53 protein-coding genes (2 of these 53 only partly in view) are annotated in these 57340 nt (G+C 67.8%); 35 read left to right on the top strand and 18 right to left on the bottom strand.

The window, feature by feature from the left end; all coding sequences use genetic code 11:
- Both secA and BLU38_RS01520 read left to right on the top strand, forming a co-directional pair.
- Positions 1-1706 carry the 3' portion of a preprotein translocase subunit SecA gene (gene secA, locus BLU38_RS01525; protein ID WP_456238074.1) on the top strand. 1252 nt of this gene lie to the left of the window's left edge, so 1706 of the gene's 2958 nt are visible here — the last part of the coding sequence; its start codon lies beyond the left edge, outside the window; the stop codon is at positions 1704-1706.
- Between the two features lie 74 nt (positions 1707-1780).
- Positions 1781-2821 (top strand): Gfo/Idh/MocA family protein, encoded by a 1041-nt coding sequence (locus BLU38_RS01520; RefSeq protein ID WP_091518787.1) that lies wholly within the window; start codon positions 1781-1783, stop codon positions 2819-2821.
- Positions 2822-2864: 43 nt separating this feature from the next.
- Here the strand turns inward: BLU38_RS01520 and BLU38_RS01515 are convergent, their stop codons facing one another.
- Positions 2865-3455, bottom strand: coding sequence for a helix-turn-helix domain-containing protein (locus BLU38_RS01515; RefSeq protein WP_091518783.1), 591 nt, complete (start codon positions 3453-3455; stop codon positions 2865-2867).
- A gap of 174 nt (positions 3456-3629) precedes the next feature.
- Between BLU38_RS01515 and BLU38_RS01510 the strand changes: the two genes are divergently transcribed.
- The 3 genes from BLU38_RS01510 to BLU38_RS01500 are packed head-to-tail and all read left to right on the top strand — an operon-like array spanning position 3630 to position 5793.
- Entirely contained in the window at positions 3630-4757 is a 1128-nt protein-coding gene (locus tag BLU38_RS01510; protein ID WP_157683140.1) for a CobW family GTP-binding protein, read from the top strand.
- A gap of 19 nt (positions 4758-4776) precedes the next feature.
- Positions 4777-5337 carry a histidine phosphatase family protein gene (locus BLU38_RS01505; RefSeq protein WP_091518776.1) on the top strand — a complete coding sequence of 187 codons (561 nt, stop codon included), beginning with the start codon at positions 4777-4779 and terminating at the stop codon, positions 5335-5337.
- Positions 5338-5388: 51 nt separating this feature from the next.
- Complete coding sequence (locus BLU38_RS01500; RefSeq protein WP_091518772.1) at positions 5389-5793, top strand: Fur family transcriptional regulator; 405 nt, start codon at positions 5389-5391, stop codon at positions 5791-5793.
- Positions 5794-5857: 64 nt separating this feature from the next.
- On the opposite strand, the gene BLU38_RS01495 is transcribed toward BLU38_RS01500, so the two are convergent.
- The gene (locus BLU38_RS01495) at positions 5858-6130 is read right to left on the bottom strand and encodes an HU family DNA-binding protein (protein ID WP_091518767.1); all 273 of its coding nucleotides are present in this window, start codon (positions 6128-6130) and stop codon (positions 5858-5860) included.
- 131 nt (positions 6131-6261) lie between these two features.
- Complete coding sequence (gene rpmG, locus BLU38_RS01490; protein WP_091518764.1) at positions 6262-6429, bottom strand: 50S ribosomal protein L33; 168 nt, start codon at positions 6427-6429, stop codon at positions 6262-6264.
- Positions 6430-6563: 134 nt separating this feature from the next.
- Between rpmG and BLU38_RS01485 the strand changes: the two genes are divergently transcribed.
- Entirely contained in the window at positions 6564-7571 is a 1008-nt protein-coding gene (locus BLU38_RS01485) for a DUF3048 domain-containing protein (RefSeq protein ID WP_157683139.1), read from the top strand.
- Here the strand turns inward: BLU38_RS01485 and BLU38_RS01480 are convergent.
- Complete coding sequence (locus tag BLU38_RS01480; RefSeq protein WP_091518755.1) at positions 7534-8274, bottom strand: Rv3235 family protein; 741 nt, start codon at positions 8272-8274, stop codon at positions 7534-7536. The two genes, BLU38_RS01485 and BLU38_RS01480, sit on opposite strands and share 38 nt — an antisense overlap.
- A gap of 247 nt (positions 8275-8521) precedes the next feature.
- On the opposite strand from BLU38_RS01480, the gene BLU38_RS01475 reads away from it, so the two are divergent.
- From BLU38_RS01475 to BLU38_RS01465, 3 genes are all read left to right on the top strand, one after another.
- Positions 8522-9286 carry a polyprenol monophosphomannose synthase gene (locus BLU38_RS01475; protein ID WP_091518750.1) on the top strand — a complete coding sequence of 255 codons (765 nt, stop codon included), beginning with the start codon at positions 8522-8524 and terminating at the stop codon, positions 9284-9286.
- Between the two features lie 126 nt (positions 9287-9412).
- On the top strand, positions 9413-10294 hold the full coding sequence (locus BLU38_RS01470) for a dioxygenase family protein (RefSeq protein WP_091518745.1): 882 nt from the start codon (positions 9413-9415) through the stop codon (positions 10292-10294).
- A gap of 115 nt (positions 10295-10409) precedes the next feature.
- Complete coding sequence (locus BLU38_RS01465) at positions 10410-11336, top strand: GNAT family N-acetyltransferase (protein ID WP_091518741.1); 927 nt, start codon at positions 10410-10412, stop codon at positions 11334-11336.
- A gap of 76 nt (positions 11337-11412) precedes the next feature.
- On the opposite strand, the gene BLU38_RS01460 is transcribed toward BLU38_RS01465, so the two are convergent.
- Entirely contained in the window at positions 11413-11919 is a 507-nt protein-coding gene (locus BLU38_RS01460; protein WP_091518737.1) for a MarR family winged helix-turn-helix transcriptional regulator, read from the bottom strand.
- A 113-nt stretch (positions 11920-12032) separates the two neighbouring features.
- Complete coding sequence (locus tag BLU38_RS01455; protein ID WP_091518735.1) at positions 12033-12608, bottom strand: AAA family ATPase; 576 nt, start codon at positions 12606-12608, stop codon at positions 12033-12035.
- 119 nt (positions 12609-12727) lie between these two features.
- Here BLU38_RS01455 and BLU38_RS01450 point away from each other — a divergent pair, with 119 nt between their 5' ends.
- On the top strand, positions 12728-13411 hold the full coding sequence (locus tag BLU38_RS01450) for an SDR family NAD(P)-dependent oxidoreductase (RefSeq protein ID WP_091518731.1): 684 nt from the start codon (positions 12728-12730) through the stop codon (positions 13409-13411).
- A 14-nt stretch (positions 13412-13425) separates the two neighbouring features.
- Here the strand turns inward: BLU38_RS01450 and BLU38_RS01445 are convergent, their stop codons facing one another.
- Both BLU38_RS01445 and BLU38_RS01440 read right to left on the bottom strand, forming a co-directional pair.
- Entirely contained in the window at positions 13426-14058 is a 633-nt protein-coding gene (locus tag BLU38_RS01445) for a response regulator (protein WP_456238073.1), read from the bottom strand.
- Entirely contained in the window at positions 14058-15221 is a 1164-nt protein-coding gene (locus tag BLU38_RS01440) for a sensor histidine kinase (protein WP_157683138.1), read from the bottom strand. Before BLU38_RS01440 ends, BLU38_RS01445 begins: the two co-directional genes overlap by 1 nt.
- A 130-nt stretch (positions 15222-15351) precedes the next feature.
- On the opposite strand from BLU38_RS01440, the gene BLU38_RS01435 reads away from it, so the two are divergent.
- From BLU38_RS01435 to BLU38_RS01355, 17 genes are all read left to right on the top strand, one after another.
- Positions 15352-16047, top strand: a complete 696-nt coding sequence (locus tag BLU38_RS01435) for a DedA family protein (protein ID WP_091518720.1) — start codon at positions 15352-15354, stop codon at positions 16045-16047.
- 69 nt (positions 16048-16116) lie between these two features.
- A complete protein-coding gene (locus tag BLU38_RS01430; RefSeq protein WP_091518716.1) occupies positions 16117-17787 on the top strand; it encodes a WS/DGAT/MGAT family O-acyltransferase in 1671 nt (556 codons plus the stop codon).
- On the top strand, positions 17784-18284 hold the full coding sequence (locus tag BLU38_RS01425) for a DUF6912 family protein (RefSeq protein WP_157683137.1): 501 nt from the start codon (positions 17784-17786) through the stop codon (positions 18282-18284). The genes BLU38_RS01430 and BLU38_RS01425 overlap by 4 nt, the downstream gene beginning before the upstream one ends.
- 57 nt (positions 18285-18341) lie before the next feature.
- Positions 18342-19190, top strand: a complete 849-nt coding sequence (gene ku / locus BLU38_RS01420) for a non-homologous end joining protein Ku (protein ID WP_091518709.1) — start codon at positions 18342-18344, stop codon at positions 19188-19190.
- Positions 19191-19348: 158 nt separating this feature from the next.
- Positions 19349-20695, top strand: coding sequence for an MFS transporter (locus tag BLU38_RS01415; protein ID WP_091518706.1), 1347 nt, complete (start codon positions 19349-19351; stop codon positions 20693-20695).
- 2 nt (positions 20696-20697) lie between these two features.
- A complete protein-coding gene (locus BLU38_RS01410; RefSeq protein ID WP_091518702.1) occupies positions 20698-21426 on the top strand; it encodes an SDR family NAD(P)-dependent oxidoreductase in 729 nt (242 codons plus the stop codon).
- A gap of 50 nt (positions 21427-21476) precedes the next feature.
- Positions 21477-21974, top strand: a complete 498-nt coding sequence (locus tag BLU38_RS01405; RefSeq protein WP_091518698.1) for a 2,4'-dihydroxyacetophenone dioxygenase family protein — start codon at positions 21477-21479, stop codon at positions 21972-21974.
- A 78-nt stretch (positions 21975-22052) separates the two neighbouring features.
- Positions 22053-23000, top strand: a complete 948-nt coding sequence (locus tag BLU38_RS01400) for a LysR family transcriptional regulator (RefSeq protein ID WP_091518695.1) — start codon at positions 22053-22055, stop codon at positions 22998-23000.
- A 9-nt stretch (positions 23001-23009) separates the two neighbouring features.
- A complete protein-coding gene (gene pruA / locus BLU38_RS01395) occupies positions 23010-24638 on the top strand; it encodes an L-glutamate gamma-semialdehyde dehydrogenase (protein ID WP_091518690.1) in 1629 nt (542 codons plus the stop codon).
- A 263-nt stretch (positions 24639-24901) separates the two neighbouring features.
- On the top strand, positions 24902-26458 hold the full coding sequence (locus tag BLU38_RS01390) for an amidase family protein (RefSeq protein WP_091518687.1): 1557 nt from the start codon (positions 24902-24904) through the stop codon (positions 26456-26458).
- Between the two features lie 26 nt (positions 26459-26484).
- Complete coding sequence (locus BLU38_RS01385; protein ID WP_091518684.1) at positions 26485-27516, top strand: ABC transporter ATP-binding protein; 1032 nt, start codon at positions 26485-26487, stop codon at positions 27514-27516.
- A complete protein-coding gene (locus BLU38_RS01380) occupies positions 27513-29177 on the top strand; it encodes an ABC transporter substrate-binding protein (RefSeq protein ID WP_091518669.1) in 1665 nt (554 codons plus the stop codon). The genes BLU38_RS01385 and BLU38_RS01380 overlap by 4 nt, the downstream gene beginning before the upstream one ends.
- Before the next feature lie 9 nt (positions 29178-29186).
- Positions 29187-30131, top strand: a complete 945-nt coding sequence (locus BLU38_RS01375) for an ABC transporter permease (RefSeq protein WP_091518667.1) — start codon at positions 29187-29189, stop codon at positions 30129-30131.
- On the top strand, positions 30128-31114 hold the full coding sequence (locus tag BLU38_RS01370) for an ABC transporter permease (RefSeq protein WP_091518665.1): 987 nt from the start codon (positions 30128-30130) through the stop codon (positions 31112-31114). Before BLU38_RS01375 ends, BLU38_RS01370 begins: the two co-directional genes overlap by 4 nt.
- 14 nt (positions 31115-31128) lie before the next feature.
- Positions 31129-32238, top strand: coding sequence for an ABC transporter ATP-binding protein (locus BLU38_RS01365; protein WP_091518661.1), 1110 nt, complete (start codon positions 31129-31131; stop codon positions 32236-32238).
- 54 nt (positions 32239-32292) lie between these two features.
- The gene (locus tag BLU38_RS01360) at positions 32293-32490 is read left to right on the top strand and encodes a hypothetical protein (RefSeq protein WP_091518658.1); all 198 of its coding nucleotides are present in this window, start codon (positions 32293-32295) and stop codon (positions 32488-32490) included.
- Positions 32491-32517: 27 nt separating this feature from the next.
- The gene (locus tag BLU38_RS01355) at positions 32518-33990 is read left to right on the top strand and encodes an amidase (protein ID WP_091518654.1); all 1473 of its coding nucleotides are present in this window, start codon (positions 32518-32520) and stop codon (positions 33988-33990) included.
- A 26-nt stretch (positions 33991-34016) separates the two neighbouring features.
- Here BLU38_RS01355 and BLU38_RS01350 read toward each other — a convergent pair whose 3' ends face one another.
- From BLU38_RS01350 to BLU38_RS01340, 3 genes are all read right to left on the bottom strand, one after another.
- Complete coding sequence (locus BLU38_RS01350) at positions 34017-34835, bottom strand: GntR family transcriptional regulator (RefSeq protein ID WP_172836043.1); 819 nt, start codon at positions 34833-34835, stop codon at positions 34017-34019.
- A gap of 257 nt (positions 34836-35092) precedes the next feature.
- The gene (locus BLU38_RS01345) at positions 35093-36760 is read right to left on the bottom strand and encodes a hypothetical protein (RefSeq protein ID WP_157683136.1); all 1668 of its coding nucleotides are present in this window, start codon (positions 36758-36760) and stop codon (positions 35093-35095) included.
- 278 nt (positions 36761-37038) lie between these two features.
- Positions 37039-37503: a DUF2505 domain-containing protein gene (locus BLU38_RS01340; protein ID WP_091518641.1), complete on the bottom strand. Its 465-nt coding sequence runs from the start codon at positions 37501-37503 to the stop codon at positions 37039-37041.
- 271 nt (positions 37504-37774) lie between these two features.
- On the opposite strand from BLU38_RS01340, the gene BLU38_RS01335 reads away from it, so the two are divergent.
- A complete protein-coding gene (locus BLU38_RS01335; protein WP_091518637.1) occupies positions 37775-42649 on the top strand; it encodes an NAD-glutamate dehydrogenase in 4875 nt (1624 codons plus the stop codon).
- Between the two features lie 50 nt (positions 42650-42699).
- On the opposite strand, the gene BLU38_RS01330 is transcribed toward BLU38_RS01335, so the two are convergent.
- From BLU38_RS01330 to BLU38_RS01315, 4 genes are all read right to left on the bottom strand, one after another.
- The gene (locus BLU38_RS01330; protein ID WP_091518632.1) at positions 42700-43281 is read right to left on the bottom strand and encodes a winged helix-turn-helix domain-containing protein; all 582 of its coding nucleotides are present in this window, start codon (positions 43279-43281) and stop codon (positions 42700-42702) included.
- Between the two features lie 130 nt (positions 43282-43411).
- Complete coding sequence (locus BLU38_RS01325; protein ID WP_172836042.1) at positions 43412-45046, bottom strand: copper resistance CopC/CopD family protein; 1635 nt, start codon at positions 45044-45046, stop codon at positions 43412-43414.
- 48 nt (positions 45047-45094) lie between these two features.
- Positions 45095-45796: a YcnI family protein gene (locus tag BLU38_RS01320; protein WP_091518622.1), complete on the bottom strand. Its 702-nt coding sequence runs from the start codon at positions 45794-45796 to the stop codon at positions 45095-45097.
- On the bottom strand, positions 45793-46440 hold the full coding sequence (locus BLU38_RS01315; RefSeq protein WP_157683135.1) for a DUF5134 domain-containing protein: 648 nt from the start codon (positions 46438-46440) through the stop codon (positions 45793-45795). The genes BLU38_RS01320 and BLU38_RS01315 overlap by 4 nt, the downstream gene beginning before the upstream one ends.
- A 115-nt stretch (positions 46441-46555) precedes the next feature.
- Between BLU38_RS01315 and BLU38_RS01310 the strand changes: the two genes are divergently transcribed.
- Positions 46556-47401 (top strand): PHP domain-containing protein, encoded by an 846-nt coding sequence (locus BLU38_RS01310; protein WP_091518617.1) that lies wholly within the window; start codon positions 46556-46558, stop codon positions 47399-47401.
- A gap of 94 nt (positions 47402-47495) precedes the next feature.
- Here BLU38_RS01310 and BLU38_RS01305 read toward each other — a convergent pair whose 3' ends face one another.
- A complete protein-coding gene (locus tag BLU38_RS01305) occupies positions 47496-49016 on the bottom strand; it encodes a DEAD/DEAH box helicase (protein ID WP_407939724.1) in 1521 nt (506 codons plus the stop codon).
- A 246-nt stretch (positions 49017-49262) separates the two neighbouring features.
- Between BLU38_RS01305 and BLU38_RS01300 the strand changes: the two genes are divergently transcribed.
- Positions 49263-49925: a ferritin-like fold-containing protein gene (locus tag BLU38_RS01300; RefSeq protein WP_091518613.1), complete on the top strand. Its 663-nt coding sequence runs from the start codon at positions 49263-49265 to the stop codon at positions 49923-49925.
- An 80-nt stretch (positions 49926-50005) separates the two neighbouring features.
- Positions 50006-50626: a DUF1707 SHOCT-like domain-containing protein gene (locus tag BLU38_RS01295; RefSeq protein WP_157683134.1), complete on the top strand. Its 621-nt coding sequence runs from the start codon at positions 50006-50008 to the stop codon at positions 50624-50626.
- Here BLU38_RS01295 and BLU38_RS01290 read toward each other — a convergent pair.
- On the bottom strand, positions 50565-51110 hold the full coding sequence (locus tag BLU38_RS01290; RefSeq protein ID WP_197679947.1) for a DoxX family protein: 546 nt from the start codon (positions 51108-51110) through the stop codon (positions 50565-50567). The two genes, BLU38_RS01295 and BLU38_RS01290, sit on opposite strands and share 62 nt — an antisense overlap.
- Before the next feature lie 187 nt (positions 51111-51297).
- On the opposite strand from BLU38_RS01290, the gene BLU38_RS01285 reads away from it, so the two are divergent.
- A complete protein-coding gene (locus tag BLU38_RS01285; RefSeq protein ID WP_091518609.1) occupies positions 51298-52686 on the top strand; it encodes an IS30 family transposase in 1389 nt (462 codons plus the stop codon).
- Between the two features lie 275 nt (positions 52687-52961).
- On the opposite strand, the gene BLU38_RS01280 is transcribed toward BLU38_RS01285, so the two are convergent.
- Complete coding sequence (locus BLU38_RS01280) at positions 52962-54092, bottom strand: ArsR/SmtB family transcription factor (RefSeq protein WP_157683133.1); 1131 nt, start codon at positions 54090-54092, stop codon at positions 52962-52964.
- A 119-nt stretch (positions 54093-54211) separates the two neighbouring features.
- Between BLU38_RS01280 and BLU38_RS01275 the strand changes: the two genes are divergently transcribed.
- The 3 genes in view from BLU38_RS01275 to BLU38_RS01265 are tightly spaced (at most 35 nt apart) and all read left to right on the top strand, a layout consistent with a single transcriptional unit that may run on beyond the window.
- Positions 54212-54607, top strand: coding sequence for a VOC family protein (locus BLU38_RS01275; protein WP_157683132.1), 396 nt, complete (start codon positions 54212-54214; stop codon positions 54605-54607).
- A 35-nt stretch (positions 54608-54642) separates the two neighbouring features.
- Positions 54643-56457, top strand: a complete 1815-nt coding sequence (locus BLU38_RS01270) for an ABC transporter ATP-binding protein (RefSeq protein WP_091518602.1) — start codon at positions 54643-54645, stop codon at positions 56455-56457.
- Positions 56454-57340, top strand: the 5' end (the start) of a protein-coding gene (locus BLU38_RS01265; RefSeq protein ID WP_231920128.1) for an ABC transporter ATP-binding protein. Its footprint extends 958 nt past the window's final position; the window shows 887 of its 1845 coding nt (coding positions 1-887); it begins with the start codon at positions 56454-56456; the stop codon falls past the right edge of the window. Before BLU38_RS01270 ends, BLU38_RS01265 begins: the two co-directional genes overlap by 4 nt.

Genomic DNA, 57340 nt, shown 5'->3' with positions numbered 1-57340 from the left:
CGATCGTCGACGACGTGGCCGAGCGGCACGAAGCCGGGCAGCCGGTGCTGATCGGCACCGCGAGCGTGGCGAAGTCGGAGATCCTGTCGGCGATGTTGAAGAAGGCCGGCGTCAAGCACGAGGTGCTGAACGCCAAGCAGCATGAACGCGAGGCCGCGATCGTCGCGATGGCCGGCCGCAAGGGTGCTGTCACGGTGGCGACCAACATGGCCGGTCGTGGTACCGACATCATGCTCGGGGGCAACCCGGAATTCCTTGCAGACAAGGCGATCCAGGCCAAGGGGATCGACCCGGTGGACCACGTCGAGGAGTACGAAGCTGCGTTCCCGGAGATGCTGGAGACGTTCGAGAACGAGGTGAAGTCCGAGCACGAGGAGGTCGTCGAGCTCGGCGGGCTGTACGTGGTCGGATCCGAACGGCACGAGTCACGGCGGATCGACAACCAGCTCCGCGGTCGTTCCGGCCGTCAGGGCGACCCGGGGGAGAGTCGGTTCTTCCTCTCCCTCGGCGACGACCTGATGCGGCTGTTCAAGTCCGACATCGTGGAATGGGTGCTGACCGCACTGAAGGTGCCCGACGACCAGCCGATCGAGAACAAGCGGGTCAGCTCCTCGATCGCCAGCGCGCAGACCCAGGTCGAGGCGCAGAACTTCGAGATCCGCAAGAACATCCTCAAGTACGACGACGTGATGAACCGTCAGCGGCACAAGATCTACAGCGACCGCCGCGAGGTGCTGGAGGGTGCCGACGTCGAGCAGCAGCTGCGCGACACCGTGGACAGTGTGGTCGAGCAGTACGTGCTGAGCAGCACCGAGGGATTCAGCGAGGACTGGGATCTGGAGCAGCTCTGGACCCAGATGAAGACGCTGTATCCGGTCACCCTGAAGCGCGCGGAGTACGAGGGTGAGGAAGACCTCGACCGCGACATCCTGATCGCCGACTTCCGCGCCGATGCCCAGCAGGCCTACGACACCCGTGAGGAGTCGCTGGGCACTGACGTGATGCGCGAGCTCGAGCGTCAGGTGATGCTCACCGTGCTGGACCGCAAGTGGCGCGAGCACCTCTACGAGATGGACTATCTGCGGGAGGGCATCGGGCTGCGGGCGATGGCGTCCAAGGATCCGCTGGTGGAGTACCAGCGCGAGGGCGGCGCGATGTACTCCCAGATGATGGAGGCGTTCCAGGAGGAGGTCGTCGGCTACCTGTTCCATCTCGAGGTCGAGGTCAATCGGGGACCGGCTGTCGGCGTCGTCGCCGACGGCGGCGGGCAGCCGATGACCGTCGGCGACGGATCGCGCCGGCAGCGGGATCGCAAGCCGATGGTCGAGTCCGGCCCTGACCCGGACGGCCCCGGTGTCGAGGTGAACACCGTGACCGAGGCCGAGGAGGAGACCGAGGACGCCGACCAGGTCAAGGCTGCCGCGACCAACGGGAAGCGGGAACCGGTCGGGGTCGCCGCCGGCGTCGCGACGGACAACGGCACCGACACCGCTGCTGGCACCGAACAGCGTCCGACGTTGCGCGGCAAGGGCCTGTCCGAGCCGAAGCAGCGGAGGATGTCGTACAGCTCGTCCGACGGCGAGGTGAAGACCGGCGCGGTGAAGAAGTCCAAGGACGACCCGTACGCCAACGTCGGCCGGAACTCGCCCTGCCCCTGCGGCTCGGGCAAGAAGTTCAAGCTCTGCCACGGTCGCCGGACCGCCTGAGCCACCGACATCGAGATCTGCCACGATAGGCGGGTTTGAAACGTCTCGATGATGAACGGATAAGGGTGGCAGTGATGCGTACTTCGACAGGCTCAGCACTTCGCATCGTGCAGGTCGGTCTCGGCGGATTCGGTCGCAACTGGGCCGCGGAGATGATCCCGCAGGTCAGTGAGGTCGAGCTGGTCGGCAGCGCCGACGTCTCCGAGCAGTCCCGGGAGGCGGCGGTCAAGGCCGGGGTCGCCGATCCGGACCGCTGCTTCAGCACCGCCGAGGAGGCGATCGAGGCCGTCGACCCGGATGCCGTGCTGGTCACCGCCAGCCTGGTCGGTCACGTGCCGGCGATCCGGGCCGCACTGCTGGCCGGCAAGCACGTGATGACGGAGAAGCCGTTCGCGCCGTCGGTCGAGGAGGCCACCGAACTGGTGGAGTTGGCCGACAGTAAGGGGCTGACCCTCGCGGTCAGCCAGAACTACCGGTTCTTCCCGGCAGTGCGAGCGGTCCAGCAGATCGTCGCTGCCGGCGAGCTGGGGGATCTGCATGCCGTCGAACTCGACTTCCGCCGGTTCTCCGGCAGCGACGGTCGGCGAGGTCCGCATCACTTCCTGGACGAGCCGCTGCTGGTGGACATGTCGATCCATCACTTCGACCTGTTCCGTACGGTGCTGGGCCGCGACGCCGCGCAGATCACCTGCCGGACCTGGGATCCGGACTGGTCGCTGTTCAGCGGTCCGTCCGAGGGCGTGGCATTGATCGACTTCGGCGACGTCACCGCCAGCTACCGGGGGAGTTGGGTCAGCCACGGCACCCCCACCCCGTGGGCGGGCGAGTGGCGGATGGACTTCGCCGAGGGAAGCGTGGAATGGACCAGTCGCGGTGACGGCAAGGACGGCTGGCAGGCCGACAAGGTCGAGATCCGGACCGGCGACGAGGTTCGTCAGGTCGAACTGCCGACCGTCCAGCGGACGGACCGGGCCGGCAGCCTCACCGAGTTCGCCCGATCGATCGCCGAGGGGCGTCAGCCGGAGAATTCCGGGCGCAACAATCTCGGCAGCCTGGCGCTGACCTACGCGGCCGTCGAATCGGCGTCGACCCGTTCGGCGATCTCCATCGGCTGAAACGCCGATGGCCGCTCCGGTTCCTGATCATCGGGGTACCTGATCATCGGACTTCCGACGAGTCCTCGGTTTTGCGACGAGCCCGGGCGCGGGTGTGGATACTCGCCCCGGACTCGTTGAAGATGCTGATCACCTCGGCCGGTTCGTCGCCGGCCGAGGTCATCGCATGCGGTACTCGGGTGTCGAACTCGGCCGCCTCCCCTGCCTCCAGGGCGAGATCGTGCTCACCCAGCAGCAGCCGCAACCGGCCGCTGAGCACGTACACCCACTCGTAGCCGTCATGCGTCCGGCGCTCGGGCAGTCGTCGGCGTGACGGATAACTGATCTTGAACGTGTGCACCGGCGCATTCGGCGGCGCGAGCGGCCTGATGGTCAGCCCGTTGCTGCGGTAGGACCGTTCCTGGATCCGCGGATCGGGGACCTCGCGGGCCACAAGATCATCCAGACCGATCCGCAGCTCCCGGGTCAGCGGCAGCAGCAGCTCCAGATTGGCCTGCCGTTTGCCGCTCTCCAACCGGGACAGCGTGCTGGTCGACATCTGCGCCGCCCGCGCCAGCTGCTCGAGAGTCATCCCGCGTTCCTTGCGGGCGGCCCGGATCCGCGCTCCTACCTGCCTCAGCTGTACCTCGCTCATGGCAACCAATCCTGACACCCCGCGACCTTGCCGATCAAGCAAACGGCCTTGCCGCCGGGCGCCCGAATCGGGTCACCGATCTTCACGTCGGCTGTGTCGCCGTGCATAATGGCCTCACCACATAATGAGAACGATTATCGATACGGTTTGCCGAACCGAAGGACCGGAGGGCCCATGCCGATGGACGACAACCCGCTCACCGACGACGAGCGCAACGACCGCAACGACGGGTCGACACCGGTGGTGACGATCTGCGCACTGACCGAAACGCAACGTGTTGCCGCTGCCGGCAGCGTGTTGGTCGATCTGGACCGGGGCGTCCAGCTCAGCTTCGATCTGCTGAACCACCGAGGACTGATCCGCCGTCGGATCCATGACCTGACCGGGATCGTCGAAGACACCTTGATCCCGATGGAACACGGCTGCGCGCACTGCAGCCTGCGGGACGTGGTGATCCGCAGCCTGCGGGAGTGGTCCGCCCACGGCAGGCCGATCGTGCTGGCATTGCCGCCGACGACCGAACCGGCGACGATCGTGCCCGACCTGATCGAAGCGGCCGACGGCGATCGGCTGCGGATCGGCGGCGTGCTCGTCGCCATCGATGCGGCGACGGTCGAATCCGATCTCTTCGGCGACGACCTGCTCGACGAACGTGGCATCGCCCAGGGGGCTACCGATCGCCGAGCGGTCGGTGAGGTCGTGGCCCACCAGATCGAGTACGCCGATGCCGTGGTCTTCGGCGCGCCGCTGTCGACACGGCAGGCCGCCATCCTTGATCATCTGGCGCGGGAGACAGCATCGAGGTGCCAGCTGCACAGTCTGTCTGGTGCCGACCTGCTGGATGTGGAGTCCCATGATCATTTCCGCACCGCGACCGACGGCTGCCGGACGGCCGCTGTCGAACCCGGACCAGCGACCGACGCCGCAGACTCGGACGGGATCTGGACCATCGAGTTGCTCTCGGATCGGCCGTTCTCCCCGGACCGACTGCGGTCCGAACTCCCCGCGCTCGGCGCCGGTCCGCTGCGTGGCCGGGGGCACTTCTGGCTGCCCACCCGGCCCGAACTGCGGTGCGTCTGGGACGGCGCCGGCGGGCAGCTCAGCGTCGGCCCGGCCGGCGAATGGCCCGGACCGCAACAGACCCGGCTGGTGATCACCGGCGCCGGCGGAGATCCGGCCGTCGTCCGGGCCGCCTTCGACCGAGCGCTGTTGACCGACGCCGAATACGTCGGCGGCGCCGAGCGGTGGGCACGGGTCGACGACGGGATGGATCCCTGGCTGGGCGTCCGGATGATCGGCTGACTCCGGTACGGTCCGGACCATGCGCTCTCCGGTGACACCCCGTACGGTGATCTTGATCCGGCATGCAGCACCGGTCGCGTCGGGGGATGTCGCGCCGAGTGAATGGCCACTGAGTGATGCCGGCTGCCGAGCAGCCGAAGCACTCATCGGTCGGATTCCGCTCGGCGCGGTGCTCGCGTCCAGTGCCGAGCGCAAGGCGGTGCGGACCCTGTCCATCGCCGCCGGTGTCGACGCCGCCGAGCTGATCATCGATTCCCGATTCGGTGAGGTGCTCCGTCCGGGTGAGCCGTTCGATGATGCTGTCGCCGATCGACGGCGGGCCTGGATCGAAGGGCGCCCCGATGAGCGTCACCTCGGCTGGGAGAGCCGGTCCGAGGCGGCCGCACGGTTCGCCGCCGGGCTCGAGGCGATCGACGGCGATCAGGTCGTCGTCGCCTCACACGGCATGATCATCACCAGCTGGCTGATGGCGATCGGTGTCGTCCCGGCGGCGTCGGCCGGCGACTACTGGGCCGCGCTGCGGTTCCCGGAGTTGATCGAGGTGCCACCGATCGACGGGCCGCTGCCGAATCGGTGGTGAGGTTCCGACCGCCCGATTGTCTCGCGCTACGCTGGCGCCGGAGGTGGAAGGATGTCGACCCGGCGACGCAACACTGCACAGCGTGCCCTGATCGAGGCCGCGCTGGTCGAGGCCAAGGACTTCGTCAGTGCCCAGGATCTGCATGCCCGGCTACGCGCCGACGGAAACCCGGTCGGGCTCGCCACCGTCTACCGCAACCTCAACGATCTGGTGTCCTCGGGTGCTGCCGACACCATTCAGATGAACGGCACCGAGCAGCTGTTCCGGCACTGCGGCGACGAACACCACCATCACCTGGTCTGCGTCGACTGCGGCCGGACGATCGAGATCGCCGAGCATGACGACTGGGTCGAGTCGGTCGCCCGGCGCAAGCGGTTCACCTTGATCAGTCACACCATCGAGATCTTCGGCCGCTGCCCGGACTGCCGGCGACAGCTCAAGACCGAACCGTCCTGACCGACATCATCGCCCGGGGCGCGGCACCGGGCTCGCCCTTCCGGGCGAGCCGGGCACGCCACCCTCAGCGCGCGGCGGACTTCAATCGGGTTCCCGGGCGCAGCCGTACCGACTTGCCGGCCGGGATCTCCATCTGCTCACCGGTGCGCGGATTGCGACCGGTGCGGCTCGGCCGCTCGGTCACGTCGAGGGTGAGCAGGCCGGGCCAGCGGACCTCGCCGCCGGCTGCGGCTGCTGCAACCAGTTGGGCGTCCAACGCATCCAGCACGGCGCTCACGGTGTCGCGATCGACCCCGGTCTCGGCGGCGATGGCGTTGTTCAGTTCGGTGCGATTCATGGTGCTCCTTCGGTGTCTGATCTGTTCGGTCAGCGGCGTGCTCGTCGGCTCAACGCCAGGGAACCACTGATCTGTTCGGGCTGCTGCGGCCCGCGCTGCACTCCTGAATAGACCAGTACTTCCCTAGTGGGCTAGCGGTCTTCTCGGAAATCGACGTGCTGCCGGATGTGTGGGTCGTACTTGCGCAGCACGAGCCGGTCCGGATCGTTGCGGCGGTTCTTCATCGTCAGATAGCTGAAGCCGGTGCCTGCGGTCGAGCGGAGCCTGACCACCGATCGCACCGCGTTCCGTCCTGCCATGGCGTGTACCTCCTGATGTCAGGCCATCTCTGGCGCCCTTAACGATAATGGTTATCGCTAGACGAATGCTGCTTATTCCCGACGAACGGGTGTCGGCGTGCCGTCGCGGAGGGCTGGACCGTAGAGTTTCCGGCGTGAGAGGACAGAGGCTGCGTGTTGCCGCCCTGGGGCTCGCGATCGCGTTGTCGATCGGGACCACGGCGTGCAGCGGAGACAAGGACGCCGATCGGCAACCCCGACCGAAACCGACTCCGACGGCGACCAGTGCGTCCGCGACGCCGTCGCCGACCCCCAAGCCCAGTCCGTCCAAGGCGGCGGCCTACGACCCGATCACCGGGGGCAAGAAGAGCAGCAACGTGGTGATCGCAGCCAAGATCGACAACGTGGCTGCGGCGCGCCCGCAGGTGGGCATTTACAAGGCCGACATCGTCGTCGTGGAGCGGGTCGAGGCTGACCTGACCCGAATGGTCGCGATCTACCACAGCAACTTCCCGCGCCGGGTCGGCCCGGTGCGCAGCGCCCGCAATACCGATGTCCAACTGCTGCCGATGTTCGGCAAGCCCGGCCTGGTGTTCTCCGGCGCCAACCGCAAGGTGCTCAAGCAGCTGCGACACAGCCCGTACCTGCGGCCGATTCCGCGCGAGACCCGGGACAACTCCCGGTCCGCGCCGCACAACGTGATCGTGCATCTGGACAACGTCGCCAAGCTGCCCGACATCGGCAAGGCCAAGCCGATCGGCTACACCTTCGGCTCCGGACCGCAGTGGAAGTCGGCGGCCAAGGCGCCGTCGGTGAAGGTCCCGATCGGTGTCGACACCTTCGGCTTCGACTACCGCGGCGGCCGCTATCGGACCAGCTGGAACGGGCAGCGGAACACCGACGGCGATGACCACAAGCCGGTGCTGACCGACAACATCGTCCGGCTGAAGGTCAAGTCCCACAAGGACACCCAGACAACATCCGACCTGTCCAACGTCGCCGAGACGGTCGGGTCAGGCAAGGTGACGGTCTACTCCCAGGGCAAGCAGTTGACCGGCACCTGGAAGCGTTCCAAGCTGAACGGACCGATGACGCTCAAGGACAGCCACGGCAAGGACATCGCGCTCAAGCCGGGGAAGACCTGGATGCTGCTCGACGGCTGACGTCGGCACGCTTGCCGAGGTGTTTCGGACGCCGCAGCGCGGCGAGCTCCAGGGTTGTGCACAACCAGCGGCCGCCGAAGGCGTCGAGCCGGAACGCCAAGGCCGCCGTCCGGTCGGGCCAGTCGAAGACCACGACCACCTCGGTACGACTGGCGGTGTTGCGCTGCAGGTGCACGGCGCGCAGCGCGGCACGGTCGCCGACCGTCCGCCGCCGGACCCGACGAGCCAGCTGCGCCATCGCGGTCGGCGCCAGCCAGCGATCGAGCTGGCCGATCGGACGGAGCCCGGCCACCGCCTCCAGCAACGCGTCGGCGAGCCGGATGCTCCACCCGGCCGGGTCCGGTGGCGGTGGCGTGAGTCCGGACCGCTGGCCGGTCGGGGTCGGCCAGCTCGCGCCGAACCGGAGGATCCGCACGGCGCCGAAGCTGCTCCGCGTAGGACCGTCCGCCGGAGCCGTGGACCGCGGCGCCGGGTGTTGGCCGCTGTCCGGGCCCGGTGGCTGACCGGGTCGCGTACCAACGGCGACCTCGTCCTCACCCCAGGGCAGCGGCGGTTGGTGCTGGCCGATCCGCACGGTCAGTCTGTCGTCGGTCCCGGTCGGCCAGCCGCTGGCCACCGGTCCGGCGCGTGGTGCCCGTCGGAAGGCGATCGCGGCACTCCTGCCGTGCACCCGCTCGGCGTCGTCCTTCGCTGGAATCGGCATCGACCCTCCTCGCCCGAACCGCCGTCCCCGACCCTGCCCGAACCCCTGCCGGAACGCTGGCCGGTACCTTCTGCACCGGACGGATGTGCCGGCGGTGGTCATCGCTGATGCTGCCACCGCGCACCGACACAAATCGTGCCGAGAGGGGATCGCCCCGCAGATCTGTGGACAATTCGTGCAGAATTGGGCCCTGTTGTGTCCGTACGTGGGTCCTGTCCCGTGATCCGCTGACCAGGAGAAGTGCAGCTTGACCGTCCCGCCCGAGTCTCAACCCAGCCAGCCGACCGCGCCGCGCGTGGTGGTCGTCAGCCCGACCTTCAACGAGCGGGACAATCTGCCGATCCTGGCCCGGCAACTGGCCGACCTCAAGATCCCCAATCTGCAGTTGCTGGTCGTCGACGACAACTCGCCCGACGGTACCGGCGAGGTCGCCGACGAACTCGCCGCGACGTCGGGGGATCGGGTGGCCGTCCTGCATCGGACCGAAAAGGACGGTCTGGGCCGGGCCTATGTTGCGGGCATCAGCCGGGCGCTGGCCGACGGGGCGGACGTCGTGCTGCAGATGGATGCCGACCTGTCCCATCCGACCGAGGTCATTCCCGAGATGCTGCAGATCCTGGCCAGGCAACCCGACGTCGGCGTCGTCCTCGGCTCGCGATACGTGGCCGGTGGCTCGGCTGCAGGGGAGTGGGCCTGGTATCGGCGGCTGCTGTCGGCCTTCGCCAACGTCTACGTCAACACGATCCTGCGGCTGCACGTCAAGGACGCCACGGCCGGTTTCAAGGCCTGGCGCGCCGCCACGTTGCGTCGGATCGACGTCGAGACCATCCGCAGCAACGGCTACGCCTTCCAGGTGGAGATGAACTACCGCACCGTCCGCAACGGGATCCGGATCGCCGAGACGCCGATCCACTTCGAGGAACGGGCCGAGGGTCAGTCCAAGATGACCCTGTCGGTGCAGCTGGAATCGGCGCTGATGCCGTGGCGGCTGCTGTTCGGTCGCAAGGTCTGATCCTGTCCCGGATCGGCTCCCTCGAGCTGCTGGCGACCCGGTGCGGGAATAGCTGAGACGAACCGACGTTGAAATACCTGATCAGTCAAGTATTTTGGTGGTGTCGTCGACAGCAGGAGGGTGCGTATGCCGTCGATCTTCGACCCCGGCGCCCCGGCCGGCGCGTTCGACGCGTTCGTCGGTGAGGCCCGCCGGGCGGCCCGACTGCGGACCCCGTGGGAGCCCGCATCGGGGCGGATGCCCGCTCTCTTCATCAGTCATGGCGCGCCGCCGCTGCTGGACGACGCGGAGTGGATGGACCAGCTGTTCGGCTGGGCCCAACGGCTGCCGCAGCCGCGGGCCATCCTGATCGTCTCCGCGCACTGGGAGTCCGCCCCGCTCGCGTTGTCCAGCCCTCGACCGGCGGCCCCGTTGGTCTACGACTTCGGTGGCTTCGCCGACCGCTACTACACCCTGCGGTACGAGACGCCCGATGCCTCCGAGCTGGCCTCTTTGGTCCGCTCGGTGCTGCCCGACGACCAACGTCCGCACGAGCACCTCGATCGCGGCCTCGACCATGGCGCCTGGGTGCCGCTCAAGGTGATGTACCCCAACGCCGACATCCCGGTCCTGCAACTCAGCCTGCCCACCGGCGATCCGGCCGCCTTGCTGGAGCTGGGCGGTCGGCTGCGCGCACTTCGCGACCACGGGGTCCTGGTGATCGGTTCCGGGTTCATGACCCACGGCCTGCCGTTCCTGACCCGGGAGAGTGTCAGCGGCGCAACCGTTCCGCAGTGGTCCACCGATTTCGATCACTGGGCGACCGAGGCGTTGGGCAACGGTGACGTCGAAGAGCTGTGCCGCTATCGGTCCGCAGCGCCGGGGATGCCGTACGCCCATCCGACGGTTGATCATTTCATTCCGATGTTCATCACCCTCGGCGCGGCGGCCGACGCCGGCACCGAGGTCACGCCGGTGATCGACGGTTATTGGATGGGCCTGGCCCGGACGTCGTTCCAGGTCGCCTGACGCACGATCCGTGTCGACATCGAAGATTATCGAAGATTCCTGGTTGCAGCAGCCATGACTGCGCGGGCAGGAATCTCGATGGACGGTGCCGCGGAGCCGCCGATACCGTGCGTCCATGAGTCGTGTCGTGTTCACCTGTGGGCCCGCCGGTTCGGGCAAGTCGACCCACGCCCACGCCCTGGAACGCGACGGGTTCGTCCGGCTCTCCTTCGACGACGAGGCGTGGCGGCGCGGCATCGACAGCCACCCGCTCGAACCCGCCGTCCGGGACGAGATCGAGGCCGAGCTGCGCGGTCGGCTGATGCACCTGATCGAGGACGATGTCGACGTCGTCCTGGACTTCTCCTTCTGGTCCAGGGCGATGCGCGACGACTATCGCCGGCTGATCGAACCGACCGGCATCACACCCGAGACGATCTATCTCAGGACGCCCCGTGCCGTCGCGCTGGAACGCGTCCGGCGGCGGGCCAATGATCATTCCGACGCCATCCGACTGACCGACGAACTGGCGGCGAGCTACTACGACCATTTCGAACCGCCGACGGCCGACGAGGGTCCGCTGATGATCATCGACACCGCACCTCGGCCGGTCATCCGGGTCGGCACCGTCGACGACGCGGATGCACTGCACCGGCACTGCTACAGCGCAACCCCGGTGGAGATGATCAAGAGCTGGTTCGATCCGGCCGAGGAGACCGACCGGGTCGGATTCGTCGCGGTCGATCCGACCGACGGTGCGATCGCGACCTGCACCCTGACCCGACATCCACACCGGATGCAGCGGCAGCGCGCCGAGATCGAGGGATTCGTGATCGCCGCCCGCCATCGCGGCAGCGGGCTGGCTCGGCGGCTGGTCGAACACTGTGCCGACTACGCCGGCACCAGGTGGCAGGCCGATTCACTGGAGCTGTCGGTGCGCGGTGGCACTCACGCCGAGGATGCCTATCGTGGACTGGGATTCATCGAGTGGGCACGATTCCCCAACGGGCTCCATGATCACCAACGCACCTACGACGACGTCCGGCTCTACCGGCCGATCTAGTGTCGCGCGTCACTAGCGGACCGACGCGGCCGCCCGGCGTTGATCAGGACAGTTTGATCAGTCCCCGTCAGTCCCGTCAGTCCCCGTCGATCAGGGCATCACGCAGGGCCCGCAGACCGCGTTCGAGATCGGCGACGTCGGCCGGGCTGAGACGCTGGGTGAAGATCTCCACCAGATCCTCCAGATGCGGTCCGATGGCACGGTCCAGTTCGCTACGCCCCTTGTCGGTGACGACGGCATAGACCACCCGTCGGTCGGTCGTGCTGGGCGTCCGCTGCACCAGGTCGTCGCGTTCCAGGCGCTCCATCAGCCGCGTGGTGCCGCCGTTGGTGATCGACATCCGTCGACTGAGCTCCGACATCCGTAACCGTCCCTGCGGGCTCCGCGACAACCGCAGCAAGGCCTCGAACGCCTCCGGTGCGATGCCGACCCGGGCCCGCAACGTCGCAGCGACCCGCTGTTCGAGGGCGGATTCGGCCTCGAACAGCAGTCCGGCCAGGGTGATCAGGTCGTTGTCCAGCTCGGACGCGCCGCCGACCGGCACCGTGGCGTCGATGCTGCGACTTCCGGTGGTATCGGTCATGGATCATCATCCTGCCATTCCGGGGCACCGCGGCCGAACAGTTTCGATCACAGATACCGATCGGATTCGGAACAGTGGCATCACACGCGTCCTGCGCCGACCTGCTGCTGCCGTCAGCCGTTGGCGAAGTCGACGATCGCGTCGAGCGCGGGCTGGTAGCCGTCGGTGGTGTCGACGTCGAGGGTCGGAACGTCCAGATGGATCGCGTCCCAGTCGGGGTTCACCCGCATCGCCTCGGTGTCGGCGTGCGCGCTGCGGGTCGCCACCTCGGCCAGCCGGCTGCTTCGCCGGTGCAGCAGCACCTCCTCACCCGTCCGGCAGCGGATCACCCGGACCTCCTCGGCCAACTCCAGCAGCGGGGTGAGCCCTTGCACCCACAGCCGGTGTTGGAAGGCGGCCTCGGCGACGACGGTGACACCGCCGGCCAGCAGCAGCCGTACGCAGTCGAAGAAGAGCGGGAAGGTCCGCATCGTCAACGGGTCGGAGGTCGCGGCAGCGAAACCAGGGCCGTACGCGTGCACCATCCCCTCCTTGATCTCGTCCCGGCAGATCGCGGGACAGCCGATCGCCTCGGCCAGCCGGTGCGCGAGCGTCGTCTTCCCCGAACCGGGCTGCCCACTGACCACGATCAACCGGGGGTGCAGCCGGACGAGATCGGCATCGGACGCGGCGTCAGCAGAGGTCGGCATGGCCCCAGTTCTACCAAGATCAACGAGCACAGAACAGATCTTGATCCGCGCCGCCTGCTGTGATTACTTGGGAGAAGGGCACGACCGGCAGGCGCCGTTTCACTGGCTACGCTGACGCCATGAAGTTTGTGATCACGGGAGTGCGGCGCGGCATCGGCCGGCTGGTGGCAGAGCGGCTGATCGCCGACGGCCACCAGGTGTACGGCGTGTTGCGACCCGGCTCGACCGCCGATGATCTTGATCTTGCCGGCAGCGTGCACGCCGATCTTGCCGAACCGGGATCACTGCCGGCCGCGACGAGCGATCTGACGAGGTCGATCGACCGCCTGGACGGGCTGGTGCACAGCGCAGGGATCATCGGCCGGACGCTGCTGGCGGAGAACAGTCCCGCGGACATGCAGGCGATCTTCGACGTCAATGTGCTGGCCGGTGCAGAACTGGTGCGCTGCCTGCTGCCGCAGCTGCGGCATGCGGCCGGCACCGTCGTCCTGGTGAATTCGACGTCCGGACTCAGCGCCGGACCGCCACTGTCGGCGTACGGAACCAGCAAATACGCCTTGCGGGGCTACGCCGAAGCTCTGCGGGCCGAGGAACCACGGCTGCGGGTGACGTCGATCTTCCCGAGCCGCACCGCGACCGACATGCAACGTGAGCTCCGGGCGATCGAGCAGGGCGAGTTCGTCGCCGAGGACTACCTGCGGCCGTCGACCGTCGCCGATCTGATCATCCAGGCGCTGCTGCTTCCCGACGACGCCGTGCTGACCGATGTCGTGGTCCGCCCCCGCGCTCGTCCCCGATCATGATCATCGGTCGGTGATCATGAGCTGAGGTAGCGCAACACCGCGAGCACCCGCCTGCTGTAGCCGCCGCCCGCCGGCAGCTCGAGCTTGTCGAAGATCGCGTTGCTGTGTTTCTCCACGGCTGACGCCGAGATGTACAGCGTGCCGGCGATCCCGGCATTGGTGCGGCCGTTCGCCATCTGCTCCAGCACCTGGTGCTCGCGAGCGGTCAGCCGACTCAACGGGTCGGTGTGCGAGGTCTCGCGGAACAGTTTCCGGACCACTTCCGGATCCAGCACCACGCCACCGCGCTGCACCCGGTCCAGGGCGTCCAGGAACTCCGCGACGCCCATCACCCGGTCCTTCAACAGGTAGCCGACCGCCCGACCGTCGGCCATCAGCCGACCGGTGAACTCGGTCTCCACGTACTGGGACAGCACGATGATCCCGACCTGCGGCCAGCGCCGCCGGATCTCCAACGCGGCACGGATCCCCTCGTCGGTGTGGGTCGGCGGCATCCGGACGTCGATGATCGCCAGCTCGGGCTGCTCGACCGCCATCCGCGCCAGCAGTTGGTCGGCGTCGGGGACGGCGGCCAGCACCTGGTGGCCTTCGTCGGCGAGCAGGGCGCGGACGCCCTCCCGCAGCAACGCGGCATCCTCGGCGATCATCACGTGCATGGCAGGACGGCCTCCAACCGGGTCGGCCCGGACGGTGGGCTGCTGATCGACAGGGTGCCGCCGGCCGCTTCGACGCGGCCGGTCAGACCGGCCAGACCGTGTCCCGGACGTGGTACGGCCCCGCCGACTCCGTCGTCGGTGACCCGGACCGAGAGCCGGCGGTCCGACGCCGTACCGGTCGGGCCGTCGAGCCGGACGTCGGTCCGGGTCGCCCGGGCATGCCGCGCGACGTTGGTCAGGGCCTCGGAGACGAGGTGGAAGACGCAGCTCTCGACGGCGGCCGGCAGCCGGGTCGGCGCCGCCCAGTGCACGGTCACCGGGGTTCCGGCTTGCTCGGCGAGCCGGTGCAACGCCGCGGCCAGCCCCTCCGATTCCAGGGTCGCCGGGCTGACCCGCCAGGCGACATCGCGCAGGTCGTCCAGCAGGTCGGCCGCCTCCCGCTGTGCCTGCTCGAGCAGTGCGGAGCCGGCCTGCTGCGGCTCCAGTTGTCGGCGGGCCCGGCCGACCAGCAGTCCGAGCGCCACCACGCGTTGCTGGATGCCGTCGTGCAGATCGCGTTCGATCCGGGACCGTTCGGAATCCAGTGCCCGGATCAGGTCGTGGCGGCTCACCGTGAGCTCTTCGACCCGACGTTGCAGCAGTTCGCTGCGGGTCGGCCGGAACCAGTGCTCGGCCGCGAGTCGGTCGAGTGCGGCCACCCCGGCGATCCCGGTCAGGTCGAGAAAGAGCAGGATCAGGCCGACCGGGACCAAGGCGGCGACCGTCATGCTCCGGACCGGGACGGTGGCGACGCTGTCCGCGACCGGGAGGTGGAGGTCGAACAGCCAGGACCCGAGCACCGCGACCACCGCCCAGCAGCCGTAGAGCAGCAGCCCGAGCACCACCGCCGCCAGCAGCCCGATCGGGACCCGGGTGAGGAGATAGCCGACCGACCGTGGCACGCTCGTCGGCGCGGGCGGTGCGGCCTGTCCGAAGCCGATCCACCGCTGCACCCGTCGGCACTGCCAGCCGCTGACCAGCAGTGGCATCCGGCCTCCGCGGAGCACTGCGGTGACGATCGCGGCGACCAGATCAACCGGCCAGCTCACCGCGCCGAGCCCGACGCCGACGACCGGTCGGGCCATCGAGAGCAGGCGGTCGAACGGAGGACGCACCCGGCCAGCGTACGTGCCCACGCCGAGCAGCGGATTGCGGTTTTCCGCACTCTTCATTGCGGATGAACGGCGCCGGTCCTGCGGGTCGACTCATCCCGTGCGACTGTCGGGTGCTCATACTCTCGACGTCATGATCGACAACCTGTTGACCACGATCACCGACTGGGCGATCGGCATGATGGAAGCACTCGGCGCGCCCGGCGCCGGCCTGGCGATCGCGCTGGAGAACGTCTTCCCGCCGCTGCCGAGCGAAGTCATCCTGCCGCTGGCCGGGTTCACCGCCGCACAAGGAAGGCTTGTGCTCTGGCAGGTGCTGATCTGGACCACGGTCGGTTCGGTGGTCGGGGCCCTGGTGCTGTACGGGATCGGTGCAGCCCTCGGCAGGGACCGCCTCCGTCGATTGGTGGACCGGCTGCCGTTGATCAAGCTCGACGATGTCGATCTCGCCGAGCGGTGGTTCACCCGGCACGGACCGAAGGCGGTGCTGATCGGACGACTGGTGCCGATCGTGCGGAGCCTGATCTCCATCCCTGCCGGATTGGAACGGATGTCGTTGCCGCGGTTCGTCGCCCTCACCGCGCTGGGCAGCGGCGTCTGGAACACGCTGCTGGTGTCCGCGGGCTACCTGCTCGGGTCGCGGTGGCATCTGGTCGAGGACGGGGTCGGCATCTTCTCCAAGATCGTCGTCGTCGCGGTGCTCGCCGCCATCGTGGTGTGGGTGATCCGGGCGGTCCGGCGGCGTCAGCGGACGCGAGCCGACAGGTCCGAGCAGCCGGAGGCACACCGGTCGGCGGCGGCTGAGCGGAGTCTGGATCGTCCGAACTGATCCATGCTGAACGGGCCACCGAGCGCCGAGTAGTCTGAGCCCTCGGAGCAGGTACCCCCGAGGAGTGCGATGCCGGATCGGTTGACAGCGCTGGAACAGACCACCCTGGCCCTGGACACCGCACGGACGCCGGCCACCGTCGGCACCGTCGATGTCTTCGACGCCGGCCCCGACGGATTCGACTACGAGCGGCTGATCGGTCTGATCCGTGATCGGATCCGCTACGTGCCGCGATACCGGCAGCGGATCCTGGGCGTTCCGGGCCGGCTGGCCGACCCGGTGTGGGTGGACGACGCCGACTTCGACCTGACCTTCCACGTCCGCCGGTCGGCACTGCCGCGGCCGGGCAACCGGCAACAGTTGCGGGAGTTCGCCGGTCGGGTGCTGTCCCGCCGGATGGACCGCTCCCGACCGCTGTGGGAGCTGTACCTGGTCGAGGGCCTGGAACATGATCGTTTCGCCCTGGTCGCCAAGACCCACCAGTGCGTGGTGGACGGAGTGGACACCGTCGACCTGGTTCAGGTGTTGCTGGACAACGCACCCGACGACACCGTCGCTGCGGAGGAGAGTTGGCATCCGTTGCCGGCGCCGGGACCGGTGGAGCTGGTCGCCGGTGCAGTCACCGAGGGATTGCGGGACCCGGGCCGTACGGTCAGCAACGTGCAGCATGCGTTGACCGACGCGTTCGGGGTCGCAGTGGCGGTCAGCGAAGCCGTCGGCTTCGGCGGCCCGATCGGTGATCTTGCCGCGGACGCCTTGCGCGGGACCCGAGCACCGAATCGGACGCCGTTGGCGGGCTCGGTGTCGGAGCAGCGTCGGGTGGCGGTGGAGTCGGCCGATCTGGATGATCTTCGGGCGGTCCGGGCCGAACATGATCACACCATCAACGACGTCGTGTTGGCGATGATCAGCGGCGGGCTGCGGTCCTGGCTGATGACCCGCGGGGAGAGCGTCGGCCCGGGCGCGTCGGTGACCGCGCTGGTGCCGATGAGTGTGACCGAGGACGGCGAGGAGACGTCGTTGGGCAGTCGGGTCGAGCCCCACCTGATGCGGTTGCCGATCGGAGAGCCGAATCCGTTGATCCGACTGCACCAGGTCGGCTACGGAACCCAAGCACACAAGGAATCCGGGCGTGCGGTCGCGGCCAGGGAGATCTCCGACATCGCCGGTTTCGCGCCGGCGACCTTGCATGCGCTCGGCGTCCGGGCGACCGGTGATCTGCTGCGTCGGCCGTACGATCTGTTGATCACCAACGCGCCCGGTCCGCAGTCGCCGGTCTATCTCGGGCAGGCACCGATGACGGCGAGCTACCCGGTGGTGCCGCTGTCGGCCGGACACCTGCTGGCGATCGGTGTCACCTCCTACAACGGCAAGGTGTTCATCGGTCTGAACGCCGATCGGAACGCTTTCGCCGACCTGGACGTGCTCGCCCAGTGCATCACCGACGAGCTGGACGACCTGCTCGACACCGCGGTCCGAGCCAGGGCTGAGCGGCAGCCGACCCGGGCAGCCAGCGCGGAAGCCAAGGAGCGGGTCGCCCGCCGCGCGGCGAAGAAGGCGACCGCCAAGAAGGCTGCGGCCAAGAAGACGACCGCCAAGAAGACCGCGACCAAGCACATCACGGCCAAGAAGGGGGCGGCCAAGAAGAGCGGAACCGCGCAGGAGTCGGGCACGGCGGGCCCGAGTGGCAAGGACTCCGGCAGCGCGCGGACCGGCACCGAGAGCGAGCAGCGATCATGAGCCCACAGCGACCTCGGATGATGATCTTCATCCCGCTCGACCGTGACACCGCGACGGCAGTCCGGTCGATCGGACGGACCGACGAACGACTGATCGGCTATGCCGCCACCGGTCAGCTGATCAACGCCCACGGCTACCGCACCGACGAACGCGAGGACGCCGACTACGCCGCGCAGCTGTACGCCTCGATCGCCGGGATCGCCCGCAGTGCCGACGACCGTCGGCTGGTGGTCGCGGCCGACGTGCCGATCGCGGGGGTCAGCGATCATGCCGACGACGCCGACTACGGCTCGGTCGGGGTCCGCGGCCTGGACTGGGCCGACGTCACGGCCGTCTTCGTCGACGACAACGACGCTGCCGAGGCGGTCGGCCTGGCGCGGAAGTCGATCCAGGCCCAGCCGGACGCCGGACTGGCCGGCTGGGTGGAACTGCCCGCGGTGACCGCGCTGACCGACAGCCACGAGCTGCTCTGGCACACCCCGGACGAGGCCTGGTGACCCGCTGATGTCCGCGGACCAGGGCAGAATGTCCCTTGCCTAGGGCAGACTGGGGGAATGCCACGCTCCATCTGGAAGGGCGCCATCTCGTTCGGCCTGGTCACGATCCCGGTCAAACTGTTCTCGGCGACCGAGGAAAAGGACGTCAGTTTCCGCCAGGTCCACCCCGAGGACGGCGGTCGGATCAAGTACAAGAGGGTCTGCGAGAAGTGCGGCAAGGAGATCCCGTACGCCGAGATCGCCAAGGGCTACGAGATGCCCGACGGGCGGATGGTGATCCTCGAGGCCGAGGACTTCGCCACCCTGCCGCTGGCGACGACCAAGGCCGTCGAGGTGGTGCAGTTCGTCGGCGAGGACGAGATCGACCCGACCTACTTCGCCAAGACCTACTTCCTGGAGGCCGAGGGGTCCGGCGCCAAGCCGTACGTGCTGCTCCGCGACGCGCTGGTCAAGAGCGGCCGGTCGGCGCTGGTCAAGGTGGCGTTGCGGTCGCGCGAGTCGTTGGCGCTGGTCCGGCCCAAGGACAACATGCTGCTGATGCACACCATGCTGTGGCCGGACGAGCTGCGCGACGGCAGCTTCGCCGCGCCGGCCGAGGACGTCACGGTGTCCGACGCCGAGGTGGCGATGGCGCAGAACTTCATCGATGCCCTGGCCGGCGACTTCAAACCCGAGGAGTACGCCGACAGCTATCGGGAGGCCGTCGAGGCGCTGGTCGAGTCCAAGCTCGACGGCACCGAACTGGTCGCCGAGGAGGAACCGCAGGAGGCCGAGGTCGTCGATCTGGTCGCAGCGCTGCGGGCCTCGGTCGATGCAGCCAAGAAGCGGCGCGAACAGGCCACGGCGGACGACGAATCCGACGCCGAGCCCAAGAGGTCGTCGAAGGCGAAGAAGAAGGCCGGCTGAGCCTGCTGGCTCCTGGTCCCGACCGCGGGCGGCGACCTATCGGATCTGCAAATCCGGGGCATCGCGTTTTGGCGGGTTCCGGCCGTGCTCTGTCCTCCCTAGTGTGGTGAGGCGTTCCTCCGAGCGAACAGCTCGTCGGAGCGACTCGAAGGGGAGTCATGCAGATCACGTCGTCCAGCACGACGGCCCGGACGTCCCGGGTCAACCGGGTCCGAGTGGCCGTCGTGGTCATGCTGCTGCTGGCCGGGACGATCAACTACATCGACCGGTCGACGCTGTCGATCGCGAACCACGACGTCAGTGCCGAACTCGGCCTGAGCAGCACTGAGATGGGGCTGGTGTTCTCCGTCTTCTCCTGGGCCTACGCCTTCGCCCAGCTGCCGGCCGGGCCGTTGCTGGACCGGCTCGGGGCACGGATGGTGCTCGGGATGGGTCTGATCGTGTGGTCGGCCGCGCAGGTGCTCGCGGGGCTTTCGCACGGGATCGGGCAACTGGTCGGTGCCCGGGTGCTGCTCGGCGTCGGTGAAGCACCGACCTTCCCGGCCAACGCCAAGATCGTCTCCCAGTGGTTCCCGCCGGGCAGACGAGGCGTTCCGCTCGGCGTCGCCACTGCGGCCTCGACCGTCGGGCCGGCGATCGCGCCGCCGATCCTGACCTGGTTACTGCTGGCGCACGGCTGGCGAGTGATGTTCATCGTGATCGGCGTGATCGGCATCCTGGTCGGACTGGTGTGGATGATCCTCTACCGCAGCCCGGAGACCAGGACGGCTTACCAGGAAGGGCTTGCGGCGCTCGGCGTGACGACCGAAGCGACCGACGAGCGGCAGCCGTGGAGCATCAAGGAGTGGTTGTGGCTGCTGCGGCACCGCACCAGTTGGGCGATGATCGGTGGCTTCACCGGTGTGATCTACTCGGTCTACCTGTACCTGACCTGGTTGCCGGAGTACCTGCAGTCCGAACGAGGGCTGAGCATCGCGGCGATCGGTTGGGCGCTGGTGCTGCCGTACGCGTTCGGCACCGTCGGTCAGCTGCTCGGCGGCATCGTCGGCGATGCGCTGATCAGCCGCGGCGTCCCGGTGGTGACCGCCCGCAAGATTCCGGTGGTCGGCGGGCTGCTGGTCGGCGGACTCTGCTCGATCCCGACCGCGCTGGCGCCGACGACCGGCTGGGCGCTGGTGGCGATCTGCGGCGTCCAGTTGTTCATCAACATCGCCAGCAGCGGCGGCTGGGTGATGGCGGCAACGTTGGCCGACAAGCGCACCACTGCCTCGCTGGGCAGCCTGCAGAATTTCGGCGGCTACTTCGGCGGTGCGTTCGCGCCCCTGGTCACCGGCGCTGTCGTCGGGGCCAGCGGATCGTTCGTGCTGGCCCTGCTGATCGCCAGTGTGGTGGCGGTGTTGGCCGCCGGTCTGTATGCCTGGGGTGTGCGCAAGCCGATCCCGCCGTTGCCTGCGGTCGCGCTGAACGGGGTCGACCCGACCGACGCGGACGAGACGAGGGATTGATCATGGACGGTATCAGCAGCTACCGACCCGACCTGTTCGCCGGCCGGGAGGTCGTGGTCGTCGGCGGCACCAGCGGGATCGGTCTCGCCGTGGCCGAGGCGTTCGCCCAGCTCGGCGGCACGGTCACCGCTGCGGGCCTGCTCGCCGAGCCGTTGGACGCTCGGCCCGGCGTCACCCCGTACGCGCTCGACGTCACCGATTCCGATGCCGTCGGCGCCCTGTTCGCCGACCGGCCCAGGATCGACGTCCTGGTCAACTGCGCCGGGGTGATCCGCCGGGACGCCGAGTTCGAGCTCGACGTCTTCGCCGACGTCCTGGACGTCAATCTGACCGGCACGATGCGGACCTGTGTTGCGGCGCGGGAGGCGCTGGCCGCGGCGGCTGGATGTGTGATCAACACGGCGTCGATGCACAGCTTCATCTCCGGCCCGAGGATCCCCGCCTACACCGCCAGCAAGGGCGGCGTCGCGCAGCTGACCAAGTCGCTGGCCGGTGCCTGGGCCGAGCAAGGGATCAGGGTGAACGCCGTCGCACCCGGCTGGATCGGCACCCCGTTGACCGGGGCGATCCGACACACCGCGGCCGGCGAGATGATCACCGCTCGAACGCCGATGGGCCGCTGGGGCGAATCGGACGAGGTCGCGGCCGCGGTCATCTTCCTGGCCAGCCCCGCGGCCAGCTTCGTCACCGGCAGCGTCCTGACCGTCGACGGCGGATTCCTCACCGGCTGACGACGAGCAGACCGACCGAACAACCAGACCGATCAAGATCAGGAGAGAACATGCCGACCACAGCCAACATCGCGATCTCTGCCGAAGTACCACCGGAGATCGCCGTCGCCGCCATGCCCGACGACGACCGGGTCTGGGTGCCGCAGGCCGACGGCGTCTTCTTCCGGCCTCTGCTGCTCAACCGGATCACCGGTCAGTGGTGCAACCTGCTGAAGGTCACCCGTGCCGGGATCGTCTCCCGGCATCGACATCCGTCCCTCGTGGTCGGCTACGTGATCAAGGGAAAATGGCAGTACGACGAACACGACTGGGTCGCCGAGGAAGGCGGCTTCGTCTACGAGCCGCCGGGCGAGATCCACACCCTGCGGGTGCCCGACGACTGTGCGGAGATGATCACCTTCTTCAACATCAGCGGCGCGATGATCTACGTCGACGACGACGGCAACCAGATCGGCTACGAGGACACGTTCACCAAGATCGACCTGTGCCGCGAGCATTACGCGGCGAACGGCCTCGGGGCGGACTACGTCGACCAGTTCTGTCGCTGACAATCGCCGGGCGAGCTGCCGGGTACGGGATTCGTTAGGGTCGTGCCCCGAGGGACTCGGCAGCAACGGAGGTCGGCGATGCAGCAGCTACCCGAACGGATCGCGCAACTTCGCATCGACAGACTCCGCAGTCTGCTGGCTGCCGCGCAGTACGGGAGTTTCTCCGCCGCCGCCGAGTCGCTGCAGTTGTCCCAGCCGCGGGTCAGCACCCACATCGCCGACCTGGAACGGGTGTTCCGGACCACCCTGTTCGACCGCTCCCGGCAGCCGATCGCGCTGACCGAGGCCGGCGAACGGCTGGTCGGTTACGCCCGTCGGGCGGTGGATGCGCTGCTGGAGGCCCAGGCCGGGCTGGACGAATCCGGTCAGCTGTCCGGCCGGTTGGTGATCGGGATGTATCCCTCGGCGGCCGCGACCATCTTCGGCGAGTTGGTGGCCGGCCTGGCCGCATCCAGTCCGGAGCTGGAGATCGAGCTGTGGGAAGGATCGACGCTCGAACTCGGGGTGGCACTGGCCGAAGGCGATGTCGACCTCGCGATCCGGCCGAGTGTGCCGGAGCCGGTCGCCGCGGATCGGCTGTCGTCGGCGGTGTTGTGGACCGAGCCGTTGGTCGCCGTGCTGCGGGCCGACGACCCGCTGGCCGGCGGTGCCGAGATCGAGCTGGGCGAGCTGGCCGACCGGGATCTGATCATGATCGGCGGTCCGCTCGGACAGCGGCGCCGGCCGGGAGCCTTCGAGAGCCAGCGCGCCTTCGCCCGGGCCGGTATCGAACCGCGGATTGCGCAGCAGACCAACCAGCCGCAGACGCTGCTCACCCTGGTACGGGCCGGGCTCGGCGTCGGAGTGACCAATCGGTTGGCTGTGGCCAGCGCCGGGCCCGGCGAGTTGCAGGTCCGTCGGGTGGTCGGCGAGGGCTGTCAGCGTCAGGTCCGGGTCTGGTGGCGGACGGCATCGCCGCTGACTCGGATCCACCACGCGGTGATCGACGAATGTGCCCGGCTGGGCAGACGGCTGGTGCCGCGTTAGTCTCGCTATGTGGATGCTTCGACGACTGTGCCCGTACCCGTCAACGAGAAGGTGCTCGGTTACGCGCCGGGCAGCTCCGAACGCGCCTCGCTGGAGGCGCGATTGAAGGAACTGGCCGGAGCCGGGCCGATCGAGCTGACGGCCACCATCGGCGGCCAGCAGCGCCCGGCCGGTGGTGCGTCGTTCGACGTCACGATGCCGTCGGACCGCCATCACGTCCTCGGTAGGTCGGCCGCAGCCAGCACCGACGACGCGCGGGCCGCGATCGATGCGGCGCTGGCGGCCGCACCGGCGTGGGCCGCGACACCGTTCGACGAACGGGCGGCGATCATGCTGCGCGCCGCCGACCTGCTCGCCGGACCGTGGCGGGACACCCTGAACGCGGCCACCATGCTCGGCCAGGGCAAGACCATCCAACAGGCCGAGATCGACGCCGCGTGTGAGCTGATCGACTTCCTGCGGTTCAACGTCTCCTACGCCCAGAAGATCTACTCCGAGCAGCCACTGTCGGTGCCCGGCGTCTGGAACCGGGTGGAGTACCGGCCGCTGGAGGGCTTCGTCTACGCCATCACTCCGTTCAACTTCACCGCGATCGCCGGCAACCTGCCGACCGCGCCGGCCCTGATGGGCAACGTGGTGGTGTGGAAGCCGAGCCCGACCCAGCAGTTCGCCGCCGAGTTCACGATGCGGCTGCTGGAGGCGGCCGGACTGCCGCCGGGTGTGATCAACATGCTGCCCGGCGACGGCATCGACCTGTCTTCGGTCGCACTGGCCGACCCGCGGTTGGCCGGTATCCATTTCACCGGCTCGACCAGGACCTTCCAGCATCTGTGGGGGACCGTCGGGGCCAACATCAACGCCTATCACGGCTATCCGCGGATCGTCGGCGAGACCGGCGGCAAGGATTTCCTGATCGCCCATCCCAGCGCCGATCCGGAGCCGATCGTCACGGCGTTGGTCCGCGGCGCCTTCGAGTATTCGGGGCAGAAGTGCTCGGCGGCCTCCCGGGCCTACCTGCCGCAGAGCATCTGGACCAAGATCAAGGACGAGCTGATCGACACCACCGCGGCGCTGCCGGTGGGCGACGTTCGTGATCTTGCCAACTTCACCTCGGCGGTGATCGACGAGCGCGCGTTCCGCAAGCACCATCAGCTGTTCGACCGGATTGCTGCCGGGACCGATGCCACCGTGCTCACCGGAGGGACCGCCGATGATAGCCAGGGCTGGTTCGTGACGCCGACGTTGATCAACTCCGACAACCCGCAGCACGAGATCTTCCGCGACGAATACTTCGGACCGATCCTGGGCATCCACGTCTATCCCGATGATCAGTACGAGCAGACCCTGGACCTGGTCGACTCCTCGGCGCCGTACGCCCTGACCGGAGCGGTGTTCGCCACTGACCGGGCTGCCGTCGAGTCGGCGCATCAGCGGCTCCGATTCGCCGCCGGCAACTTCTACGTGAACGACCGGCCCACCGGTTCGATCGTCGGCCAGCAGCCCTTCGGCGGAGCCCGAGCCTCCGGTACCAACGACAAGGCCGGCTCGATGTGGAACCTGATCCGCTGGGCCAGCCCGCGCGCGATCAAGGAGACCCTGGTACCGCCGACCGACCACCGTTACCCGCACATGAGCTGAACTCCCACACCCGCCGACCCGGCACTTCCTCCCCGACACGCCCGGCGTGTCGGGGAGGAAGTGCCGGGTCGGCGGGTGTGGCGTTGGCTGCCGGCGACGGCAGAGACTCGGCGGAGCGCCGAAACATGATCGACATCTGGCCAGGCCAGCGGGGACTTGGACACGGGGCGGAATCGGCTTAACACAGTCAGAACGTGCCGGCGTCGCGGACGTAACACGACCTGGCCAAGGTGTGGGCATCCCAACTCCCGAAGAAGGATGCCATGTATCGCACTCCGTCCGCGGCCGACGTCAGCGAGGTGGCCGAGCGTCTCGGCATCACGCTGACCAGCGATGAGGCCGCCGTCTACCAACGCCAGTTGGCGATCATGATCGCCGACTTCGACGAGTTCCTGACCGAACGCAGCGCCGGCCGGCCGCCCCGCTACCCGGGCAACCGGGACGTCGGCTATCGACCGACCGCCGCAGAGGATCCCTACGGCGCCTGGATGTGGAAGTGCTCGATCCCCGGCGCGCCGACCGGCCTGCTGGCCGGCAAAACCGTCGGCTACAAGGACCACATCGCCGTCGCCGGGCTGCCGCTCACCTTCGGCGCCGCGGCGATGGAGGGCCACATCGCCGACTTCGACGCCACCATCGTCAGTCGGGCCCTGGAGCAGGGTGCCGAGATCATCGGCAAGAACGTGATGAACGGACTGGCCGGCGGATTCGGCTTCGGCGGCGGCTACGGCGACTACGGCCGACCGCTCAATCCGCACAACACCGAGCACTTGACCGGTGGATCGTCGTCGGGGTCAGCCGCCGCCCTGGCCGCCGGCGAGGTCGACATCAGCTACGGCGGCGACCAGGGCGGCTCGATCAGGATCCCGGCATCCTGGTCCGGGATCGTCGGCCTGAAGCCCACCTTCGGCCTGGTTTCCCATTTCGGCATCAGCTTCGGTTCCGACCAGAGCATCGACTACACCGGGCCGATGACCCGGACCGTCGCTGACTGTGCAGTGGCACTCGAAGCGGTTGCGGGCTATGACGGCCTGGACCCCCGGCAGACCAAGGATGTGCCCGACGTCTACGACGCGACCAGCAACCTGGACGACGGCGTCGAGGGACTGCGGATCGGCATCCTGACCGAAGGATTCGCCCGGGCCACCCCGCAGGTCAGCGCATCGGTGCACGCCGCCGTCGAGGTGCTCGCCGGACTGGGCGCCAAGATCAGCGAGATCTCGATCCCCGAGCATCAGACGATCTCGCTGGCCCAGAAGGCACTCAGCGCCGAAGCAGCGCTGGCGATCCGCGGCACCGGCATCTTCGGAGCCTTCACCCGAACCTTCTATCCCGAGGACACGATCAGCGCGATCACCCGGATCTGGCAACACCACAACGATCAGCTCGACCCGCGCGGCGCGCTCACCCTGCTGGCCGGCGAGTACAGCCGCCGCTACTTCAGCGGCCGGCTCTACGCCCGTGCCCAGAATGTCCGGCCGACCTACATCGGTGCCTACGATCGGGCACTGGCCGAGGTCGATCTGTTGATCATGCCGACCACCCCGACCCAGGCGCCCGCGTTCGAACCGATCCCGGACCGCCTGGAGGCGCTGGAATTCGCCCTGCACGGCGCGACCATGTGGGACGCCACCGTGAACACCCAGCCGTTCGACTTCACCGGCCATCCCGCGCTGTCGGTACCCGGCGAAAAGCAGAACGGCCTGCCCGTCGGGGTCCAGCTGGTCGGGCCCCGCTTTGCCGACGATCTGCTGCTCCGGGCCGGTCAGGCCTACGCACAGGCCGTCGACTTCGACGACATCGTCGCCGTCGCCAGTTGATCGACTCCTGCAACCGGAGGTACGCCATGGCAGCTACGTCGGTCGCGACCGTCGCGACCCATGATCATCAGCCGACAACCGCCGATCGGACCGAATCCTCGGTCCTCGCCGTCACCGATCTGACCACCGAGTTCCGCACCCGCCGTGGACCTGTCCGCGCCGTCAACGGCATCTCCTTCGACGTCGCCCGTCGCGGTGTGCTGGCGGTGATCGGGGAGTCCGGCAGCGGGAAGAGTGCGATGCTCCGCTCGCTGATCGGGATCAATCCGCCGAGCACGGCGATCACCGGCCGGATCTCCTTGCAGGGCAAGGATCTGCTGTCGCTGCCGGCCAAGCAGCGCCGCCGGATCCGGGGCCGCGACATCGCCATGGTGTTCCAGGATCCGCTGACCGCACTGGATCCGGTCTACACGATCGGCCGGCAACTCACCGAGACGGTCGGCAAACAACAGCCCGAGCTGACTCGCGAGCAGACCCGCCGCCGGGCACTGGAGCTACTGGAGTTGGTGCAGATCCCGTCGGCGTCCACCCGACTGAAGGCCTACCCCAACGAGCTGTCCGGAGGTATGCGGCAACGGGTGGTGATCGCGATGGCGATCGCCGGCCGACCTCAGGTACTGCTTGCCGACGAACCGACCACCGCGCTGGACGTCACCGTCCAGGCAAAGATGATGCGGCTCTTCGGCGAGATCCAGGCCGAGATCGGGATGGCGATGATCGTGGTCACCCACGATCTCGGCGTTGCCGCCGAACTGGCTGACGACGTCGCGGTGATGTACGCCGGTCGATTCGTCGAGCAGGGCAGTGCGGTCGACGTGCTGAGCAGACCGCGGCATCCGTACACCGAAGGGTTGATCGAGGCTAATGTCCGCGCCGGTCAGGGGAACCGACCACTGGCCATCCCCGGAACACCGCCCAGCCTGACCCGGCTGCCACCGGGCTGCGCGTTCGCACCGCGGTGTCGGTACGCCGTCGGCGCCTGCTGGGAGGGGGCGGCACCGATCAACGGGACGGTGCAGCACTGGAGCCGGTGTCTGTTGGCAGACGGTGCCGCATGACGGGCGGCGACCGGCTCACGGATTCGGGTCGCGGGACGACGCAGGCGCGGTTCGGACGTCGATCCGCGCTCGCCGGGCTGGCCGTACTGCCTGCCGTCGGAGCAGCAACCACCGGCTGCGGCCCCGGCGTCGGCTCGACAGCTGCCGCGGCGGACGAGCCCGGGATACTCAAGATCGCCATGACGGCTGGCAACATCCCGTTCCCGTCCACCCCGCCGAACCAGGGCTACGAGGGATACCGGTTCGTCGGCAACAACCTCTACGACGGGCTGACCCGGCTGAATCTCGAGCAGGACAAGACGATCCCGACACCGCACCCGTCCCTGGCCAGCTCCTGGACCCGGGAGAACAATGATCAACTCTGGACCTTCACGCTGCGCCGCGACGTCCGCTTCCACGACGGCCAGCCGTTCGACGCTGACGCAGTGGTCTTCCAGTTCAATCGGCTCAAGGACGACAGTTTCGCCTACTACGACGAGACCTCGGCGGCCAATGCTTCGGCCTTGTTCCGCTATGTGAAGAGCTGGCGGAAGGTCGACCGGTACACCTTCCAGATCACCACCACCCAGCCGTACGCGCTGCTGCTGTGGGATCTGACCAGCATCTATTTCCCGAGCCCGGCCGTGGTGAAAAGGGTCGGCAACGAGGACTACAACCAGCACGCCGTCGGCACCGGGCCGTTCACCATGACCCGCTACGTCGACGGTGAGGTGATGGAGCTCACCCGCAACCCCGACTACTGGGCCGGACCGGCCAAGCTGCGCAAGATCATTCTGTATCCGCAGCCGGAGCCGGCGTCGCGGCTGGCGATGTTGCAGTCCGGAGAGGTCAACTGGGCCGAGGTGCCCGACCCGGACTCGCTGAGCATGCTGAAGAACGACGGCTTCGTGATCACCATGGGCAAGTATCCGCACGGGATCATGCCGCGGCTGAATCTCTTCCGGGAACCCTTCAAGGGCAACCTGAAGCTTCGGCAGGCGCTCAACTATGCCATCGACCGGGACGGTACCGCCGCGTTGATCAACGACACCGGTTATCCCGCCCGACAGTACGTCTACCCGGGACATCCCGCCTACGCCGAGGGCGTCGGCTTCGACTACGACGTCGCCAAGGCCCGGCAGTTGCTCGCCGATTCCGGACACCGGCCGGGCGAACTGCAGCTGACCATGGCCTATCCGACCGGTGGTTCGGGGAACATGTACCCCAGCGTCATGATGCAGAAGCTGCAGGCCGACTTCGCCGCGATCGGTGTGGACCTGGCGCTGATGCCACTGGAGTGGACCACGATCATCTCGATCGGCCTGGAGCGGCTCAATTCACCCCAGTGGAAGGACATCGACATCCTCTGGGCGTCACCGGCGGCGGGGATGATGCCGACCGGCTACAGCTCGACCTTCCTGTCCAGGACACCGGCCGGCCAACCCAACGCCACCGGGCTGGACGATGCCGCGGTCGACCGGTCCCTCGGGCGGGCGATCAAGCAGCCCGAGGTCGCCGATCAGAACCGCTATCTGCAGGCCATGATGCGCGAGGCCACCGAGCAGGCGGAGTTCCTGTTCTGGATGCACGATCTGAACCTGCGCGTGATGAGCACCGGCGTCACAGGCTACGTCCAGGTCCAGTCCTGGTGGGTCGACTTCACCCTGATCTCGGTCGAATAGGAGACCTCCGTGATACGCATCATCCTGCGCCGGATCGGACTGGCGATCCCGATCCTGCTCGGCGTCTCGATCATCGTCTTCCTCCTGATGCAGGTGCTTCCCGGCAGCCAGGAGTCGCAGCTGCTGTCGGAAGACTCCTCGGACTCAGAACGCGCGGCCATCCGTGCGCGGCTCGGCCTGGACCAGCCGCTGCCGATCCGCTACCTGCACTGGCTCGTCCAAGCCCTGCACGGCGATCTCGGCTATTCCCTGGTCCGCCGTCGCGACGTCACCGATCTGCTCGCCCAGGCTTGGGGGAACACCGCGGTGCTGGCGCTGGTATCGGCGGTCTTCGGCATCGCGCTCGGGTTGCTGCTCGGCTACATCGCCGGCACCCGGCGCGGCAAGCTGACCGACCGGGTCGTCGGTGTGGTCAGCCTTTCCGGCCTGAGCATCCCGTCCTTCTTCCTGGCGATCGTGCTGCTGGCGATCTTCGCCAGCTGGCTGCGGCTGCTGCCGTCCGGTGGCGCCACTTTCGACGCCGGCCCTGCCGTGGCACTACGCAGTCTGGTGTTGCCGGTGCTGTCCGGTTCCTTGATCACGATGGCGATCACCGCCCGGGTCACTCGTGCGGCGATCGTCAACGTGTTCGGCGAGGATTTTGTCGAAACCCTGCGGGCCAAGGGATTGAGCGAGTGGGAGGTCCGTCGGCACGTGCTGCGCAACGCGATCTCCCCGGTGCTCACGACGTCCGGTGTACAGATCGGAGCCCTGATCGGCGGTTCGGTGCTGGTGGAGACGATCTTCCGCTGGCCCGGCATGGGGTTGCTGATCTTCAACGCGATCAGTTCCCGCGACCTGATCGTCGTCCAAGGGGCCACGTTGACGATCGCACTCACCTTCGTCCTGATCAACCTTGCGGTCGATCTGGCCCAGGCGGCGATCGATCCCCGGGTGAGGGGAGCAGTGGCATGACCGACAGCACCGTCGATGTGATCATCGAACGCCCGCTGCCGAGGCTGCTGCCTGACGACTTCGGGTCCGGCCGGACGGATGCCGAGCGGGGCACTGCCGCGGCCCGGCGTGCGGACTGGAACGCCGAGCAGGACGGTGTCGCCGGCCAGTCGTTCTGGCGGGAGACCGGACGCCGGTTCGCCGAGAACCGAACCGGCATGGTGGCCGCGATCATCGTGCTGCTGTTGATCATCAGTGCGGTGTTCGCGCCGCTGCTCAGTCCGTACGATCCGCTGGTCGGGGTGCCGCGTCACCGCCTGGCCGGCTTCGGCTCGCCCGGCCACCTGCTCGGCACCGACGAGCAGGGCCGGGACATGGTCGCCCGGATCCTCTACGGCGGTCGGCTGTCGCTACTGGCCGGATTCCTGCCGACCGTTGCCGCGGCCGTGATCGGGACCACGATCGGCGTCACCGCCGGAATGGTCGGCGGCGTCGTGCAGACCGTGCTGATGCGGGTGATGGACATGCTGTACGCGTTCCCGGCGATCCTGCTGGCCATTGCCGTCGGCGCATCGCTCGGGCCCGGCCTGACCAACACCATCATCGCCGTCACGATCGTCTATGTGCCGCCGGTCGCCAGGGTGGCCGAGTCGGCGACCCGTCGGGTGATCTCCGCCGAATTCATCGAGGCGGCCCGGCTGAGTGGCGCCGGCCGGTTCCGGATCGCCCGCACCCAGATCCTGCCCAACGTGTTGAACGACATCATCGTGTATGCCTCCGGCCTGGTCGGGGTCGCGATGATCATCGCTGCCAGTCTGAGCTTCCTCGGTCTCGGCTCCGCACCGCCGGCACCGGAGTGGGGCTACATGCTGAACAGCCTCCGTGGCGCGCTCTACGACACGCCGCTGGTCGCCATCCTGCCCGGCTTCATGATCTTCCTCACCTCGGTGGCCTTCAACCTGGCCAGCGATGCGTTGCGGGAAGCCATGGACAGCCGACTGTGAGAGAGGAGTTGATCATGACGATCAGCAATCACCCGACCGACACGGTCTCGGACGACCGCCGCGCCCGCCGGGTCGACGAGCACAACCTGCTGGAGCTGCTCGGGGTGTCCAAGGAGTTCACCGTCCGCACTGCGGACACCGGCCGGGCGAGACTGTCCGCCGTCGACGGGGTGTCCCTCACGGTCCGCTCCGGCCGCACTCTCGGCGTGGTCGGCGAGTCCGGCTGCGGGAAGTCCACGTTGGCCCGCGTCATCGTCGGGCTGCACCGCGCTGCCGGCGGCGAGATGATCTTCGACGGCGCACAGGTTGCGGTCTCGTCTCCGCACCGGAAGGCGAGCAACCGGATGCAGATGGTCTTCCAGGACCCGTCCTCGGCGCTGAACCCGCGGATCACCATCGGCGACTCGATCGCGTTCCCGTTACGGGTGCAGCGCTGGACCCGTAGGGACACCGAACGTCGGGTGACCGAGGTGATCAAGGATGTCGGTCTGCCGCCGGCGTATGCCAACAGCTACCCGCATCAGCTCAGCGGGGGCCAACGGCAGCGGGTCAACATCGCCCGTGCACTGGCCGTGAAACCGTCCCTGATCGTGCTTGACGAGGCTGTGTCCGCGCTCGACAAATCGATCCAGGCGCAGGTGCTGAATCTGCTGACCGACCTGCAGGACGAGTACGGGCTGACCTACGTGTTCATCAGCCACGACCTCAATGTCGTGGAGTACATCAGTGACGACGTCCTGGTGATGTACCTCGGCCAAGCCGTCGAACAGGCGCCCGCCGCAGCGCTCTACGCCGAGCCCCTGCATCCGTACACCCAACTGCTGTTGTCCTCGATCCCCGAACTCGACCCGACCAGAAGCAGTCGCCGGCAACCACTCGACCTGCAGCAGGCGAGGGAGAAGGGCGACGGCGAGTTACCCAGCCCGATCGACCCGCCGACCGGCTGCCGCTTCCGGACCCGGTGCCCGTTTGCGATGGACATCTGTGCGCAACGCCGCCCGCAGCCGGTCGAGTCCCGACCGGGGCATCAGGTCGCCTGCCATCTCTATGCGTCCCAGGCGAGCAACGACAAGGCAACGCCGCAGTCCCTCGAGGAGGCCGTCGGCAAAGTGCGTTCCGGCTGACCGCAGCGGCGTTTCAGCACCTCCCATCCATTTCCGATAGCAAAGGAAGATCTGATGACTGTCAGCACCAGTGAGCAGCAGGTGACCGGCCTGCTCGACGCCGCGCACCTGAGCGTCAGCGCCGAGGAGAAGGCGCAGATGATCAAGGACTATCCGACGATCCGTGCCGGGGCCGACGCGCTCTATCTGCCCGAACTGGAATTCGTCGAGCCGGCGACCCGGTTCGACCCCGCCGGCTACTACAACTCCTGACCGTTCGCGAAACGAGGACTGCCCATCATGACCGACACCCGGACTCCGCCGACGGAGTTGACCAGCACGATCGACAACACCGCCGGACCCGCCTTCTCGACCAGCTTGACGATCGCCGATGCCGGCACGGCGCTGCGTTCGGGCGAGCTGACCTCCTCCCATCTGACGCGGGCCATCCTGGACCGCGCGATCGCCCTGAACGACGCACTCGGTGCCTATGTCGTGATCACCGAGGAGGCCGCCATGGAACAGGCTGCTGCCGCGGATGCGGACTTCGCCGCCGGCGTCGATCATGGACCACTGCAGGGGATCCCGCTGGCGATCAAGGACATCATCGCGATGACGGGTGCACCCACCACGGCCAACAGCCGGGTGCTCGCCGCCGACTGGGGCGACGACGCCGATGCGCCGGTGACCGCCCGCCTGCGCGCTGCCGGCGCCGTGTTCGTCGGCAAGTCGACGACCAGCGAATTCGCCCTCGGGCTGCCCGATCCGGACAACGGCTTCCCGATCCCGCGCAATCCCTGGAACGTCGCGCACACCCCGGCGGGATCGAGCTCGGGCACCGGCGTCGCAACGGCGGCCCAACTGGCCCTCGGCGGCCTCGGCACCGACACCGGCGGCTCGGTTCGCGGACCCGCATCCGTCAACGGACACACCGGACTGAAGGTGACCTTCGGCCGAGTCCCGAAGAACGGCGTCGTCCCGCTCGGTTTCAGCCTGGACAGCGTCGGACCGATGGCTCGCAGCGCGATGGACTGCGCGCTACTGCTGGAGGTGATGGCCGGCTACGACGGCGGCGATCCGAATGCAGCGCACGTCGCGGTGCCGGCCTACTCCGAACTGATCTCCTCAGGAGTGGACGAGCTGCGGATCGCGTTGCCGATGCCGTACTTCTTCGATCATGATGATCTTGATCCGGAGCAGCGAGCAGCCGTGTTGACCGCGGTCGACCAGTTGGTCGGTCTGGGCGCCAGCAGTGAGCAGGTCGTGCTGGAACATGCGGCGGAGGCCAAGGAGGCCAATCACCTGATCCTGGTTGCCGAGGCCTACGCCTATCACCGCAACAACCTGGTGCATCGTTGGCAGGACTACGGCCGCTTCACCCGGCCGTCGCTGGCCCGCGGCGCGTTCTACACCGCAGCCGACTATGCGCAGGCAAGCCGGTTCCGAAGCTACTGGTCCGCGCAGGTCGCCCGGCTGCTCAGTGATCACGACGTGATCATCACGCCCTCGGCGCCCACACCGGCCGAGCGAGCTGACGAGATGGACGCCAGCAGCCGGCTCGCCAAGCCGAGTTACACCGGCCACTGGAACCTGTCCGGCCTGCCTGCCGTTGCCGTGCCGGTCGGGCTCAGTTCGACCGGCCTGCCGCTGTCGATGCAGGTGATCGGCAAGCCGTTCGCCGAGGCGACGGTGCTACGGGTTGCGCACGCTCTGCAGCAGATCACCGATCACCACCTGCTGGTACCTCCGACCGGTCAGTTGCTCGTCGGCTGAGCAGCCACCGCTCGGCGATCCGCCGATCAGATCGACGGATCGCCGTAACGCACGGTCGCGCCGGCAGGGGAGGACGCCCGGGCCGGCGCGGCCGATGACTTCATCACGTGGGTGAAGACGAGATGGTCGGCTCGAGCGTGGCTGATACTGAATTCGAGGGGCGTCCCGTCCACCGCCCGCAGCACCCGGCTGGTGTCCAGCAGCGCAAAACCGACCGGCACCCGCAGCAGGTCGGCGGTCAACGCGTCGGCATTCGAGCAGCTGATCTCCAGGTCGGTGTCTCCGACCGGTTGACCGATGATCTGACTGATCAGTTCGTAGGGCGACCGGTGGAGATCGATGTGAGGGTCATCCAGGATCACGCTGAACGGTTCGGCCGGCAGAAACGCGGTGCGTACGCTCACCGGATAACCGTCCAGTGTCGTCAGCGATTCCATGATCACCACCGAGGAGTCGACCGGCACCGCAAGCTTGTCGGCAGTGAACGCGGTACATGTCTGTGGGCTGACTGCCCGACAACGGATCGCGATCCGGGGTGCGACGGAGTTGACGTCCTGAGCCAGATCGCGAGACTCGTCCACCGGATGAAGGATCGGACCTGGTGCGAGGACGAAGGTGCCCGCGCCGCGGACGCGCTCGATCAGTCCCTGCTCTCGCAGGAGGTGCAGGACCTCGCGGATCACTCCGCGACTGACCCCGAACTTTTTGATCAAGGTGTCCTCGCTCGGGATCGCGTCCCGGCTGCCGGTGCGGAGCACCTCCATCCGGAGCAGGTCGGTGACCCATTGGACCGACTGGACGCGTTCGTGACCGCGAGGTCGACCTGCGGAGGTCGAAGGAGGCATCTGATCACCGCCGGGGTTGAGAGAACGAACGGGATCCCTCGACGCCATCGTCACAGGTGACCTCATTCTAAGCCTCGATCCACCGATGTGCCGCTACTGCGCGACCCCATCCGGGCACAGCGGCGGCGTTGCCGCCGCTCAACGGTCAACCAGACCGCCCTCGCGGCGGCACCTCGCCGATGCACCCGTCTGGTGCCGCTCGCTACGCGGCACATCGGCGGATCAAGGCTAAAGTTGCTCGACGCGGCAAGCCACAGTCAGGTACGGGTTGTGGGCGCGGCGGCGTGCCAGATGTGTTGGGCGAATTGTCCACAACCGAAGTCGTGGCTGCCGGTCTGGTCGACCAGGAACACTCTGCCATCGCGCGGCGCCCGGAACAGGAAGGTTCCGGGCTCGGGTTGTCGCCGCCGCCAGTGACCGTGGGTGATCACATTGTGTTCCCGCCGACCGTCGGGGCAGAGGTTGTCCTCTCTCGTTTGTGCCGGTCGTCCGGGCGTGTAGGGGATGGTGTGATCAAGATCGAGATGGCGTCCGTCGGCTCCGGAGAAGGGGAATCTGCTGGTCGGGTATTTGAGGAACATCCGTTCCCGCATCGCCCGCGGGACCTCATACGCATCGCAGGGTGTCATGTCGACGTTGAGGTCGATGACGGGTTTGAGGGTGATGTTGCAGTGGCCGAGCCAGTCGGCGACCAGGCTGGAGATCATCGGGCCGATGTCTTCGACCCTGGTCACGCCGAGGCCGGCTCGCAACGTCTCCTGTGCAATGTGCACATACAAGGTCGCGTCGGGGCGGAACTTCGCCGGGTCGATCTGGCCGATCGCCGCGATCGCGAGCTCTGCCAAATGCCGGTGTTGATCAACACGCGGGAACCGGTTCGACTGGCCGCCGCCGTCCTGGGGATCCGGTGCCGGCTCATCGTCGGGCTGGTCCTGTTCGGCGTTTGCGTCGTGGGTCGGCGCCGCCGGCTCGGATGCCGTCGGATCGGTTGTCTCGGTGTCGGCGTCGTGGCTTGTCGCCTTGGGGAACAGGGAGTCGTCGTCCGGGTCGGGGTCGAAGAGGGTTGGTGCGGTGTCTTCGGCGATCATCCGGACCGCATCGAGCGGGTTGGCGAGCACGTCGATGGCGGCGGCCATTCGTTCGTTCTTGCTGCCTGGATGTCCGCGGCGGGCGAGGATGTCGGCGATCCGGCTGACCTGGGCGTAGAACCGGATCCCGGCGGGTGTCTTGGTCAGGATGTAGATGCCTTTGATGCCGTGCTCGTTGCTTTGATTCATGAAGACGCCGACATCGTGGGCTGCTTGGTCGGCGAGCTTCTTCACATTCTCGGCATCGACCCGGATGATCGTGGCGTCGAGTTGGGCCAGCAGTTTGTTCCAGGACCAGCGTCCGACCATCGGAGCGATCGACCGGTCGACTTCCAGAGCTTGCTCGAGTGTGAGGTGTCGAGACTGGCGGGCGATGGTTTGACAGTCGAGGGCGTCGACCTCGTTGTTGCAGAGTCGCTGCCATAGGTGCGGGAGGCGGTGGCGCAGATCGAGGGCGTCGGCGATGATCCGTTCGGCTGTGCCGGTGGACTTGTGCATGGTCGCGGCGAGGCCGGTGACGCAGAACCGGGTGAACTCGGGCGTCCCGTCGCCGCCGGGTCGGATGGGACGGTCGCCGCCGGGGATGGCCAGTTGGTAGGCCGTGATGCTGTCGGCAGGGAAACGGTCAGCCCAGGCGGCTGCGAGGCGGAGATTGCTGTTCGAGGTGGCGCGGGCCAGCCAGTGGAAGGCTGTCACCTGGTGGAGAAGTTGGTCGGTGGCCAGGCAGGACGGATCGACACCCGCCGCCCCGAGGGCCGTGTTCATCAGCCCGCTGCCATCGATCATGTGACCAACATTAAACGGGGGCACTGACAGTTCTTGGGCTGCGGATTTCAAGCCAGTAAAGGATTCGGCGCGCTTGATGCAGTAGCGCGTCCGTCTCGGGTGTGACTACGGCCCTTCGGCTGGCTCAGGGATCTTGAGCGAACCCGAACCGACGAATTGGCGGGCCCGAGACACCGACTGCGTAGCCGGTAAGCGGCCGGTGGTCCTCGATATCGTGAACAGGGCCCTGCGCGCGGGCTGCAACCTGTCGACAACCTCGATCCGGCGGCATAGCTTCCCACCACCCGGGCGTTCTGGACGATGCCGTGGACGCCCGGGCAGACGAGAAATCAGGCGCTGAGGTAGTCGGCTCCGAGCTTCTCCTGGGTCCGGAAGCCGGCCAGCACGGCCGGTGCAGCGGCCTCCTCGAGCTTCTTGCCGAGCAGCGGCACGTTCACCTTCAGCAGGCCGGTCAAGGTGAGCGTGCTGCCCGCGCCGTCGGCGATCAACTCGTACTTGCCGTTGAAGTTGACCGGCTGGCCGGGCACCTTCATGGTCACTGTGCCGGTCCGGCCGCTGCCGCTCTCGGCCCAGCTGATGTCCTCCACGACGGTCAGTGTCTCGCCGGTGAACGGACGGGCGGCATCGGGGGAGGGCAGGTCGCGGCTGGTCTTCACCGACGAACCGTCGACGATCACGTCGTAGGAGGTGGCGTGGGTCTCCTGGCAGACCTTCTCCAGGAAGTCCTTGTCGGTGAGCATGGCGTACACCTGCTCGGGGGCAGCAGCGAACTCGGCACGGGAATCGATATCCATGCCCCCATCATGACGTACCGAGGCCAACGAACGGTGACGCGCAATGACGAGCCCACAGCATGACGTGCCGACACAATAACGTCGAGGGGGAGAAACACCGGCGATGCTGCCGCCAACGCTTCGGCGAGGGGCTAGTGTCGGGACCAGGACGCACAACGATGTGCGTCCGCCTACACAGCCCACCGGCTCACTGCGGGCGATCCTCGCAACAGCCGAACCGGTCGGTCACGAATGCCGGCCGGGTGGGGATCGACAAGGATGGTTTCCCAGATTGCGCGCCACCGAAGCAGACATCGAACGAGAGAAGCTGGCCAAGATCAAGTCGGTCGCTGCCAAGGGTGCAGCTATCGCCCGGCGATTCGGCCACGAACCCGAACGGGTCAAGGAGTTTCTCGGGCATTACTTCCGGCACGTTGACGCCGACGACGTCGGTATCCGTACCGAATCCGACTTGCTGGGGCTGGTCGTCAGTCACTTCCGGCTGGCCCAGGAACGCCCCGCCGACCGGGCGGTGGTCTCGGTCTTCACCCCGATGCGGGACACCGATCAGTGGAGTGTGAACGGCGCGACCGTGGTCCAGATCGTCACCGACGATCAACCCTTCCTGGTCGACTCGGTCACCATGGAGGTGATCCGTCAGGGCTGGAACATCCGGGAGGTCTTCCATCCTCAGTTCCTGGTCCGTCGCGATCTGGCCGGCCATCTGCAGACCATCGTCCGCAGTTCCGAGGCCGGCGCCCCCAATGTCATCGGCGAGTCCTGGATGCATCTGGAGATCACGCCACCTGCGGACCCGTCCGACAGCGCCGACGAGGATCTCGCCGCCGGCCTGCGGGAGGTGTTGGGCAGTGTTGCCGAAGCGGTCGCCGACTGGGAGAAGATGCGGGCGGCCGCCGGAGCTGCGGCGGCCGATCTGCGGCCCGCGCCGACAACGCGGGACGAGGACGTCGACACCGCACGGGATCTGTTGGAATGGCTGACCCGGGACAACTTCACCTTCCTCGGCTATCGCGAGTTCACCGTCACCGAGCATCGCGATGATCATGAACCGGAACACGTCTCGTACACCATGAGCCCGGTACCGGGCACCGGGCTCGGCATCCTGCGATCGGATCAGGCCGCCGAACAGTCCTTCGCCGCGGTGCCGCTGCCCGGTCCGGTGACGCCACGGATGATGGTGATCACCAAGGACGACGTCAAGGCCAAGGTTCATCGGCCGAGCTATCTGGACTATCTCGGTGTCCGCAGCTTCGACGCCGACGGGCGGGTGATCGGGGAACGCCGGTTTGTCGGCCTGTTCGCCTCGACCGCCTACACCGACTCGGTGATCCACATTCCGGTGCTGCGGCAACGGGCCGACGCGGTGCTGCGCTGGTCCGGTTATGACGCCAGCAGCCACGGGGCCAAGGCGATGCTGGACGTGTTGAACGGCTATCCCCGCGACGAGCTCTTCCAGGCCTCGGTCGCCGAACTGGCGCCGGTCGTGGAACGCATCTCCCGGCTGAAGGAGCGCCGACAGGTCAGGGTGTTCGCTCGTCGCGACTCCTACGGCCGTTACCTCTCCTGCCTGGTCTATTTCCCTCGCGATCGCTACACCACACAGGTCCGGGTCCGGATGGAACAGGTGCTGTTGACCGAGCTCGGTGGCGATGCGGTCGACTACACCACCCAGGTCTCGGAATCGGTGCTGGCTCGGCTGCACTTCGTGGTCCGGATGCCCGAGGGGCAGCCGCTGGCCGAGATCGACGTTCCCGAACTCGAGAGCAAGCTGACCGCGGCCACCCGGTCCTGGGACGACGATCTTGCCGAACAGGTCGTCGGACACGAGCACGCTGACCAACTGCTGCGGATGGCGCGCAAACTCCCCGAAGGCTACAAGGAGGACTTCACCCCCAAGCAGGTGATCAAGGACCTGGAAGCCTTTGCCGGGCTGCGTGATGCCTCGGATATGGCGATGGCGATGTATCGGCCGGATCACCCGGACGATCAGGCCGATCTGCGACTGAAGATCTTCCGCGGCGCGGATCCGATGACGTTGTCCACGGTGCTGCCGCATCTGTCGCTGCTGGGCGTGGATGTGGTCGACGAACACCCGTACGAGTTGTCGTCCGGTGAGCGCACGGCCCATGTCTACGAGTTCGGCTTCCGGGTGAACGGCGGTCGATCGGCGGTCGAGAAGCGCTGGACCCCGGAAGCCCGACAGCTGTTCATGGACGCGTTCCGTGCCTCCTACACGGGTCGGGCGGAGGCGGATCCGTACAACTCCCTGGTGATGGGAGCCGACCTCGGGTGGCGCGATGTCAGCCTGTTGCGGGCGATCGGACACTATCTGCGTCAGGGCGGCGCGAGCTACAGCCAGACCTACATCGCCCAGGCACTGACCGCCAACGTGGAGATCAGCCGCCAGCTGGTGGCCATGTTCGCCGCCAAGTTCGACCCCGATCTGGGGCTTGACCTGGAGACGCGCAAGGCCCGGGTCGACGAGATCGTCACCGCCGTCCGATCGGCCCTGGACGACGTCGCCAGTCTTGATCATGACCGGATCATCCGGTCCTACCTGGCCGTGATCAATGCCTGCGTCCGGACCAACTTCTACATCGACGATCCGCAGTCGATCGCGCTGAAACTCCTGCCCCGCAAGATGCCTGAGCTCCCCGAACCGCGCCCGGCGTACGAGATCTACGTCTACGCTCCGCGGGTGGAAGGCGTCCATCTGCGCTTCGGTGCGGTGGCCCGTGGTGGGTTGCGTTGGTCGGACCGGTCGGAGGACTTCCGGACCGAGGTGCTCGGCCTGGTGAAGGCGCAGATGGTGAAGAACACCGTGATCGTGCCGGTCGGGGCCAAGGGCGGCTTCTACTGCAAGCGGCTGCCCGATCCGAGCACCGACCGGGACGGCTGGCAGGCCGAAGGTATCGCCTGCTACAAGCTGTTCGTCGGGAGCCTGCTGGACATCACCGACAACATCGTCCGCGGCGAGCTGGTGACACCCGACCGGGTGCTGCGCTACGACGACGAGGACGCCTATCTCGTGGTGGCCGCCGACAAGGGCACCGCGAGTTTCTCCGACATCGCCAATCAGGTGGCGATCGATCGGGGCTTCTGGCTCGGCGACGCGTTCGCCTCCGGCGGCTCGGCCGGCTATGACCACAAGGGCATGGGGATCACCGCCCGCGGCGCCTGGGAATCGGTCAAACGCCACTTCCGCGAGCTCGGCCTGGACACCCAGTCCGAAGACTTCACAGCGGTCGGCGTCGGCGACATGAGCGGTGACGTCTTCGGCAACGGAATGCTGCTCAGCAAGCACATCAAGCTGGTTGCCGCCTTCGATCATCGCCACGTCTTCATCGACCCCCATCCCGACCCGGGGGTCGGCTGGGTCGAACGCAAGCGGCTGTTCGACCTACCGCGTTCCAGCTGGGCCGACTACGACAAATCCTTGATCTCCGACGGAGGCGGGATCTTCGCCCGGCATCTGAAGGCGATCAAGATCACCGACGAGATGCGCGAGGTGCTCGGGATCGCTCCCGATGTCACCAAACTGTCCCCGGCGGAGATGATCAGCACGATCCTGACCGCACCGGTCGACCTGCTGTGGAACGGCGGTGTCGGCACCTACGTCAAGTCGTCCCGGGAGACCAACGCCGAGGTCGGCGACAAGGCAGGAGACTACGTCCGGGTGAACGGGTCAGACCTCCGCGCGCGGGCGGTCGGCGAGGGTGGCAATCTGGGCTTCACCCAGCTCGGCCGGATCGAGTATGCCGAGACCGGCGGCAAGATCAACACCGACTTCATCGACAACTCGGCCGGGGTGGACACCTCCGACCATGAGGTGAACATCAAGATCCTGCTCGCCCCGGAGGTCGCCGACGGCCGGCTCGCCGAGGAGCAACGTGACGAGCTGTTGGCCGCGATGACCGACGAGGTCGCCGAACTGGTGCTGGCCAACAACGATCTGCAGAATCTGGCGCTGGCCAACGCGGAGTTCCAGTCCGGCTCGATGGCCGGCGTGCACGAGGACTGGATGGAGCGGCTTGCCGAGCAGCGGTTGCTGGATCGTGAGCTGGAGTTCCTGCCCAGCTCGACGGAGATGGCCGAGCGGCGCAGCGCCGGCGGAGGTCTGACCACACCGGAGCTGTCGGTGCTGTTGGCCTACACCAAGATCGTCCTCGAGCGGGAGGTGCTGGCCAGCGATCTGCCCGACGACGATGATCTTCATCATCTGTTGGTCGACTACTTCCCCCATCAGCTGCGTGAACAGTATGCGGCGCAGATGCCGAGGCACCGACTGCATCGCGAGATCATCGCCACCGCGGCGGTGAACCAATTCGTCAACCAGTCGGGGATCACCTGTTTCCATCGGCTGTCCGCCGAGACCGGTGGCACACCGGCAGAGCTGATCCGGGCACAGATCGTCGCGCGAGCGGTCTTCGGTGCCGAGGATCTGGAGACCCGGATCCGCGGGCTTGATCATCAGGTCGACGCCTCGGTCCAGACCCGGCTGCGGTTGGAGGTCCGGACCCTGGTCGAGCGGGTGACCCGCTGGCTGATGATCAACCGTCGCCCACCGCTGGACATCTCGGCCGTCATCGGCCAGCTGGCCGACGGCGTCCGGCGGGTGGTCGCGGCGTTGCCTCGGGTGCTGTCCGGTAGGGACGCCGAGGCCTATGACCGGCGGCGTACCCGATTCGAGATGGACGGCGTCGACTCCGCCCTTGCCGCGGCGGTCGCGATCCTGCCACACGCCTACGCCGGACTGACGGTCGTCCAGACCGCAGCCCGGACCGGGATCGATCCGGTCCGGGTGGCCGACGTGCACTTCACCGCCGGCCAACTGCTGGGGCTGGACCGCCTGCTGAACAAGATCATCGAGCTGCCCCGCAGCGACCGGTGGCAGACGATGGCCAGAGCGGCGTTGCGGGACGATCTGCACACGGTGCATGCCCAGCTGACCGCGGAGATGCTCGATCTGGGGGACGGGCAGACACCGGCCGCCGATCTGGTCGAACGCTGGCAGTCCTCACTGGGCTCCGGTGGCGGTGAACGCGCGATCGCCACCATCGCCGAGATCTGCAAGGCAGAACCGGACCTGGCCCGGATGTCGGTCGGTCTGCGGACGGTCAGGTCGTTGCTGGACACCAGCGGGTGATGATCGGCCGGCTGCCCGGTGACGGTTGGCCGGGGTGATGGTGGGTCGGATCAGGGAGTGTCGTCGGCCCTCGGGTCAGGCTGTGGCATCACGAACAGCGACAGTCGGAGGCTGGAGGTGCCGTCGGCCGGCTCTCGTCGCGAGTCGAGGTAGGGCAGCAGCAGCTGGTCGACCTGCTGTTGGAAGTTGTCGATCTCGTCCTCCGTCATGCGGACGGTGGCCGATGTCGCCCCACTGGATCGCAACTGTGCCCCGCTCATGCTGCCCAGGTCCTCGGACACCCAGCCGATGACGCGCTGCAGGTTCTGTTCGATCATGGTCCGGTAGAGCGACCGGCCGGCGCGAAGTCCGGGCTCGTCGAGGTCGGCGGGGATACTGATCAACATCCCGGACCCGGGAGCAGTCCAGCGGTCGCCGTTCCGGTCGGCGAGCCCTGCCGCCAGCAGCCGCTTCAGGGTCGCCTCGACGAGACCGTTATCGAGCTCGACGTTGCTCGCCAGCTCGGATGCTGCCACCGGTCCGGTGCGTTGCAGTGCGTCGAAGACCCGCAGCCCTGCCGGTTCGGCCAAGGCCTGCAGCTGGTCCGAGCGGGACACGATGACGTCTCCCGCTGCGTTCAACTCGACGCCCATGTCGTTTCCCTCCGGCCGGTGTTCACGCTCGAACGATAGCGGTGGACCCGCTCTGATCCGCGTTGCGAGCGCGGCAGGATCGTCAGCCGGACGCGGCTCGATTGTGGTCGATGATGCTCGTGATCTTGGTCTACCAAACCCGGTAGTCGGCCGCGACGACGTAACTGGGGCCGTGCCGCGGTCGGGCGGTCACCTGCAGCTGCCACACACCGGGCAGTGGTGCGACGGCGTCGGTGCTCCGCCAACCGTCTCGGGTGCGCGTGAAGTGGACGTCGATCGCCGAGACTCCGGCGTCGGCGGAGGACAGCCGGCCGGTCAACTGCTGCAACCGAACAGGGCGGCCCGAGGCGTCGGAGACCCCGACCGCGATGGTCTGCGGTCCACGCCGGGTCGAGTCGATCCGGACCTGCAGCCGGTCATCGGCCATCGGACGACTGACGACGATCGGCGGACCGTAGCTGCTGATCGCCGGCGCGGTCGAGCTCAGGGCGGTGGCGACCCCGAGCACTCCGATCATGATCGACAACTCGATGACGAAGGTCACGGCCGCCCGTGGTAGGCCGGCCGACGATGTGACCGAGCGACGGTTCAGCAGCGCCGCGGCCAGGGTCAGCGCGACCAGACCGAGCTTGATCAACAACAGCACGCCGTAGCGGGTACCCCAGAGTGCTTCGATCGGTTGCACCTGTCGCCAGCCCAGCAGCTCGCCGGAGATGACCAGCACCGCGACGCAGCCGAACGCGAACGGTGACCAGAGCTGCAGCGCGCGACCGGCGACCCGTGGCGTCGTCATCCGCGGCCTGATCATGAGCACCAGCACCACCATGCCACCGAGCCAGCAGCAGAATGCGGCCAGATGCAGGACGGTAGCGGCCAGCGCCACCACCCGCATCGTGCCCACCGCTGCGTGTCCGTGAGCGGCCACCAGGAGGAGCAGGCCACTGGCCAGCACCGCCCAACCGATCGCGAGGCCCCTGGCTCGGCGGTGATCCCGCACCGATCCGAGCAGACCGAGCCCCAACGGGATCAATGCGGCGCTAGCCAGGATTCTGGCCTGGAGCAGCCTGCCGGGCAGACTGTCGGCGACCGTCCGCAGATCGTCGGCCGCGAACGGCGACGCTCCTGCACCGCCGCTGAGCTCGACCGCGGAACCGGCCAACTCCACCACCGCGCCGAGCATGATCATCACCGAACCCGCGATGATCAGCATGCGCATCCATCGCGATCGCAGCGCCGTCCGCCAGATCAGCAGTCCGACCGCCAGCGCACCGATCGCCGTGACCAGACCGGCGTAGCCGAGCCCGGATCCGATCCCGGCGATCACCGCCGGCCCGGTCCGCGTCGGCCCGTCGGAGGCGTTCGCCGCACCCGAACCGTTCGAGCCGGCAGGTTCGCCGACGCCGAACCGGAGGGACCCGGTCACCACATGGCTGTCGGCCGAGATCACCCGCCAGCTGACCAGATACCGCGCCTTCGCCTCTGCCTGGCCACCGCGCAGTCCGATGATCACGGTCCGGCCGTTGTCAGTGGTGCGTACGGTGCCGTTGTCGACCCGTCGACCGTCGGCGTCGAGCACCCGGCCGGCATCGGCGGTGGCCCCGACCGATTCGTCGAAACGCAGTGTGATCGTGGTCGGCAGTCGTTGCAGTCGGGCGCCGTCCCGCGGGCTGCTGTCCACCAGGACCGCATGCGCCGATGCCGGGGCCGCACCGGCGACCAGCAGCGTCGCGGCGAGCAGCAGGATCGGCCCGATCAGTCGCAGCAAGCGACACGGACCGGGGCGCGGGGTCGAGGACGGCAGCATGGACCGCGGTCAGGCGGAGCGTCGACTGCGCAGCAGTGCGGCCACCGCGATGATCACCGCGATCGCGGCCAGCACGGCACCGGTGGGCGCCAGCCATCCGGTGGAGCCGTCGGCGGCAGCGGAGTCCTGGCTGCCGGATTTGGTCGGCGGCGGGGCACTGGCGGTCGGGCTCGGCGCGGCTGCGGCGGGAAGCTCGATTGCCGGCGCCGGGTGCTCGGGTTCGGCGCCGCCACCGGTGGTGATCTCGTCCCAGGCGACGGTGCTGCCGTCGGAGTAGCGCTGGGTGGCGGGGAAGGCGAGCTGAGCCTTCTCCGGCAGCGGTCCGGCGGAGATGCTGAACAGGCCGAACTCACCGGGCTTCAGACCGTTCTTGTCCGAGTCGGCCTTCCAGGTCACCGAGGACACGTAGCTGGTGAGGGTGCCGTCATCGGTCTCGATCGGCTTGTCCAGCTTCTGTTCCTTCCTGGTCGCGGTCCAGCCCGGCACCGGCTGGACCGACACCGAGGCCAGCGGTGTGTCCTCCGGCAACGTGACCGTCAGCCCGACCGTCGATGCCGTGTCGGACTCGGTCGGCACCCGGAACGTCAACACCCCGTAGCCGCCTTGCGCGGCGTCGGTGCTGCTCACCCGGACGTGGGCCGCTGCGGTCGGCATCATCAGCAGACCGAGCAGTGCAGCCAGCAGGACTGCCGTCGCGGAACGACGAATCATGTCTTCACCACCAAGAAGGTCAGGGCCATCCCGAACGCCATCAGCGCGTCGGTCAGATGGCGGACGAGACGGCCGGTGTGTCCGGCCGCCGGATCACGTACGAAGATCAGGAAGCGGCCGAGATACCAGATCGCGGCGACCCCGAAGCCCATCCCGATCAAGATCATCCACGGATCCGCCCAGGGATGCGATCCGGGAACGGCCGGGCCGCTCCCGGAATGTTCGTGCCCGGACATTCCGGGCATGTCGGACATCCCGGGCATCGATCCGGATGCGCCGGCAGGGGTCGGCAACGGTGCCATGATCACCGCCATCCCGGCCATCGCCAGCATCATCAGGGCGTGATAGACCAGCCGCGGACGGCCGGCATGATGATCGCCCAGCCCGTCGGCGACGGTCGGCCGGAACAGCGCCAGATAGACGTACCAGATCGCGAAGCCGCTGAAGACGATCAGCTGGGGGAGTGCGGGGACCTGCATCGACAGGCCGGACGGCATCAAGATCATCAGCACTGCCATCAGCAGGTGACTGGTGTCCAGGATGCGTTCGGGAAGAGTGCGCCCGAGCAGCAGCCGGACGCCGTACACGCCGCCGGTGATCACGAACACCACGACGATCACGATCGCTGCGGGACCGGTGACCACCAGGGACTCCTTCCCGGGACTGGCGATGAGGACTGCTCGAACCAGAAAGGATTCTACATATTGTAGAACCGGGTCGGTTGCCGACCCGGCCGATCGATCGGCGACAATGACGGCCATGACGATCGACCTGCACACCCATTCTGCCGTCAGCGACGGGACCGATACCCCCGCGGAGTTGGTCAGGCATGCCGCAGCGGCCGGCCTGAGCACCGTCGCGCTGACCGATCATGACACCTTCGACGGCCTGGACGAGGCCGCCGCGGAGGGGCAACGCAGCGGGATCCGGGTCGTCCGCGGGATGGAGCTCTCCTGCCAGAACAGCGGGATGAGCGTGCACCTGTTGATGTACGGCGGCGACGAGGCCTTCCCGGAGCTGCACCAGGAGATGGCCAAGGTCCGGGAAGGTCGGACCAACCGGCTCAGCCCGGTGCTGGCCAAGCTCGCCGAGCTGGGGGCGCCGGTGACCGAGGAGGCCGTGCTGGCCAAGGTCGGCGACAGCCCGTCCGTCGGGCGGCCGCACATCGCCGATGCGTTGGTCGAGGCCGGGCACGTCAAGGACCGCAAGGAAGCCTTCGACCGCTACCTCGCCGACGGCGGCCCGGCGCACGTCGAGCGGTACACCATCGACGTGGCCCGTGGGATCGACCTGGTCACCGCGGCCGGAGGTGTGCCGGTGATCGCGCACCCGTGGGCCCGCGGACGCGAGGCCGCGTTGCCGCCGGAGTATCTGGAGATGCTGGTGTCGGAGCACGGGTTGGTCGGTCTGGAGGTCGATCACCAGGATCACGACGACGACACCCGGAAGCGGCTGCGGACGTTGGTCGATCGGCTGGGCATCCTGGCGACCGGTTCCAGTGACTACCACGGCACCGGCAAAGTTGATCATGATCTCGGGGTGAACACGACCGCGCCCGAGGTGCTGGCCGAGATCCTCCGCCGGATCACTGCCCGACAGTCGTAGCCGAACCGCGTCCGGTAGCCGCATCGAGACGCAGATCGGGCCGCGAATCATGATCAGATTCGCGGCCCGTTCGATTCACGGCATTGCGCCGAGCTCAGTCCTGGCTGCTGGTGTCGCCGGCACCGGAGCGGCGGCGGCGACGTCGACGCCGTGGCTTGTCGGCCGGCGCGGAGGTGTCTGCTGCGGCCTCGGCGGTCGGCTGCGCCGAACTGCCCTCGGACTGGTCACCGGTCACCGGAACGCCGTTGCGCATCCGGACCCGGTTGCGGTTGCGCTTGGGCCGGCTGCGTTCCCGCTTGCGCTCGACACCATGATCGGGTTCCTTGGCCGGGACCAGGCGTCCCTTGACGCCATGATCGATGCCGAGGTCGTGGAACAGGTGTTCGGAGGTGGAGTAGGTCTCCTGCGGCTCCTCGAACGGCAGTCCGAGAGTGTTGTTGATCACCTTCCAGCGGGTCAGATCGGCCCAGTCGACGAAGGTGATCGCAACGCCGGACGCGCCCGCACGACCGGTCCGACCGATCCGGTGCACGTAGGTCTTGTCGTCGTCCGGGCACTCGTAGTTGATCACGTGAGTGACGCCGGAGACGTCGATGCCGCGGGCCGCGACGTCGGTGGCGACCAGGGTGTCGACCTTGCCCTCCCGGAACCGCTTCAGCGCCTTCTCCCGCAGCACCTGCGACAGGTCGCCGTGGATGGCCGCGGCGGAGAAGCCGCGATCGACAAGATCATCGGCGACCCGCTGGGCGGACCGCTTGGTCCGGCAGAAGATCATCACCCGGTCGCGGGACTCGGCCTGCAGGATGCGGGCCACCACCTCGGGCTTGTCCAGATCGTGCGCCTGGTAGACGAACTGCGCCGTCGTCGGCACCGTCGACTCCTCGCCGGCGGACTCGGCGCGGATGTTCAGCGGATGCCGCAGATGGCGGCGGGCCAGCGACACGATGGCGGTCGGCATGGTCGCCGAGAACAGCATCGTCTGCCGCAGTTCCGGGGTCTTGGCCAGGATCCGTTCGACATCGGGCAGGAAGCCGAGGTCCAGCATCTCGTCGGCCTCGTCCAGCACCAGCACCTTGATGTGGGCGAGGTTCAGCTTGCCACGGTCGGCCAGGTCGAGGAGTCGGCCCGGAGTGCCCACCACGACGTCGATGCCGGCCTCCAGGGCGGCCAGTTGCTCCTCGTACGGGGTGCCGCCGTAGATCGTCAGCACCCGGGCCTTGCGCCGGGTCGAGGCGACCTGCAGGTCCTTGCCGACCTGGCTGGCCAGTTCGCGGGTCGGCGTCACGACAAGCGCCTGCGGCGCACCCTGTTCGGCCAGGAACTCGTAGTCCGGGTCGGTCGGGACGACGATCCGCTGCAGCAGGGTGGTGCCGAAGGCGAGCGTTTTGCCGGTGCCGGTCCGCGCCTGGCCGATCAGATCGGCGCCGGTCAGGGCGACCGGGATCGCCATCTGCTGGATCGGGAACGGATGCACGATCCCGACGTCGCTCAGCGCGCCGGCGATGTCGGGCAGGATCCCCAGATCGGCGAAGGTCGGCTGTGCCGGCGCCTGCTCGGTGCCTTCGGTCGGCGTGTCGACGTCGGCGGACTCGGTGTTGATGCTGTCGGTAGTCAGGATCTTGCCTTCTCACATTCGGCTGTGGGTCATAAGCTCTCGGCGCGTACCGGGCAGTTCGTCGGACCTGACGGCGGCCGTTGCGGCGCGCGCCGGGCACGAGCGCCGGGTGGCCGACGGTGCCTACGCACTGCACACGAACGGCCGACGCGCCCGGTCTGAGAAGGCGCGCCTGTACGCGTACCGTCCGGATTCTACCTCCTCGGCGTCCGGATCCCGGACACGGCCCGCATTAGGCTGGCGCGCATGGGTGAGGAGTCGAGCCGGACCGCCGGGGCGTTGGAGTTGCTGGGTGCGGTCGCGTACGGGGAACTGGCCGCCTTCGACCGCCTGGCCGACGATGCGCGGCTGGCACCCGATCTGCCGGACCGGGTCCAGATGACCGGGATGGCCGCGGCCCAGTTCGAGCACTTCTCGCTGGTCAGCAACCGGATCGGGGCACTCGGCGGCGACGTGCTCGCCGTGATGGAGCCGTACCACCGGCCGTTCGACGAGTTCCACGGCCTGACCCGGCCGAAGACCTGGCACGAGGGCCTGGTCAAGGCCTACATCGGCGACGGGTTGGCCGCCGACTTCTACCGCGAGGTCGCCGAAATGGTCGACGTCGACACCCGCGAGGTCGTCCATCAGGTGTTGGCCGAGGAGGTCTACGCCGACTTCGTCGTCGATCGGGTCCGGTCGGCGATCGAGGACGACCCCGACATCGGCGGCAGGCTCGCACTGTGGGGCCGTCGGCTGGTCGGTGAGGCCATGAGTCAGGCGCAACGGGTCGCCACCGAGCGGCCTGCGCTGGCCGCGTTGTTCGCCGGTCCGGATGCGGAGTCACCGTTGGTCCGGATCAGCCGGATGACCGCCCAGTTGGTCCAGAACCACACCGCACGGATGGCCCGTCTCGGCCTGAGCTCCTGATCGGCGGCGGGGCCCGATCAGGGTCGGAGTCAGGGTTGGCCGCGATGCCGACGGCGCCGGAGACCCCTATCGTTCCGGCCATGGCGGATAGCGATTCCTCGAGTCGGCTCCGGGCCTCGGATGCTGATCGCGACCGGGTGGCCCAGCTGCTGGGTGCTGCTCACGCCGATGGCCGGCTCGCAGCCGAGGAGTATCAGGAACGCCTGGACCGGTTGTACGCCGGGCGGACGTTGGGTGATCTCGAGCGGGTCAGCGATGATCTCGGAGGAGCCGAGGATCTCCGCGGAGCGGCCGGCTCGAGCGAGGTGGTTGCCGCGGGTGCTCCGGAACGGGGTGGGGCGCTGGCGGTGCCGGAGCGGGTGCGTCCCCAGCTGGCGATCCTGTCCCAGACCATGGCGCGCCCGACCGGGCGGATCGAGGGCCGGCTGGTTGCGGTCAGTGTGTTCGGCAACGTTCAGGTCGACCTCAGCCATGCCACGATCGGGCCCGAAGGAGTCCTGGTCACGGCCAACACCGTGGCCGGTGCGGTCAACATCACGGTGCCCGCCGATGCACGGGTGACGATGACCGGATTGCCGCTGGTCGGCTCATTGAGTCCGACCCGTGATCCGGGCCCGGTCGACGGGCCGCGGGTCGTGGTCAAGGCATTCGCAGGCCTGGGGTCGGTGACGATCCATCGGGCCGAATCCGAGACTCTCTGAACTCTCCGACCCGGGCCTTCCGGGTGCGGCGGGCCTCGCCGATGACGACCGCGACGGTGGCGGCGACGAAGACGATCTGCAACAGGGTCCGGGGGAGCAGCGCGTCCCACGGAGCGGTCGCCACGCCGTGCACCGCGGCGTACACGTTCGACGGGAACATCACGATCAGCAACACACCGAGGCAGCCCGCCGCCAGTCGAGCGGTAGGCCGCAGCAGTAACCCCGCGGCTCCGGCCAGTTCGAGGAGCCCGGTGATGGTGACCAATGCTGCGGCGGACGGCAGACCCGCCGCCGGAAGTGCCGGCGGCACCATGGCGATCAGTTCCTGCCGCATCCCGACGAAATGAGCCACGCCGGTGAGCGTGAACATCGCGGCCACGCCACCACGGAGGGCGACGGTCCAGGACCGGAACCGGCGCACGCCGAGTGCCCCGGCAGCGCGGACAGCGATGGTGACACCGACCAGGGCGATGAGCGGTTCCATGACGACCTCCCAAGCTATTGGATAATGACACTATCCAATCTAGAGAGTGGCAGTATCCAATGTCAAGAGGGTTGTCCGACGGCTCGCGGCGCTGATTTCGCACCACGAGTGGCTGCGACCCTGGCGAAAAGCCGGGAGCAGACTCAAGAAATAGATGCAACACCTGATCCAGAGGAAGGTGTTGCATATGGCGGCGAGGTTCATGCCGACCGAGGAGTTCTGGGCTGCGTTGCGATCGGGCGCTTCGATCCTGGTCGCGTCCCGCGCGGTCGGGGTGTCGCCGGTGTGTGGTTATCGATGGCTGGCCGACGCAGGTGGTTGGGCAGGCCTGGGGCTGCCGGCCCCGGGGCATGGCCGTCTGGAGGCTTCGGTATCAGCGCGGTTGCGGCCGCTGTTTTGGGCCGAGCTCCGCAAGGGTGCGGGCGTCCGGGCTGCAGCCGCCGCGGCGGGCGTGTCTGATGTCACCGGCTATCGCTGGTTCCAGCAGGCTGGCGGTGTGCGTCCACCGACGGTGAATCCCGAGGTCGAGGCCCAGATCACGCCCGGCCATGGCATGGTGACCTTCACCGAGCGGTGTCGGGTCGAGGACCTGTTGAACCTTCACTACAAACCGAGCCGGATCGCTGACCTGTTGGGGAGACCGCGGTCCACGATCACCCGTGAGATCGCCCGCGGCACCGACCAGGTCGATGGATCCTATCGGGCCCGCATCGGCCAATCGAAGGTCGAGCAGCGCCGGCACCGGGCCGGCGCCCGGCCCCGGCTGGTGCCTGGCACTCGCTTGTTCGACGAAGTCGTGGAACGGTTGGTTGCCAAACACAGTCCGGAGCAGATCTCGCAGCGGCTGCGGCTGGACTTTCCCGCCGACCCGGAGATGCGTGTGTCCCACGAGACGATCTACCAGGCCCTCTACGTTCGCCCCAAGGGCGAGCTGGCACGAGAGGTCGAGCAACGGTTGGGCGAGGCCAAAGCACTACGCACCGGCCGCGTCCAACGCCGACACCAGGGGCGGCAATTGCGGCCAAAGTTGAAAGACATGTCCTCGATCCACGACCGCCCGGCCGAGGCCGACGATCGGCTGATGCCCGGCCACTGGGAAGGCGACCTGATCATCGGCGCCCACGGCAAGTCCGCAATCGGCACCCTGGTCGAGCGCACCACCCGATTCGTACTGTTGCTACACCTGCCCGACGACCACACCGCCCAGACCGTGGCCAAGGCGATGACGGCCAAGATCACCGAACTACCCGAACAGCTCAAACGGTCCTTGACCTGGGACCAGGGCAGCGAGATGGCCCTCCACACCAAGATCACCGCCGAGACCGGGATTCCGGTCTACTTCTGCGATCCACACTCACCCTGGCAACGTGGCACCAACGAGAACACCAACGGGCTCCTGCGGCAGTACTTCCCCAAAGGCGCCGACCTGTCCTTCTACGGGCCCGGGCTCCTCGACCAGGTCGCCGCCGAACTCAACACCCGACCCCGCAAAACACTGGAGTGGGCCACCCCAGCCGAAGCACTCCAACGACTACTCTCAAACGACGACGACCAATCTGTTGCATCGACAGCTTGAATCCGCCGGGGGTTGGGCGCAGTGCTGCTGCGTTCTTCGCGGTCGATGCTCGACCGTGGTGATCATCACGCGTCCGAACGTCGCGTGACCGGTGGGCGTGGCGATCAGAATCGCGTCCGGTTCGACGTGAGATCGGTCCGATTCGGGCCCTCAGATCCGAGCCGGTCGCGATTCTGGTCGCTGTGAGCGTGGCAGTTCAGTTGCTCAGCAGGGCTCGACGCTGCGCCGCCGGTGAGCCCGGTGTCGGGAACCAGCCTCCAGTCCGGTCGCGTTGGTCAGTCCAGCGTCGCCAGCAGGGTCTCGGCTGCGTGCCGGATCGCGGGCCGTTGCACCGCGACGCGGCGGTCACCGTCGACCTCCACCAGCCCGGACCGGCGCAACACCGTGACCTGTCGGGAAATCGTGCTCTGGTGGACCTCCAGGGCATCGGTCAGCTGCTGCATCGACAGTGGTCCGCGATCCAGCAGCTGCAGCACGATCGCCAGCCGGGTCTTGTCACCCAGTGCTGTCAGTGCCGGCGCCAACTGACCGAGGTTTCCCAGCGAGATCCCGGTCCGGCCGGTGGCGTTGTTCGGGGACCGATCGGGTTGGTGCTGCGGGCTGAACAACACCCACGTCTGCTGGTCGGCGAACAGCGACAGGCTGCGGCCGAGGCCGACGGTCGGCATCACCACCACGTCTCGAGCGTGATCGGCGATCTCGGCATAGCTGGGATCGGGGCGTAGTCCGGTCACCAGCGTGATCCACTGCTCGGCACTGCAGCCCGGCGGTGTGGGCGCCGGTGCGGCGGCCGACAGCAGATCGGGCAGCGTTGCGTGCCAGGCCTCGCCGAGCCAGCCGTCCCAGATCGCATCGAGCAGATCGAGCAGGGTGTGTCGGAAGCCCCGTGGATCGAGCAACTCGGCGGCACGTTCGTCGGGGTCGGGGATCGCCCAGGCGCGGAGCACCTCCGGGCCGTCCCGGCGGACGGCCGTCGACGGGGTGCTACGGGGGGCGATCTCCGCCGCGGTCGGCTCCGGGTCGCGCCGTTGTTGGTAGTGCATCACCGAGTCGCAGCCGAAGTCGATCACCCCGTTCACGAAGGCGTCGGTCCAGCCCGCGATCCAGCCGCGCAAGGCCGGCCAGTCCCGATGGCCCGGATGGCCGACCGGCAGTTGGTGCAGCAGCACCGCGCGCAACACGGCGCCGTGCGCCATCGAGGCGCGGATCGGCCAACTCGCCGAGACCAGGTCGGCGGGAAGTGACTCCGCCAGCGCGGTCACCTCGGCGTCGGGCAGCGAGTTCTGGTTCAGCGCATAGTCGACCAACAGCATTGCGGTCGGGACCGTCGCGGCGAGCGTCGGCTGTCCGATGCGGAGGGTCTGCGGTGGCCGGGTGGCGGCCAGGTCTGGCCAAGGTGACGACATGCCGCTATCGTACGAGATGCGCAATGCGCATAATGCATTCGCCACAGTGGAATGCCGAAACATCCAAGACCGCCGGCACCCGCGGCCGCGACGCTGGTGCTGTCCAGGAGAGGAACCCGATGAGCACAGGACTGAAATTCGACGGCATGGTGATCTTCTGTGCCGACATCTCGGCCTCGGCGAAGTTCTACGCCGACGGGCTGGGACTGGTCCAGGACTGGGCCGATGATGATCATGTCGCCTTCCACCTGCCGACGGCCGGCAACCCGACCGGCGCTTGGCTGCTGCTGCATCCGCAGACCGGGCCGACGATCACGCCGTACGAGCTCGGCACCTTCGGCGTCGGCGACGTGGACGCCGTGGTCGACCGGGTGGAACGGATCGGTGCTCGGGTGACGAGCCGACCGGCCGACGCACCCTGGGGCGTCCGAGAGGCCGCGATCACCGACATCGACGGCTACGGCCTGACTCTGAATGCTCCGCTGCCCGAGCGTGCCTCGAGTGATCCGGCCTGATTCGATCGGCCGGATCGGATGACGGGGCGCATCGCATGAAGGGGCTGCTGCGGAAGGTGATCGGCCGGCTCACCGGTTCGGCGGAGTGGCGGCTGCTGTTCGGCACGATCTGGGCGGCGGATCGCCGACTCGCCGGGGCGTGGTGGCTGCTCACTCTCGTCCGCGCGGCCCTGCCCCCGGCGTTGGCTGTCGCCACCGGCTGGTTGATCGGACTGATCGCCGATCACGATTCTGCGGCGCGCGGGTTGATCACCGTCGGTGCGCTGTTCGCCCTGATGCAGACCCTCGGCCCGGTGCAGTCGGCGATCGCGGCCAATCTCGGCGACCGTACCGCCGCCCTGTTGCAGGACCGACTGCTGGTGGCGGCGACTTCGCCGGCAGGGATCGCCCATCTGGAGGATCCGGAACTGGCCGCCGATTTCAGTCTGGCCCGCGACTTCGATCTGGGCATCGCCTCGCCACGGCTGCGGGACAGTCTGCCGTTCATCGGGTCCGGCCTGGCGGCCTTCGGCGCCGGCATCGCGTCGGCGGTCGTGCTCTGCGGATTTGCTTGGTGGGCAGGGATCCTGCTGCTGTTCGGTTGGCTGTCGCCGCACCTGTTGCTGCGCGAGAGCTACGTCTGGAAGGACTGGCGATCGTCGGAGATCAAAGATCATCAACGGCACGCCGAGTACGCCTACCGGATGGCCGTGGACGCGCCGGCTGCCAAAGAGATCCGGCTGTTCGGACTGGCCGACTGGATCACCGACCGGTTCAATGACCGCCGTCGGCGATTGCTGGCGATCACGCTGGAAGCGTTGCGGCTGCGGCAACGTTCGATCATGCTGACGCTGCTGGTGTTGATCATCAGCAACGGCGTGGTCTTCATCGCGTTGGCCTGGCAGGCGACCCAAGGCGACCTGGAACTGTCCCGGCTGGTGGCATTTGCCGGAACGGCGATCGGCGTCAGCAGCTTGGCCACGATGGAATTCGACTGGTGGCTCTCCGACGGAGCGCGACCGGTCCCGGTGGTGCACGATCTGTTGCCGACGATGCGCCGGGTCGGAGCCTTGCGGACCGCAGCGACGGCAGGCGGGTCGGATCAAGCGCAGTCTCCGAGATCCCTGCCCAGTCGGGAGATTCGGCTGCAGAACGTGTCCTTCGGCTACCGGGGAGGTCCACCGATCCTGGACGGTCTCGACCTGACCATCCCGGCCGGCGGCTCGCTGGCCATCGTCGGCCAGAACGGCGCAGGCAAGACGACGTTGGTCAAGCTGCTGGCCCGGCTCTACGATCCGACCGGCGGCCGGATCACCGTGGACGGCATCGATCTTCGTGAACTCGAACCCGATGTCTGGCGTCGGCAGGTGTCGGCGGCCTTCCAGGACTTCGTCCGCTATCAGCTGACGGTCGCCGAGAACGTCGCCCCGACCGGTGCACCGAAGGACTTGATCAATGCCGCATTGTCCGCCGCCGGCGCCTCCGGGCTGGCAGATCAGCAGACCGTGCTGTCCAAGCAGTATGCCGGCGGCACCGACCTCTCCGGCGGTCAGTGGCAGCGGATCGCGCTGGCCCGAGCGCTGGCCAAGGTCGCCCACGGTGCCAAGTTGATCATTCTCGACGAGCCGACCGCGCAGCTGGACGTCCGCGGTGAGGCGGAGGTGTTCTCCTCGGTGTTGCGCGCGACCAGGGGGCTGACCACCATCCTGGTCTCACACCGCTTCTCCACCGTCCGGCAGGCGGATCGGATCTGTGTGCTGGAGGGCGGCCGGGCGGTCGAGCTCGGCAGTCATGACGAATTGATGAGAGCTGGTGGCCGTTACCGGACAATGTTCGACCTGCAGGCATCACGCTTCACCCAGACGCCATGACGACCGCTGCGGAACGCACCGACCCGATCGCTGCCGGCGAGTCGATGGACGAGGTGCCGACCGCACTGCCGACGCTGCGTCGTTCACTGCAGTTGGCCCATCGGGCCGAACCTCGGTTGATCATCGTGTCGCTGCTGCTGGCGTTGCTGGAAGCCTTGCCGGACAGCCTGTTCGCGCTCTGGCTGATGCTGCTCGCCGATGCGTTCGCCGACCGTGATCCGACCCTGGCCTGGATCGGCTGCTTCGGCCTTGCCGCCTCCGGTGTCGGCTCCTGGCTGCTCGGCACCCTTGCGGGCCGGGTGCAGCGGACGTTCCGGCTGCGGGTCGGCGCCGCTCTGGAAGGCCATGTCGCAGGACTGCAGGCCAAGGTGCCGACCATCGAGCACCAGGAACGACCGGAGTATCTGGACCGACTGAGCGTGCTGAAGGACCAGGTCTGGCAGCTGGACCACATGTTCCTCGCGCTGTTCAGCATGCTTGGTGCTGCGCTCCGACTGGCCATCACCGTCGGACTGGTGATGAGCGTGCATCCGCTGCTCGGACTGCTCGTACTGTTCGCGCTGCCCACGGTCTGGGTGTCCTCGCGCCGTTCGGCTTCGGCGCAACGGGTGCTGGAACGGGTCGCTCCCCAGGAGCGCCGGCACCGGCATCTGTTCGCTCTCGGGACGACCCAGCAGCCGGCGAAGGAGGTGCGGATCTGGGGGCTCGGGCCCTCGCTGGTCGAGCGCCGGCGTCGGGTCTGGCACGCCTGGTATCGGCCGCAGGCGCGGCAGCGTTGGGGGACGGCCGGTTGGCAGGTCGTTGCGTGGATCGTCTTCGCCGCCGCCTATGTGGCGGCGATCGTGATCACCGCGACGGTGCTCGGCGGGTCCGCCGGGCAGGT

This window comes from Microlunatus soli (assembly GCF_900105385.1).
GTDB classification, from domain to species: Bacteria; Actinomycetota; Actinomycetes; order Propionibacteriales; family Propionibacteriaceae; genus Microlunatus; species Microlunatus soli.
Note: the sequence above shows the minus strand (reverse complement) of the source record. Positions and strands in the feature narration are given on the sequence as shown.

Bases quoted from the DNA above. Each gene is read 5' to 3' on its own strand.
- BLU38_RS01520 (WP_091518787.1), top strand. From the start codon at position 1,781: ATGCGTACTTCGACAGGCTCAGCACTTCGCATCGTGCAGGTCGGTCTC.
- BLU38_RS01515 (WP_091518783.1), bottom strand. From the start codon at position 3,455: ATGAGCGAGGTACAGCTGAGGCAGGTAGGAGCGCGGATCCGGGCCGCC.
- BLU38_RS01510 (WP_157683140.1), top strand. From the start codon at position 3,630: ATGCCGATGGACGACAACCCGCTCACCGACGACGAGCGCAACGACCGC.
- BLU38_RS01505 (WP_091518776.1), top strand. From the start codon at position 4,777: ATGCGCTCTCCGGTGACACCCCGTACGGTGATCTTGATCCGGCATGCA.
- BLU38_RS01500 (WP_091518772.1), top strand. From the start codon at position 5,389: ATGTCGACCCGGCGACGCAACACTGCACAGCGTGCCCTGATCGAGGCC.
- BLU38_RS01495 (WP_091518767.1), bottom strand. From the start codon at position 6,130: ATGAATCGCACCGAACTGAACAACGCCATCGCCGCCGAGACCGGGGTC.
- rpmG (WP_091518764.1), bottom strand. From the start codon at position 6,429: ATGGCAGGACGGAACGCGGTGCGATCGGTGGTCAGGCTCCGCTCGACC.
- BLU38_RS01480 (WP_091518755.1), bottom strand. From the start codon at position 8,274: ATGCCGATTCCAGCGAAGGACGACGCCGAGCGGGTGCACGGCAGGAGT.
- BLU38_RS01470 (WP_091518745.1), top strand. From the start codon at position 9,413: ATGCCGTCGATCTTCGACCCCGGCGCCCCGGCCGGCGCGTTCGACGCG.
- BLU38_RS01465 (WP_091518741.1), top strand. From the start codon at position 10,410: ATGAGTCGTGTCGTGTTCACCTGTGGGCCCGCCGGTTCGGGCAAGTCG.
- BLU38_RS01460 (WP_091518737.1), bottom strand. From the start codon at position 11,919: ATGACCGATACCACCGGAAGTCGCAGCATCGACGCCACGGTGCCGGTC.
- BLU38_RS01455 (WP_091518735.1), bottom strand. From the start codon at position 12,608: ATGCCGACCTCTGCTGACGCCGCGTCCGATGCCGATCTCGTCCGGCTG.
- BLU38_RS01450 (WP_091518731.1), top strand. From the start codon at position 12,728: ATGAAGTTTGTGATCACGGGAGTGCGGCGCGGCATCGGCCGGCTGGTG.
- BLU38_RS01445 (WP_456238073.1), bottom strand. From the start codon at position 14,058: ATGATCGCCGAGGATGCCGCGTTGCTGCGGGAGGGCGTCCGCGCCCTG.
- BLU38_RS01435 (WP_091518720.1), top strand. From the start codon at position 15,352: ATGATCGACAACCTGTTGACCACGATCACCGACTGGGCGATCGGCATG.
- BLU38_RS01430 (WP_091518716.1), top strand. From the start codon at position 16,117: ATGCCGGATCGGTTGACAGCGCTGGAACAGACCACCCTGGCCCTGGAC.
- BLU38_RS01425 (WP_157683137.1), top strand. From the start codon at position 17,784: ATGAGCCCACAGCGACCTCGGATGATGATCTTCATCCCGCTCGACCGT.
- ku (WP_091518709.1), top strand. From the start codon at position 18,342: ATGCCACGCTCCATCTGGAAGGGCGCCATCTCGTTCGGCCTGGTCACG.
- BLU38_RS01415 (WP_091518706.1), top strand. From the start codon at position 19,349: ATGCAGATCACGTCGTCCAGCACGACGGCCCGGACGTCCCGGGTCAAC.
- BLU38_RS01410 (WP_091518702.1), top strand. From the start codon at position 20,698: ATGGACGGTATCAGCAGCTACCGACCCGACCTGTTCGCCGGCCGGGAG.
- BLU38_RS01405 (WP_091518698.1), top strand. From the start codon at position 21,477: ATGCCGACCACAGCCAACATCGCGATCTCTGCCGAAGTACCACCGGAG.
- BLU38_RS01400 (WP_091518695.1), top strand. From the start codon at position 22,053: ATGCAGCAGCTACCCGAACGGATCGCGCAACTTCGCATCGACAGACTC.
- BLU38_RS01390 (WP_091518687.1), top strand. From the start codon at position 24,902: ATGTATCGCACTCCGTCCGCGGCCGACGTCAGCGAGGTGGCCGAGCGT.
- BLU38_RS01385 (WP_091518684.1), top strand. From the start codon at position 26,485: ATGGCAGCTACGTCGGTCGCGACCGTCGCGACCCATGATCATCAGCCG.
- BLU38_RS01380 (WP_091518669.1), top strand. From the start codon at position 27,513: ATGACGGGCGGCGACCGGCTCACGGATTCGGGTCGCGGGACGACGCAG.
- BLU38_RS01370 (WP_091518665.1), top strand. From the start codon at position 30,128: ATGACCGACAGCACCGTCGATGTGATCATCGAACGCCCGCTGCCGAGG.
- BLU38_RS01365 (WP_091518661.1), top strand. From the start codon at position 31,129: ATGACGATCAGCAATCACCCGACCGACACGGTCTCGGACGACCGCCGC.
- BLU38_RS01360 (WP_091518658.1), top strand. From the start codon at position 32,293: ATGACTGTCAGCACCAGTGAGCAGCAGGTGACCGGCCTGCTCGACGCC.
- BLU38_RS01355 (WP_091518654.1), top strand. From the start codon at position 32,518: ATGACCGACACCCGGACTCCGCCGACGGAGTTGACCAGCACGATCGAC.
- BLU38_RS01350 (WP_172836043.1), bottom strand. From the start codon at position 34,835: ATGCCTCCTTCGACCTCCGCAGGTCGACCTCGCGGTCACGAACGCGTC.
- BLU38_RS01340 (WP_091518641.1), bottom strand. From the start codon at position 37,503: ATGGATATCGATTCCCGTGCCGAGTTCGCTGCTGCCCCCGAGCAGGTG.
- BLU38_RS01330 (WP_091518632.1), bottom strand. From the start codon at position 43,281: ATGGGCGTCGAGTTGAACGCAGCGGGAGACGTCATCGTGTCCCGCTCG.
- BLU38_RS01320 (WP_091518622.1), bottom strand. From the start codon at position 45,796: ATGATTCGTCGTTCCGCGACGGCAGTCCTGCTGGCTGCACTGCTCGGT.
- BLU38_RS01310 (WP_091518617.1), top strand. From the start codon at position 46,556: ATGACGATCGACCTGCACACCCATTCTGCCGTCAGCGACGGGACCGAT.
- BLU38_RS01300 (WP_091518613.1), top strand. From the start codon at position 49,263: ATGGGTGAGGAGTCGAGCCGGACCGCCGGGGCGTTGGAGTTGCTGGGT.
- BLU38_RS01295 (WP_157683134.1), top strand. From the start codon at position 50,006: ATGGCGGATAGCGATTCCTCGAGTCGGCTCCGGGCCTCGGATGCTGAT.
- BLU38_RS01290 (WP_197679947.1), bottom strand. From the start codon at position 51,110: ATGGAACCGCTCATCGCCCTGGTCGGTGTCACCATCGCTGTCCGCGCT.
- BLU38_RS01285 (WP_091518609.1), top strand. From the start codon at position 51,298: ATGGCGGCGAGGTTCATGCCGACCGAGGAGTTCTGGGCTGCGTTGCGA.
- BLU38_RS01280 (WP_157683133.1), bottom strand. From the start codon at position 54,092: ATGTCGTCACCTTGGCCAGACCTGGCCGCCACCCGGCCACCGCAGACC.
- BLU38_RS01275 (WP_157683132.1), top strand. From the start codon at position 54,212: ATGAGCACAGGACTGAAATTCGACGGCATGGTGATCTTCTGTGCCGAC.
- BLU38_RS01270 (WP_091518602.1), top strand. From the start codon at position 54,643: ATGAAGGGGCTGCTGCGGAAGGTGATCGGCCGGCTCACCGGTTCGGCG.